60 protein-coding genes, 2 tRNA genes and 1 pseudogene (1 of these 63 running past the window's edge) are annotated in these 57,671 nt (G+C 40.1%); 33 read left to right on the plus strand and 30 right to left on the minus strand.

The genetic code is table 11. From position 1 onward, the window contains the following. Window positions 1–342: 342 nt before the first annotated feature. The 4 genes from purL to FTT94_RS08900 all read left to right on the plus strand — a co-directional run bounded on the left by purL (window position 343) and on the right by FTT94_RS08900 (window position 5,525). Window positions 343–4,179, plus strand: coding sequence for a phosphoribosylformylglycinamidine synthase (gene purL, locus FTT94_RS08890; RefSeq protein WP_180170627.1), 3,837 nt, complete (start codon window positions 343–345; stop codon window positions 4,177–4,179). A gap of 93 nt (window positions 4,180–4,272) precedes the next feature. Beyond that, complete coding sequence (locus tag FTT94_RS08895) at window positions 4,273–4,578, plus strand: hypothetical protein (protein WP_180170628.1); 306 nt, start codon at window positions 4,273–4,275, stop codon at window positions 4,576–4,578. A gap of 284 nt (window positions 4,579–4,862) precedes the next feature. Continuing rightward, a complete protein-coding gene (locus FTT94_RS16665; RefSeq protein ID WP_257230079.1) occupies window positions 4,863–4,991 on the plus strand; it encodes a KGW motif small protein in 129 nt (42 codons plus the stop codon). A gap of 78 nt (window positions 4,992–5,069) precedes the next feature. Then, complete coding sequence (locus tag FTT94_RS08900; protein ID WP_180023331.1) at window positions 5,070–5,525, plus strand: hypothetical protein; 456 nt, start codon at window positions 5,070–5,072, stop codon at window positions 5,523–5,525. A gap of 39 nt (window positions 5,526–5,564) precedes the next feature. Here FTT94_RS08900 and FTT94_RS08905 read toward each other — a convergent pair whose 3' ends face one another. Further along, window positions 5,565–7,307 carry an FAD-dependent monooxygenase gene (locus tag FTT94_RS08905; protein ID WP_180170629.1) on the minus strand — a complete coding sequence of 581 codons (1,743 nt, stop codon included), beginning with the start codon at window positions 7,305–7,307 and terminating at the stop codon, window positions 5,565–5,567. Window positions 7,308–7,462: 155 nt separating this feature from the next. Between FTT94_RS08905 and FTT94_RS08910 the strand changes: the two genes are divergently transcribed. Then, complete coding sequence (locus FTT94_RS08910) at window positions 7,463–8,344, plus strand: LysR family transcriptional regulator (protein ID WP_180089293.1); 882 nt, start codon at window positions 7,463–7,465, stop codon at window positions 8,342–8,344. A gap of 15 nt (window positions 8,345–8,359) precedes the next feature. Further along, window positions 8,360–8,677 carry an NGG1p interacting factor NIF3 gene (locus FTT94_RS08915; RefSeq protein ID WP_180170630.1) on the plus strand — a complete coding sequence of 106 codons (318 nt, stop codon included), beginning with the start codon at window positions 8,360–8,362 and terminating at the stop codon, window positions 8,675–8,677. Window positions 8,678–8,851: 174 nt separating this feature from the next. Here the strand turns inward: FTT94_RS08915 and FTT94_RS08920 are convergent, their stop codons facing one another. Both FTT94_RS08920 and FTT94_RS08925 read right to left on the minus strand, forming a co-directional pair. Next, window positions 8,852–9,625, minus strand: a complete 774-nt coding sequence (locus FTT94_RS08920; protein WP_180009959.1) for a nitroreductase family protein — start codon at window positions 9,623–9,625, stop codon at window positions 8,852–8,854. 95 nt (window positions 9,626–9,720) lie between these two features. After that, a complete protein-coding gene (locus FTT94_RS08925; protein WP_078192396.1) occupies window positions 9,721–10,521 on the minus strand; it encodes an enoyl-CoA hydratase-related protein in 801 nt (266 codons plus the stop codon). A gap of 106 nt (window positions 10,522–10,627) precedes the next feature. Between FTT94_RS08925 and FTT94_RS08930 the strand changes: the two genes are divergently transcribed. Beyond that, a complete protein-coding gene (locus FTT94_RS08930) occupies window positions 10,628–11,197 on the plus strand; it encodes a nicotinate-nicotinamide nucleotide adenylyltransferase (RefSeq protein ID WP_180170631.1) in 570 nt (189 codons plus the stop codon). 86 nt (window positions 11,198–11,283) lie between these two features. Further along, window positions 11,284–11,850 carry a YceI family protein gene (locus FTT94_RS08935; RefSeq protein ID WP_180107997.1) on the plus strand — a complete coding sequence of 189 codons (567 nt, stop codon included), beginning with the start codon at window positions 11,284–11,286 and terminating at the stop codon, window positions 11,848–11,850. Window positions 11,851–11,867: 17 nt separating this feature from the next. On the opposite strand, the gene FTT94_RS08940 is transcribed toward FTT94_RS08935, so the two are convergent. Beyond that, on the minus strand, window positions 11,868–12,755 hold the full coding sequence (locus FTT94_RS08940; RefSeq protein WP_180026887.1) for a LysR family transcriptional regulator ArgP: 888 nt from the start codon (window positions 12,753–12,755) through the stop codon (window positions 11,868–11,870). A 138-nt stretch (window positions 12,756–12,893) separates the two neighbouring features. On the opposite strand from FTT94_RS08940, the gene FTT94_RS08945 reads away from it, so the two are divergent. After that, a complete protein-coding gene (locus tag FTT94_RS08945) occupies window positions 12,894–13,493 on the plus strand; it encodes a LysE/ArgO family amino acid transporter (RefSeq protein WP_180170632.1) in 600 nt (199 codons plus the stop codon). 60 nt (window positions 13,494–13,553) lie between these two features. Here the strand turns inward: FTT94_RS08945 and FTT94_RS08950 are convergent, their stop codons facing one another. From FTT94_RS08950 to dapD, 5 genes are all read right to left on the minus strand, one after another. Further along, on the minus strand, window positions 13,554–14,012 hold the full coding sequence (locus FTT94_RS08950; protein ID WP_180003271.1) for a peroxiredoxin: 459 nt from the start codon (window positions 14,010–14,012) through the stop codon (window positions 13,554–13,556). 134 nt (window positions 14,013–14,146) lie between these two features. Beyond that, window positions 14,147–14,554 (minus strand): hypothetical protein, encoded by a 408-nt coding sequence (locus FTT94_RS08955; RefSeq protein ID WP_078192024.1) that lies wholly within the window; start codon window positions 14,552–14,554, stop codon window positions 14,147–14,149. Window positions 14,555–14,567: 13 nt separating this feature from the next. Further along, a complete protein-coding gene (gene queC / locus FTT94_RS08960; RefSeq protein ID WP_078190349.1) occupies window positions 14,568–15,239 on the minus strand; it encodes a 7-cyano-7-deazaguanine synthase QueC in 672 nt (223 codons plus the stop codon). 29 nt (window positions 15,240–15,268) lie between these two features. Beyond that, window positions 15,269–15,979, minus strand: a complete 711-nt coding sequence (gene queE, locus FTT94_RS08965) for a 7-carboxy-7-deazaguanine synthase QueE (RefSeq protein ID WP_180054956.1) — start codon at window positions 15,977–15,979, stop codon at window positions 15,269–15,271. A 113-nt stretch (window positions 15,980–16,092) separates the two neighbouring features. After that, complete coding sequence (gene dapD / locus FTT94_RS08970) at window positions 16,093–16,914, minus strand: 2,3,4,5-tetrahydropyridine-2,6-dicarboxylate N-succinyltransferase (RefSeq protein ID WP_078190347.1); 822 nt, start codon at window positions 16,912–16,914, stop codon at window positions 16,093–16,095. A gap of 374 nt (window positions 16,915–17,288) precedes the next feature. Between dapD and carO the strand changes: the two genes are divergently transcribed. Next, on the plus strand, window positions 17,289–17,993 hold the full coding sequence (gene carO, locus FTT94_RS08975) for an ornithine uptake porin CarO (RefSeq protein ID WP_180170633.1): 705 nt from the start codon (window positions 17,289–17,291) through the stop codon (window positions 17,991–17,993). 59 nt (window positions 17,994–18,052) lie between these two features. Here the strand turns inward: carO and FTT94_RS08980 are convergent, their stop codons facing one another. The 8 genes from FTT94_RS08980 to FTT94_RS09015 form a co-directional block, all read right to left on the minus strand. Further along, complete coding sequence (locus FTT94_RS08980; protein ID WP_257231357.1) at window positions 18,053–19,267, minus strand: OmpP1/FadL family transporter; 1,215 nt, start codon at window positions 19,265–19,267, stop codon at window positions 18,053–18,055. 153 nt (window positions 19,268–19,420) lie between these two features. Beyond that, window positions 19,421–20,344, minus strand: a complete 924-nt coding sequence (locus FTT94_RS08985; protein ID WP_180003268.1) for a CysB family HTH-type transcriptional regulator — start codon at window positions 20,342–20,344, stop codon at window positions 19,421–19,423. A 56-nt stretch (window positions 20,345–20,400) separates the two neighbouring features. Further along, window positions 20,401–21,462, minus strand: a complete 1,062-nt coding sequence (locus tag FTT94_RS08990) for a sulfate/molybdate ABC transporter ATP-binding protein (protein ID WP_078190344.1) — start codon at window positions 21,460–21,462, stop codon at window positions 20,401–20,403. A gap of 11 nt (window positions 21,463–21,473) precedes the next feature. Beyond that, window positions 21,474–22,361 carry a sulfate ABC transporter permease subunit CysW gene (cysW, locus tag FTT94_RS08995; RefSeq protein ID WP_078190343.1) on the minus strand — a complete coding sequence of 296 codons (888 nt, stop codon included), beginning with the start codon at window positions 22,359–22,361 and terminating at the stop codon, window positions 21,474–21,476. Further along, entirely contained in the window at window positions 22,358–23,191 is an 834-nt protein-coding gene (cysT, locus tag FTT94_RS09000) for a sulfate ABC transporter permease subunit CysT (protein ID WP_078190342.1), read from the minus strand. Before cysT ends, cysW begins: the two co-directional genes overlap by 4 nt. 85 nt (window positions 23,192–23,276) lie before the next feature. After that, window positions 23,277–23,882 carry an alpha/beta hydrolase gene (locus FTT94_RS09005; protein WP_180134983.1) on the minus strand — a complete coding sequence of 202 codons (606 nt, stop codon included), beginning with the start codon at window positions 23,880–23,882 and terminating at the stop codon, window positions 23,277–23,279. Between the two features lie 33 nt (window positions 23,883–23,915). Beyond that, window positions 23,916–24,929, minus strand: a complete 1,014-nt coding sequence (locus tag FTT94_RS09010; protein ID WP_180170634.1) for a sulfate ABC transporter substrate-binding protein — start codon at window positions 24,927–24,929, stop codon at window positions 23,916–23,918. Between the two features lie 176 nt (window positions 24,930–25,105). Beyond that, complete coding sequence (locus tag FTT94_RS09015; RefSeq protein ID WP_180170635.1) at window positions 25,106–26,113, minus strand: sulfate ABC transporter substrate-binding protein; 1,008 nt, start codon at window positions 26,111–26,113, stop codon at window positions 25,106–25,108. A gap of 161 nt (window positions 26,114–26,274) precedes the next feature. Between FTT94_RS09015 and pabC the strand changes: the two genes are divergently transcribed. From pabC to FTT94_RS09035, 4 genes are all read left to right on the plus strand, one after another. Then, entirely contained in the window at window positions 26,275–27,084 is an 810-nt protein-coding gene (pabC, locus tag FTT94_RS09020; protein ID WP_180170636.1) for an aminodeoxychorismate lyase, read from the plus strand. A 1-nt stretch (window position 27,085) separates the two neighbouring features. Further along, window positions 27,086–28,138, plus strand: a complete 1,053-nt coding sequence (mltG, locus tag FTT94_RS09025; protein WP_180170637.1) for an endolytic transglycosylase MltG — start codon at window positions 27,086–27,088, stop codon at window positions 28,136–28,138. 9 nt (window positions 28,139–28,147) lie between these two features. Further along, the gene (gene tmk, locus FTT94_RS09030) at window positions 28,148–28,753 is read left to right on the plus strand and encodes a dTMP kinase (RefSeq protein ID WP_180170638.1); all 606 of its coding nucleotides are present in this window, start codon (window positions 28,148–28,150) and stop codon (window positions 28,751–28,753) included. Between the two features lie 69 nt (window positions 28,754–28,822). Next, complete coding sequence (locus FTT94_RS09035; protein ID WP_180170639.1) at window positions 28,823–29,242, plus strand: PaaI family thioesterase; 420 nt, start codon at window positions 28,823–28,825, stop codon at window positions 29,240–29,242. A gap of 80 nt (window positions 29,243–29,322) precedes the next feature. Here FTT94_RS09035 and nadB read toward each other — a convergent pair whose 3' ends face one another. Continuing rightward, entirely contained in the window at window positions 29,323–30,969 is a 1,647-nt protein-coding gene (gene nadB, locus FTT94_RS09040) for an L-aspartate oxidase (RefSeq protein ID WP_180170640.1), read from the minus strand. 228 nt (window positions 30,970–31,197) lie between these two features. On the opposite strand from nadB, the gene FTT94_RS09045 reads away from it, so the two are divergent. The 12 genes from FTT94_RS09045 (at window position 31,198) to FTT94_RS09100 (ending at window position 41,418) form a co-directional block, all read left to right on the plus strand. After that, entirely contained in the window at window positions 31,198–32,580 is a 1,383-nt protein-coding gene (locus FTT94_RS09045) for a Do family serine endopeptidase (RefSeq protein ID WP_180170641.1), read from the plus strand. 119 nt (window positions 32,581–32,699) lie between these two features. After that, window positions 32,700–33,149 (plus strand): thioesterase family protein, encoded by a 450-nt coding sequence (locus tag FTT94_RS09050; protein WP_180170642.1) that lies wholly within the window; start codon window positions 32,700–32,702, stop codon window positions 33,147–33,149. Window positions 33,150–33,344: 195 nt separating this feature from the next. Further along, a complete protein-coding gene (gene lepA / locus FTT94_RS09055) occupies window positions 33,345–35,162 on the plus strand; it encodes a translation elongation factor 4 (protein WP_180170643.1) in 1,818 nt (605 codons plus the stop codon). 21 nt (window positions 35,163–35,183) lie between these two features. Beyond that, window positions 35,184–36,011 (plus strand): signal peptidase I, encoded by an 828-nt coding sequence (lepB, locus tag FTT94_RS09060; RefSeq protein WP_168378032.1) that lies wholly within the window; start codon window positions 35,184–35,186, stop codon window positions 36,009–36,011. Between the two features lie 20 nt (window positions 36,012–36,031). Then, on the plus strand, window positions 36,032–36,403 hold the full coding sequence (locus FTT94_RS09065) for a DUF4845 domain-containing protein (RefSeq protein WP_078192003.1): 372 nt from the start codon (window positions 36,032–36,034) through the stop codon (window positions 36,401–36,403). Then, window positions 36,375–37,073, plus strand: a complete 699-nt coding sequence (gene rnc / locus FTT94_RS09070) for a ribonuclease III (protein ID WP_111883979.1) — start codon at window positions 36,375–36,377, stop codon at window positions 37,071–37,073. Before FTT94_RS09065 ends, rnc begins: the two co-directional genes overlap by 29 nt. Continuing rightward, window positions 37,073–38,101 (plus strand): GTPase Era, encoded by a 1,029-nt coding sequence (gene era / locus FTT94_RS09075; protein WP_067765139.1) that lies wholly within the window; start codon window positions 37,073–37,075, stop codon window positions 38,099–38,101. The genes rnc and era overlap by 1 nt, the downstream gene beginning before the upstream one ends. A 31-nt stretch (window positions 38,102–38,132) precedes the next feature. Then, entirely contained in the window at window positions 38,133–38,327 is a 195-nt protein-coding gene (locus FTT94_RS09080; RefSeq protein ID WP_078192000.1) for an NF038104 family lipoprotein, read from the plus strand. A gap of 8 nt (window positions 38,328–38,335) precedes the next feature. Further along, complete coding sequence (recO, locus tag FTT94_RS09085; RefSeq protein ID WP_180170653.1) at window positions 38,336–39,052, plus strand: DNA repair protein RecO; 717 nt, start codon at window positions 38,336–38,338, stop codon at window positions 39,050–39,052. 9 nt (window positions 39,053–39,061) lie between these two features. Then, on the plus strand, window positions 39,062–39,787 hold the full coding sequence (gene pdxJ / locus FTT94_RS09090; RefSeq protein ID WP_111883982.1) for a pyridoxine 5'-phosphate synthase: 726 nt from the start codon (window positions 39,062–39,064) through the stop codon (window positions 39,785–39,787). 16 nt (window positions 39,788–39,803) lie between these two features. Next, window positions 39,804–40,457: a tRNA-(ms[2]io[6]A)-hydroxylase gene (locus FTT94_RS09095; RefSeq protein WP_180170644.1), complete on the plus strand. Its 654-nt coding sequence runs from the start codon at window positions 39,804–39,806 to the stop codon at window positions 40,455–40,457. Between the two features lie 136 nt (window positions 40,458–40,593). Beyond that, a complete protein-coding gene (locus FTT94_RS09100) occupies window positions 40,594–41,418 on the plus strand; it encodes a DUF4198 domain-containing protein (protein WP_180170645.1) in 825 nt (274 codons plus the stop codon). 45 nt (window positions 41,419–41,463) lie between these two features. On the opposite strand, the gene FTT94_RS09105 is transcribed toward FTT94_RS09100, so the two are convergent. Next, window positions 41,464–42,537, minus strand: a complete 1,074-nt coding sequence (locus tag FTT94_RS09105; protein ID WP_180009941.1) for a hypothetical protein — start codon at window positions 42,535–42,537, stop codon at window positions 41,464–41,466. 87 nt (window positions 42,538–42,624) lie between these two features. Next, window positions 42,625–42,700: transfer RNA gene (locus tag FTT94_RS09110), tRNA-Asn, on the minus strand. Between the two features lie 251 nt (window positions 42,701–42,951). Between FTT94_RS09110 and FTT94_RS09115 the strand changes: the two genes are divergently transcribed. Continuing rightward, window positions 42,952–43,410, plus strand: a complete 459-nt coding sequence (locus FTT94_RS09115; protein ID WP_180170646.1) for a hypothetical protein — start codon at window positions 42,952–42,954, stop codon at window positions 43,408–43,410. Window positions 43,411–43,460: 50 nt separating this feature from the next. Here FTT94_RS09115 and FTT94_RS09120 read toward each other — a convergent pair whose 3' ends face one another. Beyond that, window positions 43,461–43,898, minus strand: coding sequence for a PaaI family thioesterase (locus FTT94_RS09120; protein ID WP_180170654.1), 438 nt, complete (start codon window positions 43,896–43,898; stop codon window positions 43,461–43,463). Between the two features lie 91 nt (window positions 43,899–43,989). Between FTT94_RS09120 and FTT94_RS09125 the strand changes: the two genes are divergently transcribed. Then, complete coding sequence (locus FTT94_RS09125) at window positions 43,990–44,499, plus strand: MATE family efflux transporter (RefSeq protein ID WP_180040110.1); 510 nt, start codon at window positions 43,990–43,992, stop codon at window positions 44,497–44,499. Between the two features lie 48 nt (window positions 44,500–44,547). On the opposite strand, the gene FTT94_RS09130 is transcribed toward FTT94_RS09125, so the two are convergent. Continuing rightward, the gene (locus FTT94_RS09130) at window positions 44,548–45,774 is read right to left on the minus strand and encodes a pyridoxal phosphate-dependent aminotransferase (RefSeq protein ID WP_111883988.1); all 1,227 of its coding nucleotides are present in this window, start codon (window positions 45,772–45,774) and stop codon (window positions 44,548–44,550) included. Window positions 45,775–46,042: 268 nt separating this feature from the next. After that, window positions 46,043–46,870, minus strand: a complete 828-nt coding sequence (gene map / locus FTT94_RS09135; RefSeq protein ID WP_078191991.1) for a type I methionyl aminopeptidase — start codon at window positions 46,868–46,870, stop codon at window positions 46,043–46,045. Window positions 46,871–47,077: 207 nt separating this feature from the next. Between map and rpsB the strand changes: the two genes are divergently transcribed. The 3 genes from rpsB (at window position 47,078) to FTT94_RS09150 (ending at window position 49,525) form a co-directional block, all read left to right on the plus strand. Beyond that, on the plus strand, window positions 47,078–47,824 hold the full coding sequence (gene rpsB / locus FTT94_RS09140; protein ID WP_078190314.1) for a 30S ribosomal protein S2: 747 nt from the start codon (window positions 47,078–47,080) through the stop codon (window positions 47,822–47,824). A gap of 141 nt (window positions 47,825–47,965) precedes the next feature. Beyond that, entirely contained in the window at window positions 47,966–48,841 is an 876-nt protein-coding gene (tsf, locus tag FTT94_RS09145) for a translation elongation factor Ts (RefSeq protein ID WP_078190313.1), read from the plus strand. Window positions 48,842–49,015: 174 nt separating this feature from the next. Continuing rightward, window positions 49,016–49,525 (plus strand): DUF3465 domain-containing protein, encoded by a 510-nt coding sequence (locus FTT94_RS09150; RefSeq protein ID WP_180170647.1) that lies wholly within the window; start codon window positions 49,016–49,018, stop codon window positions 49,523–49,525. A gap of 253 nt (window positions 49,526–49,778) precedes the next feature. Here FTT94_RS09150 and FTT94_RS09155 read toward each other — a convergent pair whose 3' ends face one another. From FTT94_RS09155 to FTT94_RS09185, 7 genes are all read right to left on the minus strand, one after another. Next, window positions 49,779–50,234, minus strand: coding sequence for a DUF962 domain-containing protein (locus FTT94_RS09155; protein WP_180003230.1), 456 nt, complete (start codon window positions 50,232–50,234; stop codon window positions 49,779–49,781). Window positions 50,235–50,386: 152 nt separating this feature from the next. Then, window positions 50,387–51,001, minus strand: coding sequence for a septal ring lytic transglycosylase RlpA family protein (locus tag FTT94_RS09160; protein ID WP_078190310.1), 615 nt, complete (start codon window positions 50,999–51,001; stop codon window positions 50,387–50,389). 286 nt (window positions 51,002–51,287) lie between these two features. Then, a complete protein-coding gene (gene mltB, locus FTT94_RS09165) occupies window positions 51,288–52,289 on the minus strand; it encodes a lytic murein transglycosylase B (protein ID WP_078190309.1) in 1,002 nt (333 codons plus the stop codon). A 689-nt stretch (window positions 52,290–52,978) separates the two neighbouring features. Beyond that, window positions 52,979–53,629, minus strand: a complete 651-nt coding sequence (locus tag FTT94_RS09170; RefSeq protein ID WP_180170648.1) for a hypothetical protein — start codon at window positions 53,627–53,629, stop codon at window positions 52,979–52,981. Between the two features lie 17 nt (window positions 53,630–53,646). Beyond that, entirely contained in the window at window positions 53,647–54,465 is an 819-nt protein-coding gene (gene queF, locus FTT94_RS09175) for an NADPH-dependent 7-cyano-7-deazaguanine reductase QueF (RefSeq protein ID WP_180170649.1), read from the minus strand. Further along, the gene (locus tag FTT94_RS09180; RefSeq protein WP_078190306.1) at window positions 54,465–55,238 is read right to left on the minus strand and encodes an ABC transporter permease; all 774 of its coding nucleotides are present in this window, start codon (window positions 55,236–55,238) and stop codon (window positions 54,465–54,467) included. The genes queF and FTT94_RS09180 overlap by 1 nt, the downstream gene beginning before the upstream one ends. Next, a complete protein-coding gene (locus FTT94_RS09185) occupies window positions 55,235–56,170 on the minus strand; it encodes an ABC transporter ATP-binding protein (RefSeq protein ID WP_180170650.1) in 936 nt (311 codons plus the stop codon). Before FTT94_RS09185 ends, FTT94_RS09180 begins: the two co-directional genes overlap by 4 nt. A 188-nt stretch (window positions 56,171–56,358) precedes the next feature. Here FTT94_RS09185 and FTT94_RS09190 point away from each other — a divergent pair. After that, window positions 56,359–56,434: transfer RNA gene (locus FTT94_RS09190), tRNA-Arg, on the plus strand. A 162-nt stretch (window positions 56,435–56,596) separates the two neighbouring features. Next, window positions 56,597–57,671: pseudogene (locus tag FTT94_RS09195) on the plus strand (tyrosine-type recombinase/integrase); it runs 152 nt beyond the window's last position.

The raw sequence follows: 57,671 nt of genomic DNA on the forward strand, positions 1-57,671 counted from the left end.
AGCAAGTAACTTGGACCAGTGTTGATCATTTAGCATTGTTCGAGGCATAGCGAGTGTAAAATTGGGTTTGGCGATTTAATTTTACTATCTCGCTATTTTTTTAATCAACAAATGTCAACAGACCCTAATGTTTTTTACAATTTATTTTGTGCTAAGCTGCACTGCTGTATTCAATCTTTTTGACTGAAAATAAAAACAAAATTTAAAAAATCTTGTGCCATTCTCGAACAGAAAATGCTTTTCCCATCTAGCTGATTTCGCCAATACACAGTAGAATATGCGCTCTCTTCAAGTCACATTGCGGCTTGGTTCAAAAGACCAGCCCGTGGAGCCAAAATCAGCATGTTTATCGTGGCCGGTGCACCAGCACACTCTTCTTTTAAGAAAACGCAACTATTAACACGTCTATCTTCGATTAGTTCTGTTCAGGAAATTGAAAGCCAATTGGTCTATCTATTTGACCAAGCGCTAAGCGAACAGCAACAGCAATCTGCTTTACAGCTGCTTAATGATGGTCAATCTTTTGAATTGCGCCAGCCAGCAAGTGATGAAGTCCAAATATTAGTGACGCCACGCGTTGGGACAATCTCTCCGTGGTCGTCGAAGGCAACAGACATTTTCGCCAACTGTAATACACCGGTTCATCGCCTTGAACGCGGTGTTTTGTTTACTTTGAAGGGCGTAAATGCTGTTTCTGATGAAGTAAAACTAGCATTACATGACCGCATGACCGAAAGTGTTTTCAATCAAATTGAAGAAGCGACTGCGCTGTTCTCTGAAACTGAACCAAAGCCGTTAAATGCAATTGATATTTTAGGTCAAGGCAAAGATGCTTTAGTGAAAGCAAACTCTGAATTTGGTTTTGCACTATCTGACGAAGAAATTGATTATTTAGTTGCAGCGTTTAACAAGCTTGGCCGTAACCCGCATGACATCGAATTGATGATGTTTGCTCAAGCAAACTCTGAGCACTGCCGTCATAAAATCTTTGGTTCAGAATGGACAATTGATGGCGAAGTTCAGCCATTGTCATTGTTCCAAATGATTAAAAACACTTATAAAGAATCTCCAGATGACGTTTTGTCTGCATATAAAGACAACGCATCAGTGATCGTGGGCTTTGACACTCAACGTTTCTATCCGAAAAAAGACGAAGAAACAGGTCAGCACGTTTACAAATATAAGAGCCAAGCTGCTCACATCTTAATGAAGGTGGAAACGCATAACCATCCGACAGCAATTGCGCCATTTGCGGGTGCTGCGACAGGTTCAGGCGGTGAAATCCGTGATGAAGGCGCAACTGGCCGTGGCGGTAAGCCAAAAGCAGGTTTAACAGGTTTCACTGTTTCTAACTTGAACATTCCTGGCTTTGAACAGCCTTGGGAAGAAAACTACGGCAAGCCGTCTCGTATGGCATCTCCGCTTCAAATTATGATTGAAGGCCCATTGGGTGGCGCTGCGTTTAATAACGAATTCGGTCGTCCTGCTTTAAATGGTTACTTCCGTACGTTTGAACAAAATGTAAATGGCGACGTAAAAGGCTTCCATAAGCCAATTATGATTGCCGGCGGTTACGGTAACATCCGTCCTGACCATGTAGAAAAAGATGCAATCCAACCGGGCGATCTTTTAATCGTACTTGGCGGTCCTGCCATGCTGATCGGTCTAGGCGGCGGTGCTGCGTCTTCTGTAGACAGCGGTAAGTTAGGTGAAAACCTAGACTTCGCATCTGTACAGCGTGAAAACCCAGAAATGGAACGCCGTTGCCAAGAAGTGATTGATGCTTGCTGGCGCATGGAAGACCATAACCCAATCGTATCTGTACATGACGTGGGTGCGGGCGGTATCTCAAATGCAATGCCTGAACTTGTGAACGATCACGAGTTAGGTGCAATCCTTGATCTTCGTAAAATTCCATCACTGGAAAAAGGCATGTCTCCGATGGAGATTTGGTCGAACGAAGCACAAGAGCGTTATGTATTGGCAATTCGTCCAAGCTCTTTAGAATTGTTTGAATCACTGTGTGCACGTGAACGCTGCCCATTCGCCGTACTTGGTGAAGCAACTGAAGCACGTCAATTGACAGTAAACGATCCATTGTTTGAAAACAAAGCTGTGGATATGCCAATGCAAGTGATGCTTGGCGGTACACCACGCATGAGCCGTTCATACGAAACCATTGAACGTAAAGGCGATGACTTCACTGCTGAAACTGTCACAGATTTGAAAGATGCGATTTACCGCGTTCTTAAGAATCCAACTGTTGCATCTAAATCGTTCTTGATCACCATTGGTGACCGTTCGATTACAGGTATGGTTGCACGTGATCAGTTCGTCGGTAAGTGGCAAGTGCCTGTAGCGGATGCTGCAGTAACAACGACTAGCCTTGTTGGTTATACAGGTGAAGCGATGGCAATGGGTGAGCGTCCACCAGTTGCGTTGTTGAATCCTGCTGCTTCTGCACGTTTATCTGTAGCAGAATCAATTTCAAACATCATGTCTGCAAAAATCGACCAGATCAGCGACATTAAATTGTCTGCAAACTGGATGGCTGCTGCAGGTCAACAAGGTGAAGACCAAGCGCTATTCGAAGGTGTTAAAGCCATCGGTATGGAAATGTGTCCTGCACTAGGTATCGCAATTCCAGTAGGTAAAGACTCATTGTCTATGCGTACCACTTGGAATGACGAAGGCGAAGACAAATCTGTCACTTCACCAATGTCAGGCGTGATCACAGCATTTGCACCTGTGACGGATGTTCGCAAAACATTGACACCTGAACTTAAGAATATCGAGTCTGTACTGGTACGTATCGATCTTTCTAAAGGTCAATTCCGTCTTGGCGGTTCGATCCTTGCACAGGTTTACAAAGCAATTGGTTCTGTAACTCCTGATGTAGATAGTTTTGATGACTTCAAAGCATTCTTTGCATTGGTTCAAGACTGGAACAACCGTGGTCTAATCAAGGCTTACCATGACATCGGTGATGGCGGTCTGCTGGCAACTGTTGCAGAAATGATGTTTGCTTCACGTTTAGGTGTGGCGCTAGAAGAACAATCTGTTGAATCTCTATTTGCAGAAGAAATTGGTGCAGTGCTTCAAATCAGCAAAGCAGATTGGGCAGCACTTGAAGCTGAAGTTGCAGCGTCTAGCCTTAAAGATGCAATTGCGGTTGTAGGTACTGTAAATGATACAGATACTTTAACTGTAAATGGTTTGAGCTTAGACCGTGCTGAATTACAGCAAGCATGGACTGAAGTGTCTCATCAAATCCAACGTCTGCGTGACAACGTAGAAACTGCGGATCAAGAATATGCATTAATCGCGGACAAATCACATGCAGGTTTAATTGCAAAACCAACATTTGATTTGAACGAGCCAATCGAAGCACCGTACATCAATGAACGCCGTCCAAACATGGTGATTCTGCGTGAACAAGGTGTCAATGGTCATGTAGAAATGGCAGCTGCATTCGATAAAGTCGGCTTCAACACTGTAGACGTACACATGAGCGACTTGCTTGCTGGCCGTATCAGTCTTGATGACTTTGAAGGTTTAGTCGCGTGTGGCGGTTTCTCTTACGGTGACGTATTGGGCGCAGGCGGCGGTTGGGCTAAATCTGTATTGTTCAATCCTAAACTTCGTGACCAATTTGAGAAATTCTTCAACCGTGATGAAACTTTCTCTCTAGGTATTTGTAACGGCTGTCAAATGTTGTCTCAGCTTGCACCATTAATTCCGGGTGCAGACGCTTGGCCTCGTTTCCACCACAATACTTCAGAGATGTTTGAAGCACGTGCTGTAAACGTACGCGTTGAAAAATCAAATTCTGTATTGTTAGAAGGTATGGAAGGTTCGATTCTTCCTATCGCTGTAGCACATGGTGAAGGCCGTGTGGTTGCTAGCGCGGAAAACATTGCAGCACTCAATGCAGGCGATCAAGTGATCTTGCGTTATGTAGATAGTCAAGGCAACCCAACGCAGCATTACCCAATGAACCCGAATGGTTCGCCAGAAGCGATTTCAGGTGTAACGTCTAAAGACGGTCGTGCAACGATTATGATGCCGCACCCTGAACGTAACTTCCGTGCGATTCAGCATTCTTGGAAACCAGAAGATTGGGATCAAGACGGTGCTTGGTTACGTATGTTCCGTAATGCACGTAAATTTATTGGTTAATCTTAGATAGATGAATAATAGAAAAGAGCCGCCTTCGGGTGGCTTTTTTATGGCATTGAATAAAATTAAGCTGGTTTATTAAAGGAATTTGATATGGAAATAGAATCTTATGTAAATTTAAAAACTCATTCAAAAGATGCTCCTGTTTTAAGGTGTAGTTTGGAAGAAAATCTTTTAAGTTTTGATCTATTGTATGAGGTTGAAGCTTATGATGAGGTTCGGTTTATTGGATCTAGCATCCGTCAGTTAGCAATTTATGATCTTATTGATGAGATTGGTGATTTAGGCATTGAATGTAAAATAGAAATTTCACGATGTAATGATCCAAGTGTTAAAAACAAAGTGGTTTATTTCAAGCGCGGTATGAATGGCGAGATGAAAAAGATCACTACAGAATGAATCTTGAGTGCTTGAATTTACCAATTGATATAATAAATATTGTTAATATATGATTTTAAAACTATAATTTCATTCGAATTTTTAACCACCTGCGGGTGGTTTTTTGTTTGTTTTAAATTTTTATTTCTCCCACTGAACTTGGTTTAGATTTTGCTTTTATATTTGTGGAAACATGCTAGTGTGTATTTTATGCACAATAACTATGCAAGATTAAAGACAGCAAGATAAAAGAAAGATGGGTAACTAAACGAGTTCAGTATCAACACTCATGATGAGGTGATGACATGATTAAAACAGCGGAATATTCGGCAGTTGATAAGTCTGCGCTGCGTAGAAAGGGCTGGAAGCTTTTTGGTGCAGTCGTGTGTTTGCAGTTGGTATTTTTAGTTTTGGGTTATGTTTTACAGATGTAATATCTGAACAATTGAAACCGCCGTGAGGCGGTTTTTTATGTAAACTAATGCATAATTAAAAAACTGCAAAAATTAATAATGAGCTTTAAACAATTTGTATTATTAAAAGATATAAAAATATTTTTACTTTTAGGCTTTATGTTTCCGTCAACATTGTTAAGTGGGTGCTTTCCTATTTTAAAAACGAAGCATCCGAAAATTAATATAACTGTTATCAATGATCAAAATGAAAAGTTGGACGATGCAGAAGTATTTTTAAATCTTACAACATGGCAAGGCAAGTCTTTTACTGAATCTACATTAAAAAAAACACAGGACGGAATTGCTACATTTTCTGCAGAGAAAAGTTTGCAATTTATTCATATATTTCCAGCAAAATATAGTTGGTCGATTTGCGTTTATAAAAATGGATATAGTCAAAATAGTTTTGTGCCAAAAAGTTCAAATAATCGAACACAAAATTTAGTATTGTTGTTAGATAAAGCTGAAATAGGTGTAGAAAAAAAACAACATTGTTGGAAAGAAAAATCCTAAAATATTGAATTAATAAAACCACCCGAAGGTGGTTTTTGATTAAATAGCCAATTGGATCTGCTTTAACACCGCCTTCAACGTATTTTCAAAATCAAAAGCAGCATTGGTACTGTCTTGGTATCGCCAAGCCACATAACCATCTGGACGAACTAAGACAGCGCCTGATTCATGAATTTCAGATTTAGCATTCCACGTACCGTACACATCACGGTATTCACGGGAACCAATTTGAATCACATCTAAATAAGGTAGATTCAACGATTCAGCAGCAGATTTCCAACCTTTGCCTGAAAGACCTGTCAGTAGGGTGAAACGACCATGCCCTGTAATATCTAACATTGATTGCTTATCGCCTTTGGCATCAATTAACCAAGTATGCGGTACTTTAGCACCTGGACGTGTGGTCGCTTGTAAGTACAGTTGTTGATCTTTTTCAAATACTTCAGGTTCAGATTCAACCATCACTGCATTGGACGTATAACGCTGATTTAGCTCTACACCTTGGGCATTAAACTCAAAGTTTTTAATTTCTAAGGCTTGATATAGCTTTTGACGAATTTCTGCAGCTTGTTCATCTTCCGCAAAAATACGTTGCATCATTTGAGCTTGAGTTGTGATGCCTTGGTCAAAGCCAAATACCTCTTTGAGATGCTTATAGTCAAAGCGAGATTGATTGGCACGCGCCACGATTTGCTTGCCGACAGGCGCACGCTCAGTGGTATAAGATTCAAGTAGAGCAGGAGCAGCCCAACCTTTAATGGCATATGCCAATTTCCAACCGAGGTTAAAAGCATCTTGCATACAGGTATTTGAACCTAAGCCACTTGATGGTGGATGACGATGTACCGCATCACCGCCGCAGAATACACGACCTTTCGAGTATTCAGTTGCCCATGTTTGGTTCACATACCAATAAGACAGTTTTTGAATCTCGACATTTTCAACTTCAGCACCGACAAAGGCATTTAGACGCGCACGGACTTGCTCTTCGGTGACTTGTGGTTCACCTTTGGAAATATCAAAGCCCCAACCCATAATCCATTCATTCCACGGTGTAATGGCACGGAGTAAGCCCATGCCCAGATCACCAAAGCTGGCTTCAGGGTTAACAATCCATTGCAAAATAGCAGGGCGGTTTTTCACATATTGTGAAAGATCTGCTTTAAAGGTCACGTATACCGTACCTGCACGAGCCATGATCCCTTCGAGGGGTAAATCAAGCTCTTCAAGCACTTTAGAACGCGCACCATCCATACCGACCAAATATTTGGCACGTAAGCTGAATTCAGTATTTGTAATACGATTTAAAAAGGTTGCTGTTACACCATGCTCATCTTGCACATGGGACAAATATTCAGTATTAAAATTATAAATCGCACCACGCTCGGCTGCATTTTTTACCAACAAAGCTTCCATTTTCGGTTGAATAAGATCGACTAATGGACAGGGGCTACCTTTAATATAATCGCCATGACGTTCATCGCCCGTGCCCCAAGCACTCATACGGGCAATTTCTTCACCGACAAGACTTGTGGTAATGAGGCTTTCACCCATCTGCTCCCAAGGAGTTGCAATTTCTTTGACCTGTTCTTCGATACCTAAGTCACGCAACACTTCCATCGCACGTTGGTTGGTAATATGGGCACGCGGACTATTAGCTAACCAATTAAATTGGGTAAAAAGCTGAACCTGTATGCCGTAATTTGCCAAGGCCAAACCTAAAGTAGAACCTGCAGGCCCTGTGCCAATAATCAGAACATCGGTATCGAATTGCTGTGTCATAAAAACTCCATGTGTATGTGAAGCGAAAACTTGGAATAGTCCGCAGTCTAGGCAAATGATTTTCCGAGTAGAATGGATATTCATATAAACTATAGATCTATTGGTATTTTGACTGCATAACACGGGTGATGTAGTGAGTGTGTGGAGTGAAGCGAATGGAATTACGACATTTACGTTATTTTGTGACGGTGGCGAAAGAACAGAGTTTCACTAAGGCAGCGGAAAAACTATTTACAGCACAACCATCGCTCAGTCAGCAAATTAAAGACTTAGAGCAGGAAGTTGGGGTGCAATTATTTGAACGTTCTGCTCGCAAAGTCTTACTGACCGATGAAGGGCAGGCTTTTCTGAAATATGCAGAGCAAGCACTAGAAAATGCCAAACAAGCTGTAGCCGCAGCTCGCCACGTGGCGCAAGCCAAAAATAATCAAATACATATTGGCTTTTTAAATGTCGCAGAATTGAAAATTATGCCGAGTATTTTGGCGCAATTAAAACAGCATATTCCTGATTTGAAAATTCATTTACATAGCTTGACGTGTACAGAGCAAATTCAAAAACTAAAAAATACCGAACTGGATATTAGCTTTACTCGTTACCACTTAAGCCATGATGACTTTACCAATATTCAGGTTTTAAGTGAGCAAATTTATTTGGTTGGCGCAGCGCATCTGCATCCATCAGATCGCATCTTAAAACTTCAAGAGTTAAAAAATCACACCATTATTATGTGTGAACAAAATGCTTCTCCCGTGTTTTACGATACCTTAAATGCCTTGATTCCTTTTGATCAGCAGCAACATGATCATATGCTGTGGGTAACAAATGTCATGCAGCATTTAAATTTGATTAATATGGGCATGGGCCTGAGTTTTGTGCCCGAATATTTACTCAAATTTTTAAATGATTCGGTCAAAGTCATTCAAACAGATGTGGAATTACCGAAACTAGGTTTATATGCAACCTATCCGAATGCATCGAATAATGTTGCATTGAAAATGATTTACAGTGCTTTAAATAATGTAACTGCACAATAGCGTCTGGAATAACCAATGTTAAAACTGATTTATTATGTACCTGAGTCTCACCTAGAGTCGACTAAACTGGCTGTTTTTGAAGCTGGAGCAGGCGGTATAGGCAACTATGAACACTGCGCTTGGCAGGTGTTAGGTACAGGGCAATTTAAACCTGTAAAAGGCGCAAATCCTTTTATTGGTGAGTTGGATCAGCTGGAGTCTATCCCTGAATGGCGAGTGGAAACCATCGTGCTTGAAGAGAAGGCGAGTGAGGTCGCAAGGTCTTTAAAAGCAAGTCATCCTTATGAAGAGCCGGCATTTGAGTTTATTCAAATGGTGGATGTAAGTTTTTAATTCATAATGAAAGTTCCCTCTCCTTTTAAAGGAGAGGGTTAGGGAGAGGATTTATCAGATTATGCCCCTCATCCTCTTACGAAGAATGCTCCTCTTCCCGAAGGGAGACGGGACTTACCTAATATTTAAAGTTATGCAGTCAATTGCGGTTGTGACTATTCTTTTGAAAGCAAATTATATCTTCTGAATAAACAGCTCACGGTCAAAACGATACTGCGGGAAGAACACACCATCTTTAGCACGTTCACCTGCACCAATCACCATCACTGGGTATTGCTGAGCATTTAATCCTAAAATTTTCTTCACCAAAGGTTCATCAAAACCTTCCATCATACAACTGTCAAAACCATAGGCACGTAAAGCCAAAACTAAGTTTTCACAAGCCAATGCTGTGGTTTTGCTCGCCCAAAGTTTCGCATCTGCTTCATTAAACGCCGTCACAGGCAACTGTTTATCCAGTGTACGTGCAACTTTGAAAGCTACTTTTTTAAAGTTACCTAGTGCGTTGAAGTAACCAGTTTTATAGTTATAAGGAATGAACTTGTAATACTTCTGCACAGCTGCAGGTGCTTCAGGGAATGGAAATTCGGAAATATTACGTTTAGCCATTTCATCTACACGGTCGGTACGCGCGACACAGACAATCAATTCAGCAGCAGTTTTTGCCGCAAGTTGCCCTAAGCAAGCTTTCACCAATTGTTTTTTCTTTGCGGGATTCTGAACGACATAGAATGTCCAAGGCTGTAAATTCGATGAATTCGGTGCAAGCAAGGCGAGGTCTAAGCATTCATCTAAAACGTCGTTTGGAATGGCCTTGTCGGTAAACTTACGTACAGAACGACGGCTTTGTACAACTTTTTTAAAATTCTCGATATCGATGCCTTCAGGCGCAGGCTCGTAGTAGCGTTTCTTTTCAGGTTTAGTTTCAGTTTGTGATACTGCAGTCATGTGGAAACATCCAGTTTTTTAATTTAGAAAATAGATTGGGGCTGAGATGAAAAAAACCACCCAAATATGAGTGGTTTTTTAGTTCCATTAAAACATTAATTGAACTGAGAGAAGTCAGGTTTGCGTTTTTGCATAAAGGCTGCAACAGCTTCCATCATTTCTGGAGAGCCTACTCGATCCATGAAAATTTCAGCTTCATGGTCAATCCATGCCACGATTTCATCTACATTATGTTTCATTAATGCTTTTGATTGAACCAAAGATGCTAGTGGAAGTGCAGATAACTGTGCTGCTTTTTTCGCAGCTGTCGCATAAGCATCTTCTTCAATGCTATTGACCAAATTTGCTGAAAGCGCTGTCGCACTATCAAACTTCTGAGCAGTTAACAGTAATTCCGCCGCTTTATGGTAGCCGGCTTGTTGAACCAATAGCTTGCTCGATGCACCTTCAGGCGATAGACCAAGGCTCACAAACGGAATTTGGAATAGGGCAGTATTGTCGCTGTAGACTAGATCGCAATGAAGCAGAATCGTAACACCAATCCCAATGGCAACACCACGAACCGCAGCAATCAGCGGCTTAGAAAATTGAGCAGCAGATTTTAACAAAATAAAAGGTGCGCCTTCTGAAGCTGGAGCTTGTCCTTTTTGAGCAGCAGATTTCATAAAATCTTGCATGTCATTGCCCGCACTGAAGTCTGCATCTTGACCACGGAGTACTACTACACGCACTGAAGTATCTTGATCAGCTTCATCTAATGCTTTTGCAATCCACAGATATAATTCTGTATACAGCGCGTTCTTCGCCTGAGGTCGGTTAATGGCTAAGGTCAGTACGCCATTGTCCAAATTCGCATTCAAATGTTCATGGGGTTGTTGAATACAGCTCAGTGTCATCGTACTATCCTTGCGTAAAAGTTTCGTTTTGATTTTATGCTCGACATTATGTCGCATATTTCAGCCTGTGGCACAACTGCTCAGTTCATAAAAAGTTTGATTTGATATGAAATATACATTTGATTATTTGGTTTTCATTGGGCGTTTTCAGCCGTTCCATTTAGCGCATTTGCAAACCATTAAAATTGCCTTACAACAAAGTCAATATGTGCTTTTAGCACTGGGTTCGGCGCAAAATGAACGTAATATCAAAAATCCATTTTTGGCTGTAGAACGTGAGCAGATGATCCTGTCGAATTTTTCAGAGCAAGATCAGAAGCGAATCAAGTTTGTGCATGTGATAGATGTATATAACGATGAAAAATGGCAAAAGTTAGTCAAATCTTTGGTGAATGATGTAATTGAAACGAATGCAAAAGTCGGTTTGATCGGGCATTTTAAAGATGATTCTTCTTATTATTTAAAATTCTTCCCCGAGTGGAAAATGGTTGAGCTGGATAGTCTAGAAGGGGCGATTTCTGCGACACCAGTACGTGAAGCGTATTTTCGTGGTGAAATTGAAAGAGATGCCTTTCCTCAAGGTACCGTCGATTTTTTGCAAAAATTTCAACAGACAAACATTTATAAACAACTTCAACACAAATTTATGACTCAGGATAAAACAAATCTGCTATAAAAAAACGCTAAAGTTCTAGCACCACAATGGAGTAAAAAAATAAACATTGTAGTGCTTTTAGGCTGTGTTTTATTCAGGAGAAAAACATGAGTTTGCGTCAGGGAACGTTTGCAAAATATATGGGAGCCTTCGCTTTATGTTGCGTATTTCCCCTACATGCTGCTGAATGGACGCTAACGCCTAATAGTCAGGTCACTTTTGGTATTAAATCTGTGGGGCTGTCGATTGTTGAAGGGCGCTTTAATAAGGTTCAGTCGAACCTTAAGTTTGATCCTGAAATTCCACATAAAGGTTCAGCTCATTTGGTGTTAGATGTAGATAGCATCAGTTTTAGTAACCCAAGCTTAAAGGGATTAATCTTGGGAAGTGAATATTTTGATGCCGCTGAATTTAAGCAAGTGAAGTTTGTCAGTAAACAAATCGAACCCGTGGCTTATGCGAAATATATGATTCGAGGGGATCTGACCATTCGTGGTATCACTAAACCTGTGATCTTCGATACTACACTTACCCCAAGTCCGCAAAATCCAAAAGTGTTGGATGTTCAATCTTTAGCAACCATTAAGCGTAGTGATTTTGGTATGCGTAAAGCACTCGGTGGAGTTGGTGAGCAAGTACTGATTCAGCTCAAAGGCCAATGGCGGCTTGAATAACCGCAGTCTTACAGGGTTTAACACATATGATCTTTGGCATGTTGCAGCACAACAGCAGTCAATTTTTGTAATTGAACAGATTGTTGGTTCCAGTGATGCCAATACAAGGCTAAATCAATACTGAGTTCTGTTGAAAGCTCTATCAATTTTCCCTCTGCCAATAAGTCTTTGCTTTGATAGTCGGGTAACCATCCATAGCCCAAGCCCATCGTAATGGCATCAAAAAATGCCGTTGAAGAGGGAATGAAATGATGTGGATATTGTGAAGGATTGAGTCCGAAATTTTTCTGAATCGATTGCGTATGTAGGTCATCTTTCTCATTAAAAATCAGTGCAGGCGCAGCCCTTAACGCATTTCGCGTCACGCCTTGACCGAACCATCTTTGTATAAAATCAGGGGTTGCTACAAAGCGATAATGCATTTCACCCAGATATTCTGCGACGCAGCCTTTCATGGCTTCTGATTCTGTTGTGACACAGGCATTGACCAGTCCTGCTTCTAATAAATGATGTGTTTGTGACTGATCATCGACCTGAAAATGAATCACGATTTTTTCTTCAATTAAGAGATCTTTGAGTAGCGGAAGCAGCCATGTCGCAAGTGAGTCAGCATTGGTTGCAATATTGACTTGATAGAAAGCATTCGCCGTTTGTCCTGTTAGATTTTGCAGAAAATTATGTTCTAGTAATTTGCTGTGTTGTAAATAATGCAATAAAGATTGGCCTGCGAGTGTTGGGCGGCAGGGCCGTTCACGCACAATGAGCACATGACCTAATTTCTTTTCTAAGGTTTGTAGCCTGAGCGTGACCGCAGATGCCGTAATATTTAAACGCAGTGCCGCTTGTTCAAAGCTTCCTGTTTCTGCAACCGCAAGAAATGCTTCACTATGTTTGCTTTGTAACATGAGTCACCTACGAGTATTAGAAATTACATAAACTAAGAAAAACTTAGTTATATTGATATTTATTTATAAATACTTATTTTTAGCAATAAGCTTAGATAATAGCAAGATTCATTTAAAGCTTTGAAAGTGTAGTTAAAAATGTTGCACAGTTATATGCAAGGGCTCGCAATTGGATTTAGCCTAATTATCGCGATTGGTGCGCAAAATGCGTTTATTCTCAAGCAGGGGTTAAAAAAGCAGTATGTCTTTTGGCTCTGTGCTATTTGCGCTGCTTCTGATTCGATACTCATCTTACTAGGTGTGCTCGGATTCTCTCAATTGGTTGAAAGTCATCCTGAAATTGTGAGTGGAGCGAAATATTTAGGCGCAATGTTTTTAGCAGTTTATGGAGCACAACATTTTCTGCAAGCCTTTAAAACTTCGAGCAGTTTAGCGCCCAGTGAGAAGAATGAAACCAAATTATTGAAACTGGTACTGATCTGCTTGGCTTTAACGTGGTTGAATCCACATGTGTATCTCGATACGGTTGTGCTGATTGGATCTATTTCCACGAAGTTTGACTCGACCGCAGTCTATTTTGCGACTGGGGCAATCACAGCCTCATGGGTATTTTTCTTTGTCCTCGGATTTGGTGCGCGCTATTTATTACCGCTCTTCCAAAGTGCAAAGGCATGGAAAGTTTTAGATTTTATTATTGGCGTTGTGATGTGGGGAATTGCAGCCTCATTATTGCTCTAGTTAGAAGCTTCTTATTAAGTTTGAGCCCATTCCTAAAGGAGCAGGCTCAAATCATTACTTTTATGCTGCTTGTAATGCTTTTAAATCTTCTAAGACTTGTTCTGCATGGCCTGCAGCTTTGACTTTACGATATTCTTTTACCAGCTTTCCATGATGGAAAATAAAGGTTGAGCGTTCGATGCCCATAACCTTTTTGCCATACATATTTTTTTCTTTAATCACATCGAAATGCTGACATAGCACTTCTTCTTTATCACTGATTAAATCAATGCTTAGATTTTGCTTTTCAGTGAAGTTTTGATGGGCTTTAACCGAGTCGCGAGAAATGCCGTAGATTGGTGTATTAAGCGCATCAAACTGATCTTTTAAGCATGAAAACCCAATGGCTTGCGTCGTACATCCTGGTGTTGAATCTTTAGGGTAGAAGTAGATGATCAGCCAGTCATTGTTTAGTTCTGCAAGGTTGACTTCACCTGAGGTGGTTGGGAAGGTTTGATTTGGTAAGCTAATTTCAGTCATGAAGATTTCCTTTTTCATGTCTTATCCCTAAATGGGCTTAAACAAAGTATGTGAAATATGACCATCATACAGAATTTACTTTGAACTTAAAGCAATAAAAAAGCCTGCATTTGCAGGCTTTTTTAAGACGAAAATTATTTTTTCGCTTGAGCAGATTTCATTGCTTCTTCAGTTAAATTTTTTAATTTACCTGTTAACTGAGGACCGAAACATGCTTGAAGGTCTTTATTTTGTTTTTGAACAAAAGCGAGTGTTGCAGGGCTTTTCTTCTGGTTGATTGTGCTTTGGATTTCCCATTTTTGAGCATTGGTTAAACGACCATCTGCTTCAACAGCACAAGTACAGTATTTGCTAACTTCAGCGGCGGTTAGTTTTTTACCTTTGCCAGTTTCTTCTTTACAAACATTAATTAACGAAGATTTTACGTTAGTGCTCTTATATGCTTGTTGAAGCTTGTCGTTGTCAGCGTGTGCAACTGAAGCAAACAATGCAGCTGCAGAGAAAGCAGCAGAAAGAATAATGTTTGATTTTAAATTTTTCATAAACCCTACCTTGTTATTTCGGTATGTAACGTGTCGGATCTTCAACACCTGCGTCAACGAAACCTTGTTTACGAAGACGGCAGCTATCGCATTTACCGCAAGCACGACCTTGGTCATCTGCTTGATAGCAAGACACCGTTTGACTGTAGTCTACGCCATGTTCTATACCTAAGCGAATGATATTTGCTTTGGATAAATGTAACAGAGGTGTTTCAAATTTAAGTGGTTTTCCTTCAACGCCAACCTTTGTTGCAAGGCGAGCCATGTTGGCAAAGGCTTCGATAAACTCTGGACGGCAGTCTGGATAGCCTGAGTAATCAACTGCATTAATACCAATGACAATCGCTTCTGCACCAAAAACTTCCGCCGCAGCTAAAGCATAGGACAAGAAAATCGTGTTACGCGCTGGTACATAAGTTACAGGAATACCGGCTTGTTCATGATCAGGAACTTCAATGCTATGGTCCGTTAACGCAGAGCCACCTAAGTTACCTAAATCGATATTAATGACACGATGTTCTACACCAGCCTGCTTGGTTAACTCACGAGCAGCATCCAGTTCTGTCGTAGAACGTTGACCATACATAAAACTTAAGGCGATACATTCATAACGTGCTTGAGCCCAAGCTAAACAAGTGGTTGAGTCTAAGCCGCCAGACAATAAAACTATGGCACGAGGGCGCATATGCATTACTCCAAATAATTCTTTAAAACTTAACGACCAGTTTCATCGTTCCAAAGCAATTTATGTAATTGCAATTGGAAGCGAACAGGGAGATGGTCTTCTAAAATCCACTGTGCTAAATCACGTGCAAGCTGAGGTAAACGAACAGCGCCTTTTTCAACGGCAAAGGCCGGAGAGAACCAAATGGTGTTGACTTTTTCGTTTAGCTTATAGCGCTCAACTTGCTGTTTTGACCATTCATAGTCTTCACGATGACAAATCACAAATTTGATTTGATCATGTGGCGTTAAATGGTCGAAGTTGCTAAGCAAGTTTCGTGCAACTTCACCCGATGTTGGGGTTTTTAAATCCATAACTTTTGAAACACGTGGGTCAACTTTAGACACATCTAAAGCACCACTGGTTTCTAAAGAGACTTCGCAGCCTAAATCGGCCAGACGAGTCATGAGGGGAAGGGCGTTCGGTTGAGCAAGTGGCTCACCACCCGTCACGCAAATATAAGGGGTTTTAAAATCTAAAGTGGTTTGAATAATTTCTTCTAATGATTGGCGTTCACCGCCTTCAAACGAATAGGTTGTATCACAATAAGTGCAACGTAAGGGACAGCCCGTCAAGCGGATAAAGACCGTAGGCAAACCTGCGGTATTGGCTTCACCTTGCAATGAATAAAAAATCTCCGTAATACGTAAACCCGCAGACGGATCAGAAACAGGAATAGCGGAAGATCGAAGGGTACTCATAACAAAATTAACCAGATATAAAAAAACAAAAAATCTCTACGATCATTGCTAACCGTAGAGACGAGGAGCGATAGAAGCTCCACGGAACACGAATGCTCCGCTGAAATAAAGACTTAGTCTTCGCGTAATAATTCGTTCAAGCTTGTTTTCGCACGAGTTTTCGCGTCAACTTTTTTCACGATTACAGCAGCATATAGGCTGTATTTACCGCATTTAGAAGGCAGGCTGCCAGAAACCACAACAGAGCCAGCAGGAACACGACCGTAATGGATTTCGCCAGTTTCACGGTCATAAATCTTAGTCGATTGACCAATAAATACGCCCATTGAAATCACAGAACCTTCTTCTACGATCACACCTTCAACGATCTCAGAACGCGCGCCAATAAAGCAATTGTCTTCAATGATTGTTGGGTTCGCTTGAAGTGGTTCAAGAACACCACCAATACCAACACCACCAGACAAATGTACGTTTTTACCAATTTGTGCACATGAACCAACGGTTGCCCATGTATCAACCATTGTACCTTCGTCAACATATGCACCAATATTGACATATGAAGGCATCAATACAACATTTTTTGCTTGGAAAGAACCTTTACGTGCTACAGCAGGTGGTACTACACGTACACCAGCAGCTTTAAATTGTTCTTCAGTCCAGTCAGAGAACTTAGTATCTACTTTGTCATAGAAGCGTAAGTCACAAGCTTCCATTGGTTTGTTGTCGTTCAATTTGAATGAAAGCAAAACGGCTTTTTTCACCCATTGATGAACAATCCATTCACCATCAATTTTTTCAGCAACACGTAATGTACCGTTATCTAGGCCAGCGATCACTTCTTCTACTGCTGCACGTACTTCAGCAGGACAGTCAGCTGCAGTGAAATTAGCACGGTCTTCAAATGCTTGTTCAATGATTGTTGAAAGCTGAGACATGTTCTTCCATCCAGAAAAAAATTTTCCAAGATTTTACACTATATCGAGTTAAAAATAGATGGTAAATCGGTCTAGGATCGGAATTAATTATTAAGCAAGCACTAAAACCAAGAAATTAAGAGTGATGAATTTAGCACTTTCATAAGGTTTGTATAAAAAATACGCAAAATATACAGAATTGTTCCTTAACATCATTATTATATTTAAAAAAATGAAACAAAAACTCTTTATTAATCAATATTAAAATCTAAATGTATCAAAAGTTAACAAAAAATCAGTAAATTTGCATAAATGTTGAGCTGTGTTTCCTTTTAACATGTGCCATATAAGAAGTCTGTAAAATCTGAATAATAGTTTATTTTGAGGAGAAACACATGAAATCATTACGTTTATTAACAGTAGCTGCTCTACTTACTGCTGCAGGTACTGCAATGGCAGATACCTCTGTAGTTCATGATGGCTATGCATTTGATCAAAACCAACTTATCCCAACTGGCGCTCGTCTAGAAGTGGGTACGACTGGTTATGGTGGTGCGTTACTTTGGACTGCGAACCCATACGTTGGCCTTGCATTAGGTTATAACGGTGGTGATATTTCATGGTCTGATGACTTATCTGTCGATGGCGTAAAATACGACATGGATATGGATAACAAAGTTGGTTACTTAAATGCAGAAGTTCGTCCTTGGGGTGCAAGTGCTAATCCATGGGCTCAAGGTCTTTATGTTGCTGCGGGTGTAGGTTATATCGACACTGAATATACGTTAGATAAGCGTCGTAAAGGTGATACACCAATTAAAATTGATGGTAAAGAAACTTCTTTCGAACGCCTAAACGGTAAAGTGTCTTATGATAATGATATCGCTCCATACCTAGGTTTAGGTTTTGCGCCAAAATTGAATAAAAACTGGGGCGTATTCGGTGAAGTAGGTGCTTATTACACTGGTAATCCATCGGCTAAATTGACAGGTGTAGGTGATGACCCTGCAATTCTTGCTGACCATGAACGTAACGTTGAGCAAGATGACAAATACGAATGGCTTCCAGTAGGTAAAGTAGGTGTGAGCTACCATTGGTAAGTTATTACTGAAATAAAAAAAACGAGCTTCGGCTCGTTTTTTTTGTTTTTAGAATGCGTTTAAAATCTGTGACCAAATTTCAGTCCATAGATCATGGCATCATTGTCTGAGACACTTGCAAGACCTGAAATATGAGATTTTTCAGTATTCGATGGTTTTGAGAGTTTCATATAATACAGGCCAGTCGCTAGAAAATTGTTCGGGTTAAATTTATACATCATACCTAAACCTAAACCTCGATAGCCATCACTTGGGTTTAAGGTAGACGCTGAATTTCCTGTCCCGTTATCCCAAATAAATTCTGCAGCGGCCAGCCAACTTGGATTCAATTGATGTGCAATACCCAATTTACCTGACCATTGATCTTTTTGATATTCCACCAATTGGATATCAGCTAAATCACGGTATTGTGGATCGAGTGCTGCGTATTGAAGGACGGCATTAAGCTGTGGTGGTTGAATACTAAAATCTTCCCAATTGATCCAACGAACTGTGCCATATACAACATTGTGTGGGCTAATGGCTGTTTGAAATTCAAAATTGACGCTTTGTGGCGTTTGAATGGAGGTATGGGTGTCTGGTACTAATTGAAAAGGACCATTTGAATATAAAGTTGATTCAGAGGTCTTATTTTCATGTTTGATTTTTGAACGATAGGTTAGGCTAGTTTTAATAGCATATTCAGGGATTTGATAACTGAATCCGAGCAGCCAACCAAGCGCTTCATCTTGTTTAAAATCGGCATGGTAGCCATTGAGAGCAGCATATTGTTGCCCAGAAATTTTTAAATCACCCTTAAATGTTTGTAGGCTTAAACCGCTATAAATATTCCAATTATTATTGGGTTGATAGCCTACCAGTCCAGTTAGGTGATGCGTTCTAAAGTTAATATCGGCGCTTTCAATATCGATATTTGAGCCATCGGGTAAGCGAGGACTATATTGATAACTGATATCAGTATGAAAAGGTTGCTCATAAATTACTCCCGCAGAAATATTTTCATGTGGTTGAATTTTAAGTGCAAATTTCCCAGAAAATTGTTGATGGGCGAGATTCCCTGTAGAAAAATCAGTGATGCCCAATTCACTAATTAAGCCTTGATTCTGAACTTTGCCGTCAACTTGAGCATCGACATAAGCGAAACTGGCTTCAGTATAATTTCCGGGTTCAAGAAAGGCCGAGATCGATTGATCTGAGTTTTCTATTCCTGCTGCATACATGATCTGTATGGGGCAGACGATACCGACTGCCACTGCGACGAATTGATTTTTCATAAATATGGGTCGGAAGTAATAAGGTTTTAATTTTTATTGTGTTGGATGTATTTTAATCAAAATTAAAAATAAAGCCAAGAAAACTTAGATAAAATATGTGTTTACCAAAAAAAGAGGACAGTAGGTGTCCTCTTTAATTCGTCAATTGGCCTATCATTCTTCTGGGTAAGCGACTTTTTTCAACGCTTTGATGTCAGCATCTGGTGAACATAAAGAAATAAACTCATAGCCATAACCGCGTAGTAAATGTCCTTTGCGAACAGCAATCCAAGTGGTATTAACACCAAAAATATCGGTAGGAATTTGTTTTAAACGGTAGTCACGTTCTGGGTCGTATGCTACATCGTTGACAATACCAACCCCCATATTCAGTTCAACATAGGTTTTAATAACGTCTGCATCAAGTGCGGACATCACGATATCTACATTAAAGCCTGAATCTTCAAAAGCTTTATCAATTTTAGAACGACCCGTAAAACCACCGTGGTAAGTAATAATTGGATAGTTCGACAAATCTTCAATGGTGATATTTGATTTTTGGGTGAGTGGGTGCTCTTGTGGTGTGATGATACTGTGTTGCCAGTTATAGTAAGGCACACTTGCAAGGTTATCTTCGGTGGTTAATGATTCGGTTGCGATCCCAATATCCGCTTCACCTTGAAGGAGCATTTCTGTAATTTCAACAGGGCTTGCTTGTTGCAAAATTAGATGAACTTTTGGAAATTCTTTTTTAAATTGGTTCACAATCGGCGGCAAGACATAACGCGCTTGCGTATGTGTGGTCGCAATAGTCAATGTCCCTTCATCCACTTTGTTAAAGTCATCTGCTAGACGTTTAATATTGTCTGCATCCACGAGCATGCGTTCAACGATTCCCAATAAAGACTGGCCTGGTTCGGTTAAACCGAGTAGACGTTTACCTTTACGAATAAATAGCTGTACACCAAGTTCATCTTCTAGATCTTTGATGTGTTTACTCACGCCAGACTGCGAGGTGTAAAGTGCAGCAGACGCTTCTGTTAAATTAAAATTCTGACGTACGGTTTCTCGAATAATTCTTAATTGTTGGAAATTCATAATTTTATTTTACCTTAAAAGCAAGTGGGGCTTGTGACGGCCCCAACTTTTTTGTTTTATGCAACTTGGTTTTCAAATAAATGCAAGTTTGTTGCACTTAACCATACCGTTTGATTTGGGCGGAATTGATGCGCTTTCGCTTCATCTGCCGTTAATGAAATTTCAATAAGATTGCCTTGACGGTCATGCAGTTCAGCAATGACTTTACCTGCAATCCAAAGCTCACGTACAAAAGTCGCTTGGATGGCATTTTCTTGCGGCTGTGCATGAATACGCAGTTCATCCGGACGAGCGAAGGCAATGACATTTCCTTGCGGCGCATTGGCGTTTTGTGGCAACAAAATTCGGTCTTCACCAATTTGAATGAGGCCATTGCTATTTTGACCTTCAAAACGGTTGGCTTGACCTAAAAAGTCAAATACAAACGGTGTTGCAGGTTTTTCATAAACTTCACGTGGCGAGCCAATCTGTTCTACGTTGCCTTTGTTCATCACAATGATTTGATCGGCCACTTCAAGTGCTTCTTCTTGGTCATGGGTCACGAAAATAGAGGTGATGTGGAGTTCGTCATGCAAGGTACGTAACCAGCGGCGTAATTCTTTACGAACTTTGGCATCCAATGCACCAAAAGGTTCATCCAGTAATAACACACGCGGCTCAACCGCTAAAGCACGTGCTAAGGCAATACGTTGGCGTTGACCACCTGAAAGTTGTGCAGGGTAACGGTCAGCCAAGAAACCAAGTTGAACAAGATCAAGTAAACGAGTAACCCGTTTTTTGATTTCAGCTTCAGATGGGCGTGTTGCACGTGGGCGTACGCGTAAACCAAAAGCAATATTGTCAAATACGGTCATGTGGCGGAACAGTGCATAATGCTGGAATACAAAACCAACTTCACGTTCACGGACATGAACTTTAGTGGCATCTTCACCTTCTAAAATCACTTGACCGCCATCGGCAGATTCAAGACCGGCAATGATACGCAATAGGGTAGTTTTACCACAGCCTGATGGGCCAAGCAGCGCAACGAGCTGGCCATCAGGAAAATCTAAAGAGATATTTTTAAGTGCATGGAATGCACCAAAGTGTTTTTCAATATTTTTTACTTGAATACTCATGAGGTCATTCCTTAAGAAACTTGTGAATCTTCTTTACGCTTGTCTTGTCGTTCCTGACGTAGTTCAACCCATGTTTTTAAAATCAGGGTCACAATCGCCAAGAGCGCTAATAGTGAAGACACAGCAAAAGCAGCACTAAAGGTATATTCGTTATAAAGGATTTCTACGTGTAGCGGTAAGGTGTTGGTTTCGCCGCGAATGTGACCTGAAACCACAGAAACAGCACCAAACTCACCCATTGCACGTGCATTACATAGAATCACGCCGTAGATTAAGCCCCATTTGATATTTGGAAGTGTCACTTTCCAGAAGGTCTGCCAACCTGAAGCACCCAATACGATAGCTGCTTCTTCTTCCTCAGTCCCTTGAGCTTCCATTAATGGAATCAACTCACGTGCCACAAAAGGAACGGTAATAAACACAGTGGCAAGGACAATGGCTGGAACGGCATATAAAATTTTGATGTCGTTATCCATCAGCCAGCCGCCTAACCAACCTTGAGTACCAAAAATCAATACCAACATTAAGCCTGCAATGACTGGAGAGACTGAAAATGGCATATCAATAATCGTGGTTAAAATAGATTTACCACGGAAATTAAACTTGGCAACACACCATGCCGCTGCTACACCAAAGACCACGTTTAACGGTACGGCAATCACAGCTGTCAGTAGCGTAAGTTTTACTGCTGATAATGTATCTGGATGTACCAGTGCTTGGAAGTAAACGCCAACACCTTGTTTAAAGGCTTCAACGAAAACCAAAACTAATGGCAGAATCAGGCAGCTTAAGAAGAAAATTAAAGCAATGATGATCAGGGTATAACGAACCCATGTTGGTTCACGCGTAGCATCACGCGACTGTAATTTTTCCGCAAGCGCATTACTATTCGTATTCATCGTGCAGTTCTCCCTGTACGGCGACTTGCCCATGCTTGAACCAAGTTAATTAAGAATAAAATAGCAAAAGAAATCACCAGCATCACAACTGCAATCGTGGTCGCGCCTGCATAATCATATTCCTCAAGACGAGAGATAATCATCAATGGCGCAATTTCAGTTTTGAAGGGTTGGTTACCTGCGATAAAAATCACCGAACCATATTCACCCACACCGCGTGCAAAGGCCAAAGCAAAACCTGTTAACAGCGCAGGAAATAGAATAGGTAAGATCACTTTGGTCACGATCTGAAAGCGATTTGCACCCAGTGCAGAAGCAGCTTCTTCAAGTTCAGTTTCTAGGTCGCTCAGTACAGGCTGTACAGTACGAACCACAAAAGGAATACCAATAAAGATGAGGGCCAAGGTAATACCGATCGGGGTATATGCGACTTTAATGCCAATGGGTTCAAGGTACTGACCGATCCAACCAGTAGGTGCATATAACGAAGTTAATGCAATACCAGCAACGGCAGTTGGCAATGCAAAAGGTAAATCAACCAATGCATCGACAATACGTTTACCAGGGAAGGTATAACGAACTAAACACCATGCTAAAAGCAAACCAAAAACCACATTGACTAACGCAGCAATAATGGCGGCACTAAAACTCAGTTGTAACGATTTTAAAATACGTTCTGAGCTTAAAATTTCCCATAGTCCGTCCCAACCGATACCTAAAGATTTAATAAATACGGCCGAAAGGGGAATGAGCACAATTAAGGATAAATACGCTAGGGTAAAGCCTAGAGAAAGACCAAATCCTGGCAGCACTCGGGATCGCTGCGACATGATGACTCCTCAAAATGAGAAAAGCTGACTTAAAAGGTCAGCAAAATTGAATAAATGATTTTGCGACAAGCTTAATGCTCAGTACTTAAAAAGCAAATTGAAATAAATACTTGTTTTCATCAGTAAAGTTGATATGTTTCATGTGGTTTTCTGAAATTAAGTAATTGAAAATTTCAGGAAACGGTCCAAAACCTGATGCAACATTAATGTGTCCTACAGCGCCCATATTCACAGGGTAGAGCTTCCAAGCACCTGCAAGTTGTTTTGCATCTTCAAAGCCAAGCCAAGGATCATTTTCACTAATCAACATCGTTGTCGGCACACGAATAGTTAGCTGATGAAAAAATGCTTTGTAATCCGTTGTACTGTCGCGTGCAAAGCCGTTTTCACCAAAGCGTGCTGGATTGGCTGGTGCGACCAAAACTAAATTTTTGATTTTTTTATTGAGTTCTGGATGCAATGCCAATGCTGCCACCGTGGTTAAACAACCAAAGCTATGCGCCACAATTTGAATTTCACCCTGTAAAGGTCGTACGGTTTGAACGAATTGTTTAATCCAGTCCTTGAGTACAGGATGATTCCAATCTTTTTGCTGAACACGAGAGCTAGACATGAGCTGACGTTGTAACCAAGATTGCCAATGTGCGTGTTCACTACCGCCTACACCCGGGACAATTACTGTATGTGTCATGTCAAGTTCTCCTGATTCAGTCAATGACTGGTCTTATTTTCCGTTGTTGGCTTTAACGATTTGGTCAAACACGCCGCCATTTTCAAAGTGTGCTTTTTGGACTTTATCCCAACCACCAAATTCTTTATTAATGGTCACGAGTTTAAGTGGCTTAAAGACTGACGCGTATTGTGCAAGCGTTGTAGCGTTGCGTGGACGGTAAAAATTCTGAGCTGCGATTTGCTGACCACGTGGTGAATAAAGGAAGTTTAAATAACCTTTGGCTAAATAAAGATTGCCTTTTTTCTCCGCATTTTTTTCAAGAACAGCAACAGGTGGCTCAGCTAAAATTGAAAGTGAAGGGGTCACAATTTCAAACTTACCCGGTTGTTCACGAATCGCTAAATGTGCTTCATTTTCCCAAGCTAGTAATACATCACCAATACCACGTTCAGCAAAGGTCGTAGTCGAACCACGTGCGCCTGAATCGAGTACTTTGGTGTTTTTATAAATCTTACGGACGAATTCTTGAGCCGTTGTATCATTACCACCCGCTTGATGTTTTGCCCAAGCCCACGCAGCTAAATAGTTCCAACGTGCACCGCCTGAAGTTTTCGGGTTTGGGGTAATAATACCTACGCCTGGTTTAACCAGATCGCCCCAATCTTTAATCGCTTTAGGGTTGCCTTTACGGACTAAGAACACAATGGTTGAGGTATATGGCGTTGAGTTTTGTGGAAGTTTCTTTTGCCAATCTGCAGGTAAAAGTTTGGCTTTTTCTGCAATCACATCAATATCTGCTGCGAGAGCTAAAGTCACCACATCGGCATCTAAACCATCAATGACGGCACGTGCTTGTTTACCTGAACCACCGTGAGATTGTTTAAAATTAATTTTTTGACCTGTACGGCTTTCCCAATATTTACTGAAGTCTTTATTCACACTTTCATAGAGTTCACGCGTTGGGTCGTAAGATACGTTTAAAAAGTCTTTTGCAGCTGCACCAAAAGAAATCGTCGAGATGACGGCAGCAAGAACACCCAATTTTAATTTTGCGGAAATACTCATGTGAACCTCAATAATTTTTACTTTGTCTGTAACATGGGTGAAGAATAGCGCCAATCTTTATGCATAAAAAATAATTAAAAACGAATTTTATATGAATAAAAAAGATAACAAGTGTGTCTACGAAAAAAAAGCATCGACCTTATGCGAAAGGAAGATGCTTTTCTGTATTTAAAGCATTATTTGGAATTATTGGTCTTCACGATTTGATCAAAGACGCCACCATTTTCAAAATGTTTTTTCTGTACTTTGCTCCAACCACCAAACTCTTTATCAATAGTCACTAATTTTAAAGGTTTAAAAACATTTTTATATTTTGCCAGTACCGCAGCATTACGTGGGCGATAATAGTTCTGTGCTGCAATGGTTTGACCTGCAGGTGAGTACAGATAATTTAAATATGCTTTGGCTAAATTTTCATTGCCATCCTTCTTGGCATTTTTTTCTACAATCGCAACAGGTGGCTCGGCCAAGATAGAAAGTGAAGGGGTCACAATCTCAAACTTACCCGGCTGTTCACGAACTGCCAGATGTGCTTCATTTTCCCAAGCCAATAACACGTCACCAATACCACGTTCAGCGAATGTAGTTGTTGCACCACGAGCACCTGAGTCGAGGACTTTGGTTTGCTTATAGATTTGGCGGACAAATTCTTGGGCTTTTGCATCATTACCACCTACTTGGTGTTTGGCCCAAGCCCACGCAGCTAAATAGTTCCAACGCGCACCACCGGATGTTTTTGGGTTCGGGGTAATAATGTCGACACCCGGTTTAATTAAATCGCCCCAGTCCTTAATGCCTTTCGGGTTACCTTTATGCACTAGGAACACAATGGTCGATGTATAGGGCGTTGAGTTTTGCGGAAATTTCTTTTGCCAGTCTTTTGCAACTAAACCACGTGCAGCAATTTCATCAATATCTGCAGCCAAGGCCAAAGTGACGACATCGGCATCTAGACCATCAATAACAGCACGAGCCTGTTTGCCTGAGCCACCATGAGATTGTTTAAAGTTAATGTCTTGGCCTGTGGTTTTTTTCCAGTAAACGCTAAAGTCTTTATTGAAGTTGTCATACAATTCACGGGTTGGATCATATGACACATTTAAGAAATCTTTGGCAGATGCACTGAATGCTGTGGCAGAAATGAATGCAGCCAAAACCCCAAGTTTTAATTTCGATAGATTCATGTTGTCCTCAATTTTTATACATGTTTTGTTGGATGAGGCAAGAATATCTGTAGTTTTTATGCAGAAAAAATAATTAAAAAAGAATTTAATATGAACAAAAAAGAAATATATGCTGAACGATTATTTTTTAAAATAAAGTGATGTAATTGGGATGACGATGTATGCAGTGTTTTAAAAATGCGCAGCAAATAGAACAAGTTGATTTACTTGATCGAGCCTTTCACTATGGCGATGGCTGTTTTAGCACGGCACGTATTCGCCAAGGACAAATAGAACTTTTAGCTTTGCATATTGCACGATTAAAACTGAGTAATGAGCGATTAAAGCTAAATGCAGATTTAAGCCTCATTGAAGACACTCTAAAATTGTTACGTAAACAAGATGTCGTCAATGGCACTTTGAAAATCGTGTTGAGTCGTGGTATCGGTCAGCGTGGCTATAGTTTACCTGAGCATCCAGCAGATGTTTGGGTGTTTTATTACCCCAAAGCTGTTGCAGATTTTGAGTACGAAACTGTCGAAAGTGGTGTATTACATCAAGCTATTGGGTTAACCATGCCAAGTTTGGTGGGCTTAAAGTCCTTAAATCGATTAGAACAAGTCATGCTCAAAGCAGAGTTGGATCAAACCCCATGGGGCGAAGCTTTGGTGACGGATGTGCAAGGTACAGTTGTCGAAGGTGTGAGCAGTAATTGTTTTATTCGTACAAATGAAGGATGGATTACGCCCGAACTTCGTTATAATGGCGTGCATGGTGTCATGCGTGCAGAAATTTTAAAACGGATGCAGCAGCATCAGATTCCATGTAATCAACGTCACGTCAATATGGATGAAATTACGCATTTTCAGAGTGTTTTTTTCTGCAATGCTTTAAGTCCCATGAAAATTGCATCAACTCTGAATGGAGTTGAGTTAGATGTTCAAGCTTGTATTGAACTTTTCCGAACACTTCAATTAAGTCAGATTCGTTAATATGTCCACCGCGTCTAAAAAAACAAATAAGAAAAAATCTGCCAAAGCAGGTTTTCCATTTAAAGCATGTTTGGTTGTGCTACTTGGTATCGTTGTACTTGTGGCGATTTTACTGTGGTCGAGTTTATTTAAAGCCTATCCTGTGGAAGGCAAAAAGCAAATGTTGGCGATTGGTGCAGGGGATACCTATTCAGGTTTTATTGACCGACTTTCCAAAGAGAAACAAGTTCATTTTCCTATTATTTTAAAGTTGTACCAAAAGTTCATGATTAATGACACCTTAAAAGCAGGTGTGTATGAAATTCATGAAGGTATGAGTGTACGAGAAGTTATGGAGTTGATTTCTAACTCTGAAAATGCGCAAATGAATCGAATTTTAGTGATCGAAGGGACGACATTTAAGCAACTGATAGATGCTTTAAAAAATGACCCTTTGGTGACGCATGACATCAGTCATTTACCGTATGCACAAATCTTAAAAGAGCTTGGCATTCCGTATTCACATCCTGAAGGATTATTTGCACCGAATACGTATTTCTTTGCAAAAGGCGAGTCTGATCGAAAAATTTTGAAGGATTTGTATAACCGACAAATTAAAGCCTTAGATCAGGCTTGGACTAATCGAGCTCAAAATTTACCGTACAAAGATAAATATGAAGCCTTAATTATGGCGTCGATTATTGAAAAAGAAACCAGTATTGATAGTGAGCTTGAACAAGTGTCTGGTGTATTTGTGCGTCGTTTACAACAAGGCATGCGTTTACAAACGGACCCTACGGTTATTTATGGCATGGGCGATAAATACCAAGGTAATATCACTCGCCAAGATCTACGTACACCTACAGCGTATAATACGTATACGATCAACGGCTTACCGCCTACACCGATTGCTTTGCCGAGTCAAAAAGCAATTGAAGCCGCGATGCATCCTGATTCATCTAACAATATATATTTTGTTGCAACAGGAAATGGCGGCCATAAATTTAGCAGTAATTTGCAAGACCATAACCGCGCGGTACAAGAATATTTATCTGTAATTCGTGCGAAAAACTAAGGAGTGAGCATGTTTATTAGCTTTGAAGGCACGGAAGGTGTGGGTAAAACTACACTCATTCGTAAATTACATGATCATTTCCAAAATTTGGGTAAAAATGTCGTACTTACACGTGAGCCGGGTGGTACACCTATGGCTGAACAAATTCGTGCATTACTTTTGGCCGTCAATCATGATGAAGCAATGAGTGATGATACAGAGTTGTTACTTATGTATGCTGCACGCGCACAGCATTTGGCGCGCGTGATTTTACCTGCATTGGCAGAAGGTAAAATCGTTTTATGTGATCGTTTTGCCGATTCGAGTTTTGCTTATCAATGTGCAGGACGTGGTTTAGATCGTGACAAGCTCAATGTCTTAAATGCAAGTTTTGTTGCGCGTATACCTGATATTACTTTTTGGCTTGATGCACCGATTGAAACAGGAATGTTAAGAGCAAGAGAGCGTGGTGCTTTGGATCGATTTGAGCAAGAGAAAGCAACGTTCTTTGAGAAAGTGCGTTCCGGTTTTGCTGAAATCCATGAAAATGAGCCTGCACGCATGAAGCGCCTCGATGCGACACAAACACCTGAACAGGTTTTTCAACAGGCATTATTGCATTTGCAACAGATCTAAAATGCCATAGTAATCTTTAGGTATTTGATTTAAAAATCATTCATAGCATAAGTTATGGATGATTTTTTTATGCCGCATCGAAAGCAGGCGATTATTGATTTTTTACAATGTGAATTTGCCCCAAGTTTAAAAAATTGCACGATTAAAAAAGTTGGACAGCAAACGGCGACCTTAATTTGGCATGTCACAGAACAAGATCTAAGACCGGGCAATACGATTTCTGGCCCAACCATGATGACTTTGGCTGACTTTGCGCTATATGTGGCTATATTGGGGGAGATCGGGATTGTAGGACTGGCGGTCACGACCAATATGAATATTAATTTTTTAAGAAAACCCGAAGCCAATCAAGATTTAATAGGCGAGTGTCGATTGCTGAAAGTGGGCAAAAGTATAATTTATGGTGAGGTGTTGGTGTATTCAGCAGGTGTGGATGAGCCTGTTGCACATATAACAGGGAGTTATTCTATTCCACCAAAACGAATATAAAGGCTCAATTGCATTTGCTGATTCAAATAAAAAGCCGAATTTATATTCGGCTTTTTATGGTTTTTAGACATTTTAGATGTTTAAGAAACCAGTTCTGTATTCACCAATGGACATTCCACTTGGAAATTGGGTGGAGTTAGGACTGTTTTTCGTAATTCTGCTGCTTGTTCAGGATAGTCCAAAGTGAAATGCAGTCCACGTGATTCTTTACGTTCCATTGCACAGCGTACAATCATTTCTGAAACCAACACTAAGTTACGTAATTCAATCAGATTTTTACTGACTTGGTAGTCTTGGTAATACTCGGTAATTTCACGATTGAGCATTTCAATACGATGGAGCGCACGTTGAAGCCGCTTGGTTGTTCTGACAATACCCACGTAGTTCCACATGGTTTGGCGAAGTTCATCCCAATTTTGCAAAATCACCACGTCTTCATCAGGGTTGGTCACTTGCGAGTCATCCCATTCTGGGACATGAGGCGCCTGATAGGTTCCCTGATACTGTGCTGTGATATGTGCTGATGCACTCATACCATAGACGAAACATTCAAGTAAGGAGTTACTTGCCATACGGTTTGCACCGTGTAGGCCGGTATAGGAAGTTTCTCCAATGGCATATAGGCCTGGAATATCGGTCTGACTGTTTTCATCAACCACAACGCCACCACAGGTGTAGTGTGCTGCAGGAACCACCGGAATCATTTCTTTGGTGATATCAATGCCGAGTTCCATTAAGCGTGCATACAATGTTGGAAAATGTTCTTTGACAAATTCTGCAGGTTTATGGGTAATATCAAGCCAAACATGACGGATTCCCAGACGTTTGATTTCATAATCAATAGCGCGCGCTACGATATCGCGTGGTGCTAATTCTGCACGTTCATCAAAGCGCAGCATAAAGCGTTCACCATCAGGGAGGCGCAAATAGGCACCTTCGCCACGCATCGCCTCGGTAATTAAGAAAGAGCGAGCTTGAGGATGATATAAACAGGTCGGATGGAATTGGTTAAACTCCATATTGGCAACACGGCAGCCTGCACGATACGCCATGGCAATACCGTCACCCGTCGCAATGTCGGGATTCGATGTATATAAATAAGCTTTCATGGCACCGCCACAGGCAAGGGCAGTAAATGGTGCTAAAAAGGTATATACTTTTTCGGTTTTTTCATCTAAAGCATACAGACCGAGAGCACGGTTTTCAGTTTCAGGATTTAATTTTTGTGCGGTGATTAAATCGATTGCAATAAAATTTTCAAAAATATGAATATTGGCTTTTTCTTGCGCACGTTCAACCAATGTTGTGGAAATAGCACGACCTGTGGCATCTGCTGCATGGATAATCCGCCGTTGAGAGTGACCACCTTCACGTGTCAGATGTAACTGTTCTTGGTCGTCTAAAGTAAATTGCACACCCTGATTCAGTAGAAAATCGACAGAAGATTTACCACCTTCAACGGTTTGTTTTACCGCCGCCATTTCACATAAATGCGCACCGGCAATCATGGTGTCATCAATATGTTGTTCAATAGAATCTGTTTTATCGAGGACGGCAGCAACACCACCTTGGGCATAATATGTGCTGGCATCCGTCAGCGTCGATTTAGCTAAAACAGCAATATTAAAATGATCTGGTAGCGATAGGGCTAAACTTAGGCCTGCACCGCCACTTCCCACAATAATTACATCAAATTGATGTATCGTGTTTAAATTAGACATGTCCATCAGCTAATTTTAAAAATGTCCAATCATCACAACTGTTTTTGCCTAAAAACGCAATGACTATAAATTAACTAAATAATGAAAAATATTCATAGATCTGTAATATTTAAGGAATGTTTAAGATTGTTTATCATAAATAATCATCAAACATTTTATTACGAAGCTTAGACTTGCATTGTGATAAAAACTAACGTATTTCAAATGATAAGCACAATTGAGTGAATGCTAACAATGAATAAATCGTATTTACAAAAGGGACTCTATGCAGCTGTGTTTACGGTTGCTAGCGTGCAGACTCAGGCAGCGGGTCCTGTTGATTTTTCCAATTTGGTTGAACAAGTCAGCCCAGCTGTCGTAAGCGTGAATGTGGTTAAAAAGCTTAGTCAAGAAGAGCTTTTGCAGCAACAAGTCCCAGAAATATTACGACGCTTTTTCGGTAATCAGGTGGTTATTCCGCAGCAAAAAATGCCGCAAGAAAAGACCGGTTATGGAAGCGCATTCTTTATTAGTAAAGATGGTTATCTATTAACCAATCACCATGTGGTAGAAGATGCCTCGAAAGTCACCATCGTACTGAATGACCGCCGTGAAATTGATGCCACAGTTGTGGGTAGTGATGAGCGGACTGACGTGGCTTTGTTAAAGGTCAAAGGTTCAAATTTTCCTGAGCTACGCACAGGCAATGTTGACCGTTTACGTGTAGGTGAGCCAGTGTTGGCCATTGGTTCACCATTTGGCTTTGACTATTCAGCTTCGGCAGGAATCGTTAGTGCTAAAATGCGTAATATGATGGGAGAAACCTCGGTTCCATTCATTCAAACCGACGTGGCATTGAATCCAGGTAATTCTGGTGGTCCATTATTTAATCAGTCTGGTGAGGTGGTCGGGGTAAATTCTCGTATCTTTAGTGGTACAGGCGGTTATATGGGGTTATCGTTCTCGATTCCTATTGATGTGGCGATGGATGTTGCAGACCAATTAAAGAAAAACGGCAAGGTGACACGTGCTTACTTAGGCGTTATGCTGCAAGATATCGATCGGAATCTTGCTGAATCCTATAACCTTTCAAAACCTGAGGGCTCATTGATTACTCAAGTTGCACCGAATTCACCCGCAGCAAAGGCTGGCTTTAAAGCGGGTGATGTCATTTTGAAATTTAATGGTACACCGATTTCACGTACTGGCGAACTACTGAATTATCTCAATCGTACAGGTCCTAATCAAAGTATTCAGCTTGAAGTATTACGTGATGATAAACGCCAAAATATTTCAGCAACTTTAATCACTGCACCAGATGATACGCCTGCAAAAGCTGAAACGACCCCTGTAAAAAAAGGCCCAGTGATTGGGGTGTCAATTCGCAACCTAAACGCAGATGAATTAAAACAACTGAGTCTAAAAGGCGGTGTTTTAATTCAGGATGTACGTGCAGGTGGTATTGCATCACAAGCGCGAATTCAGCCGGGGGATGTTGTGACCCAAGTTAATAATAAAGCCGTAAATAATGCTGAAGATTTTGTGAAAGTTATTTCAGAGTTGAAAAATGGCAGCATTGCACGTGTTTCTTTGATTCGTCAGGGGCAAAGTGCGATTGTAGGCATGCGTATTCAATAAGAGTTGCTGAATGAAAACCACTCCAAGTGAGTGGTTTTTTTAACTTTAGTGTTTTTGCAATTTACCCTTAGATAAAAATGAGTAGACTGTAGAGCATAGTTTAAAATTTGCAGGATGCTATGAGCGATATCTTTGATTTAAAAATTACAGTTCAAGCTGAACATATCGACACATTAAATCATGTAAATAACGTGGTGTACGTCAGTTGGATGCAAGATGTCGCGACAGCACATATTGAAGCCTTAGGTCTAGGCTTAAAAGAATATCTAGAATTGAAGCATGCCATGGTTGCTGTAGAGCATCATGTTCAATATCGCAAAGCAGCAGTCGAAGGTGAGGAGATTATTCTACGAACTTGGTTAAATGATATCAATGCGTTGTATTCATTTCGTCAGTATGTATTTTATCGCCCTAAAGACAAAGCGATATTATTTACAGGCAATACGCAGTGGGCATGCATTGAAATTGCCACAGGTCGTCCAAAACGCATGTCGCCAACCTTTACCCAAGCGTATCAACCTATTGCGGATAGCCTAAATCCGCTGGATTTTAGTGCTTATGATCTTTGAGTTTGATTTTATCGCAAAATTTCAAACCAAGACCAGCCAAGTTCTCCATGTGGGATGAATGACTTGCATAAAAGCAATGCATTATTTTCGATACTTTGAAAAATCCATCTGCTATAATCCTCGGCAATTTCTATTCGGCTTTTGCTATGCATAAAGAATTGCATGTATAGCGCTTTTATTTTTCCAAGGTAGCCCATGGCGCAAGCTAAAAAATCTGTTGATATAAAAAACATTCGTAACTTCTCGATCATTGCGCATATCGACCATGGTAAGTCGACCCTTGCCGACCGATTTATTCAAACTTGTGGTGGTTTGCAAGATCGTGAAATGCAGGCGCAGGTTCTAGATTCTATGGAATTGGAACGTGAGCGTGGTATTACGATTAAAGCTGCGTCAGTGACTTTGTATTACACCCATCCTAATGGTGAAGAATACCAACTCAACTTCATTGACACACCGGGGCACGTTGACTTTTCTTATGAAGTTTCACGTTCATTGGCTGCGTGTGAAGGTGCACTATTGGTTGTCGATGCTGCACAAGGGGTAGAAGCACAATCTGTAGCGAACTGCTATACCGCAATTGAACAAGGTCTAGAAGTCCTACCTGTTTTAAATAAAATTGATTTGCCGCAAGCAGAGCCAGAGCGTGTTATTCAAGAAATTGAAGACATTATTGGTATCGAAGCGACTGAAGCACCTACATGTTCAGCGAAAACGGGTCTAGGCATTGAAGGGGTGCTTGAAACACTGGTAAATGTTATTCCTGCACCCGAAGGCGATCGTAATGCACCATTACAAGCCTTAATTGTTGACTCTTGGTTCGACAACTATTTGGGCGTGGTTTCTTTAGTTCGTATTAAAGAAGGTCGTGTGCGTAAAGGCGATAAAATGTTGATGAAATCAACAGGTCAAACGCACATCATTACTTCAGTAGGTATTTTTAATCCGAAACACACAGAAACTGACATGCTCGAAGCAGGTGAAGTTGGTTTCGTGATCGCGGGTATTAAAGATATTTTTGGTGCTCCAGTTGGTGATACGATTACCTTGGCAACTACACCAGAAGTTGAAAGCTTACCGGGTTTCAAAAAAGTGAAACCACAGGTCTATGCAGGTTTATTCCCAATCGATTCAAGTGAATTTGAACCGTTCCGTGAGGCGCTGCACAAACTGCAAATTAATGACTCAGCGTTGTTCTTTGAACCTGAAAGTTCAGATGCACTTGGTTTTGGCTTCCGTTGTGGCTTCTTGGGTATGCTGCACATGGAAATTGTACAAGAACGTTTAGAACGTGAGTATGATCTGGACCTGATTTCTTCAGCACCAACCGTAATTTATGAAGCGGTGATGAAAAATGGTCAAACTATTTACATCGATAGTCCTTCTAAAATGCCGGATGGTTCAACAGTTGAAGATTTACGTGAGCCAATTGCTGAATGTCATATCTTGGTACCGCAAGAGTACTTGGGTAATGTGATGACGTTATGTGTTGAACGTCGTGGCGTTCAAAAAAATATGAAGTTTATGGCGAACCAAGTAGCGATCACGTTTGAAATCCCAATGGCTGAAGTAGTGATGGATTTCTTTGATAAATTGAAATCATGTTCACGCGGTTTTGCATCGTTAGACTATAACTTTGTGCGTTTTGAGAGTTCATCTTTAGTTAAGGTTGATGTGCTAATTAATGGTGAGAAGGTTGACGCCTTGGCCATGATTTGTCACCGCCAAGATGCTCGTCATCGTGGTATTGCTCTAGTTGAAAAAATGAAAGATTTGATTCCACGTCAAATGTTTGATGTGGCTATTCAAGCAGCAATTGGTGCGCAAATCATTGCACGTTCAACTGTAAAAGCGATGCGTAAAAACGTATTGGCAAAATGTTATGGTGGTGACGTGTCACGTAAGAAGAAACTTCTTGCGAAACAAAAAGAAGGTAAGAAACGTATGAAACAAGTGGGCAGCGTCGAAATCCCACAAGAAGCGTTCCTTGCTGTATTGAAAGTAGAAAGATAATAAATAGAGGTTTATGAGCTCATGGATTTTGACTTTAATTTGATCCTTGTTCCTGCCACAGTCATTTTTTTCTTAATTTGGCTGTTGGATAAGTTTGTCTGGAAGCAACGGCAGACCAAAGGTAAAGGGAATGAAAATGTCGTTATCGCATGGGCTTATGATTTCTGGCCGATTCTAGCGATAGTTTTGGTGATGCGTTCATTCTTATATGAGCCATTTAATATTCCATCTGACTCTATGGTTCCAACCTTAGAAACAGGTGATTTTATTGTGGTGAATAAATATCAGTATGGCGTACGATTACCTATTATTAATAAAAAAATTATTGATGTTGGTGAACCTGAGCGTGGTGATGTCATTGTATTCCGTTATCCACCACAACCAACCATCAGCTATATTAAACGAGTGGTCGGTTTACCAGGGGATCATATTATTTACGATCATGGTCAACTGAGTGTAAATGGTCAGAAAGTGGCAAAAGTTCCAGTTGAATTTAGCCGTGAAAAAGATCAACTCGACACACCTACATCGATTTATCATAAAGAAACCATGGGTAAGCATACGTTTACCATGCGTGAGCTTGAAGGTGTCAATGTTGCGCGCCAAGCACCATTTATCAACTATGTTGAAAATGGTAAATATTCAACAGAAAATGGTTTATATTGGGAAGTTAAGGTTCCTGAAGGTCACTATTTCGCGATGGGGGATAATCGCGATCAAAGTGCGGACAGTCGTTTTTGGGGCTTTGTGCCCGAAGAAAACCTCACTGGACGTGCTTTTTACAAGTGGATGCATAAGGAACCTGGTTTAAAACTGCCTTCATTTAGTCGTAATGGCAGTATTGATTAGTCTTACATCAGGAAAATAAAATGAGACATCAACGGGGAACGTCTTATATCGCAATTTTAATTGCTGTGATTGGTTTTGCTTTTTTAGCTAAAGCTTTAATTGCGGTTTGGGGACCGTATGTTGACGATCGTCTAGTCAACAATGAAATTGAAGAATTGATGAAGAGCAGTCCTAAAAATATTGCTCCGAGTAAGTTTGAGTCACAAATGTCACAGCGTTTAGATATGAACGGTGTACGTGATTTAAATTTTAAAGATATTGCTCAAGTCACTAATGTAGATGGTCTACAAGTGAAAACAGATTATGAAATAAGAAAACCTTTCTTATTGAATATTGATATTGTGTTGAAGTTCGAGAAAAGTTTTGATCAAAGCTCAGTCCAAGCTAAATGAAGCTCGTTTAGCAAGTCGTATCGGTTATCAGTTTAAACAACCTGAATTGTTACAACTGGCCTTGACCCACCGATCGGTGAGCCATAAATACAATTATGAACGCCTAGAATATCTGGGCGATTCATTGTTGGGTATGATAATTGCCAATTATCTGTACCATGCCTACCCGCATGAAAATGAAGGGCGTCTAACGCGTATGCGTGCGACACTGGTTCGTCAGGAAGCGCTAGGAAAAATCGCCAATGACTTAAAACTCAGTCAAGAATTAATCTTGAGTACAGGTGAGTTGAAATCTGGCGGTCATCATCGTGAGTCTATACTTGCGGATACCGTTGAATCGATCATTGGTGCAATCTATGTCGATTGTCAGGATTTAAAAATTCTGGAACCGATTGTTCTTAAATGGTATGTGCCATATTTAGATCATATTGAACCAACTGATCAACTGAAAGACCCTAAATCACGTTTACAAGAGTATTTACAAGCACGTAAAAAACCTCTCCCGGTTTACGAGGTTGTAGATATTCAGGGTGATGCTCCAAACCAACATTTTAAAGTTGAATGTACGGTAGAAGGGCTACCTGTTAAATACGGTGAAGGTTCAAGCCGTCGCTTTGCTGAACAGGCAGTAGCGGCAGAAATCTTAGAAATTTTGGAGAAAAAGTCTTAATGACTACTCATTCCGATCACGTAGATGCTGATCACGAGTCGCAAGGCGACAGTAACGATTTAATTAGTCAGTTTTTTAGTGCACAAGGTACTGAAATTCCTGCCGATTTTAAAAGTGGTTTTGTGGCGATTGTCGGTCGTCCAAACGTGGGTAAATCAACGTTAATGAACCATATTTTGGGTCAAAAACTTTCAATTACATCTCGTAAGCCACAAACGACGCGTCATAAAATTGTGGGTATTGACTCACGCGAAAAGTCTCAGGCAGTATTCGTGGATACGCCCGGGATGCACAAAAAAGAAGTTCGTGCCATCAATAAAATGATGAACCGTGCGGCGCATTCTGCACTTCGTGATGTGAACTTGGTTTTGTTTGTGATTGATGCAGACAAATGGACACAGAATGATGATTTAGTGTTAGAAAAGCTAAAAAATGCCGATATGCCGGTTATTCTTGTGATCAATAAAATTGATACGCTAGAAAACAAAAACCATGCATTACCCTTGATACAAGAGCGTGCAAAATTGATGAATTTTGCAGAAATTGTTCCTGTATCAGCGTTACGCGGTGCAAATTTGGATCATTTGCGCAGTACGATTGAGAAATATTTACCATTCCAACCACCACTGTATTCACTTGAGCAATTGACTGATCGTTCAGAGCGTTTCCTTGCTTCTGAAATTATCCGTGAAAAAATCATGCGTCAATTGGGGGAAGAGCTTCCTTATGATCTAACCGTTCAAATTGAGTCGTTTAAAACAGAAGAAGCAACAGTTAATCCAAAAACTGGTCGTCCTAAAGCGGCGTGTACCTATATTGATGCGACGATTTTTGTCGATCGCTCTGGCCAAAAAGCCATTGTTATTGGTGAGAAGGGTGCCAAACTGAAGAAAATCGGTATGGATGCACGTGTGGATATGGAAAAAATGTTCGAGCAAAAAATCATGCTGACACTTTGGGTGAAAGTCAAAGGCGGTTGGTCTGATGATGAGCGTGCATTGAAAAGCTTAGGTTATAGCGATATCTAATCGTTAAATAACAAACTTTGAGGGAAGAGTAATGATGAAAGTATTGGCCGTAGTTGCATGTGTTTTGTTTCTACAAGGGTGTATTCATAAAATCGTTACTGTTCCTGTCAAAGTGGCTTATAAAACCACAAAAGGCGTGGTTAAAGGTACTGCTGCAGTTGTGGGTGCAGTCATTCCAGATGGGGATGAAGATGAAGACGACAAGAAAAAGAAAGACAAGGATTAATATTTCAAATCATGCGTAATGAGATACTGCATGGTTATTTAATTCACCATCGTAAATATCGTGAAAAAAGTCATATTGTGCACTTGTTTACTCAGGAGCATGGTCGAATTGATGGTATTCTCAGGCAAACGCCACCTCCCCAGTATCAACCAATTTGCTTGCAAGCATCCGGCAAGTCTGAGCTTAAAAATTTCAGTAAACTTGAAATTGTGAATCAACCCATTTTCTTTTTTGGGGATGCTTTTTTTTCAGGTTTTTATTTAAATGAAGTTTTATTGAGGTTATGTCCTTTAGAGGTCGAGATGCCAGAGACATTTGCTCAATATGCGCATACCTTAGAACAACTCCAATGCATGTCTGCGCAGGACAATCCTGATCTTTTTTTGCGACAAATCCTTAGACAGTTTGAGCATGAGTTGCTTGAAGAATTGGGTTATGCGCTAGATTATTCAACTGATGCAAATCAACAGCAAATTCAGCTTCATGAAAATTATCAATTTCATTTAAATGAAGGTTTTCAACCTGTCATTAAAGCCTCACGCGCAACATTGTCAGGTCAACATATTTTAAGTATGTGTGATTATGAAAAAGGTGGGGAATTTAATTCTGAACAGTTACAATTACTGTCTAAGTTGTACCGACAAATGATTACTTCCTTGCTTGGCGATCGTCCATTAAAAAGTCGTCAATTGTGGATACAGAATTCTCAAACTCAACGTCATTAGGAAAGAATTATGGCAGCTTTGCTTGGTGTAAATATTGACCATGTGGCAACACTACGAAATGCACGTGGGACAACTTATCCAGATCCTGTGAATGCCGCAATCATTTGTGAGCAAGCGGGGGCGGAAGGGATTACGCTGCATTTACGTGAAGATCGTCGCCATATTAAAGATGATGATGTACGTCGAATGCGTTCTGTATTAAAAACCCATATGAACCTTGAAATGGCAGTGACCAATGAAATGGTTGAATTTGCCAAAGAGATTCAGCCGCATCATGTATGCTTTGTTCCTGAAAAGCGTGAAGAAGTCACGACTGAAGGTGGTCTAGATGTGGTTGGGCATTTTGAAGATGTAAAAAACGCGACTCAAGCACTCGCGGCGATTGGTTGCGAAGTTTCATTATTTATTGATGCTGACTTTGCTCAAATTGATGCAGCGATTGCCTGTGGTGCGCCTACGATTGAGTTGCATACAGGTGCATATGCAGATGCTGAAACACCTGAAGCGCAGAAAGCAGAGCTGGAACGTATTATTCGAGGTGCTGAATATGCGGCATCTAAAGGATTGATTGTGAATGCTGGTCATGGCTTAAATATTGACAATGTCACTCCGATTGCGCGCATTGCTCAAATTCATGAACTAAATATTGGTCACTCGATTATTGCTGATGCTGTATTTATTGGATTGGCACAGTCTGTAAAACAAATGAAAGCTGCGATTAAATCTGCACGTTAATTTTTAAGTAAAGTATATGTCAAATATTGATTATGATGCCCTAATGAAGCCAGTCATTGGCTTCTTGGGGTGTGAAACACCAAAAGCATGGCTAGATGAAGCTTTAAATAATTTGGATATCCTGATGCAGGATCATGCCAATTGTGAAAAGAAAGCAGCAAGTACAGCAATGAATTTGATGTTTCGTTATAGTTTTTTCTCGGATTTACAAATCAAACTGGCACAGCTAGTACGTGAAGAAATGCTGCACTATGAGCAAGTGCTGGAACTGATGGCAAAACGTGGTCAGGAATGGACTGCAATCAGTGCTGGTCGGTATGCAGGTGGTCTACGTAAAGAAGTGCGGACTTACGAGCCAGAAGCGTTAATTGATATCTTGGTGATTGGCGCATTTGTTGAAGCACGGTCATGTGAGCGTTTCTATGCGCTTGCACCACATGTGGATGAAGAGTTGGGGCGTTACTACCGCTATTTGCTAAAGTCTGAATCACGCCATTATGAGGACTATTTAGCATTGGCCACGGATGTGGCGATGACCAATAAGCTAAAGAACCCGAAAGAAGATATTCAGATGCGTATTGAGCATATTCGTGAAGTTGAAAAAAATCTGATTAGCAGCCCAGATGATTTATTCCGCTTTCATAGTGGTGTGCCAGTCAAAGCAGCTTGATAAAATAATCCTCCAAAATGGGGGATTTTTTATGCACTTAAAATAAACGATAATAAGAATTATTTACAATTGTCTTGGGTGAATCTAAAATGAAACGATCTCTATGAATCAAACAATTTAAGCTCACTTATTCAATATGAAATTACAATTCACTTTACTCTGTATCGCTTTGTGTGCGGTTGGTCAGGCTGAAGCGCATTATCCTTATGTTGCACCTCTAAACTATCAAACATTTAATAATCATAGTGCCATTCTTTCTGGTTTTTATGACAATCCGTTTGTTTCTGAAATAGCCATTAAAAATTTTAATTTCCATGTACATACACCGTCTGGTGAAAAGCTGCATTTAACGGAAACTGATTGGGCAAAAACGCAAACAGTCAGCAGCTATAGTTTAGAAAATAAGCAAGATGGCACGTATCGTATTCGTGGTGAAAAGCAGGGAAGTACAGCGCGTTTTGCTTATGATCAAAAGCAGTGGAAAGCGTTAATCAATGGTGTGCGTGATCCTCAAAAAACTGCGAATGCAAATGTCATTTATACAGCCGAGTTGACTAAAAAGTCGCAAATCAAAAGTATTCAAACGCAGGAAATCATTGAAACTTTTGTATCACGTCGTGTAACGTCTACACAAGTGGTGAATCATTTACATGATGGTTTTGATGTGCAATTTAAAACCCATCCAAATGCTATAAAGCATAATGAGCCTGTGCAACTGAAAGTGCTAGATCAGAAAAAAGCGGTTGCGGGTTTACAGGTTGAAATTTTGCAGCAAACCACGGATTACAGCCGTGAAGGAAAAGTTTATAAAACGCTTAAAACTGATCAAGATGGAAATTTGAATTTTAACCTATCAGATCGTGGTCAGTATTTGCTGAAAATGGATTATCAACAGCCTTTTGAAATGAAGGAACACGCATTAAAACGATATAAATATACTTTGAGTTTTAATGTGATTTAAAGAGAAAAAGCTCTGCGATTTGCGGAGCTTTTTTATGAAAATGATTTAGCTATCTTTAGGTTCAAGATAAAACATCGATAAACCTATCAATAAAATTAAACTGGTTTGAGTGAAAAAGTGTTTATTAAAACCACCATAATATTGCTGCGAATAGCCTGCAATCAGTAAACAACCCGTTAAATAAAGCAATCGATAATATCGGCTCTCAAAACAATAACAGACACTTGCAAAACATAAAATCAGGCAGCCAATCACCATATAATGGATATCCCAAATGATGGTGTTGATTGCAAATAAAAGTGCTGAAAGTGCGCCGATAGATAAATTACGCAGGCTTTCAAACCCTTGAAAAATGTGCATCAAAGCTAATATGAAGAATGGCAATAGAGCAAGTGCATATTTTATTCTTATACTGTTTTGCGTCATGAGCATAAAATTTTGCTGTTTCTCAACAATGGGGCTAGTACTGATGCTTAGCCTAAGCCATTGCAGGGTTAAGTGTTCAGGGATGTTGGCTTTAACTAAAAATTTGAGAGTGGCTTGTGGTGGAATAATATAATTTTCTTGGAATTCATGGCCATAAAACATCCATGACTTATTGGTCTCTAGTGTGTGATATTGCGTATTTTTTTGAGTTGAGATGTTAAAAAGTTGTCCAGTTGCATTTAACCCAGCTTTCATACATGGTGTTTCTTTCTCGTGAACAATACATAACGGCAGTACCGAAATTTCAAGATCTTTTCGAGTTTGTTGCTGACCTGCAAAATCGATATGAACATATAACTGATCAGATTGGTTTTGCAGCGTAATCGGTGTGCTTGACCAATATAGTCCTTCTGTCATCTCGTTCAATACAGATTCAGATATTTCGGGAATAGTATTGTGATTTTGAAACTGCTGAGGTGGAATCAACCATTGTAGCTTGCTGTCAAGAAGGGTGTTCGATTCACTATTATATAAATTGGGTGGTGTTTTGAAATGTTGCTCAATTTCACTTTCGGGTGTGCAGCTCACCAAATAAATTGCAAATGGGCTGATAAAAATTAAAAGAAAAATGAATGCAGTGAGATAGTGTTTTAAGGCAGTTTTATTTGATTCAGCATCAACTTGAATGAACATTTTTTTATTTTAATGACAATGACTTATAGATTATATGTAAATCATAGGCATTAAAAAAGCCCATTTAAATAAATGGGCTTTAGAATTTGGCTCTCCAACCTGGGCTCGAACCAGGGACCTGCGGATTAACAGTCCGTCGCTCTACCGACTGAGCTATTGGAGAATCTGAATGCGATTATAAGCAGATTTTGAAGAGGGTCAAGCTAAAAATACCAATATGAGGAGAAATGCGTGATAGATGTTTTTTATTTGAACAAAAAGAAGGGTTTTTTAGAAAAAATGAATCTTAGGCTTGCAAAGAAAAAATTCAATTGATAGTCTGAATGCAACAACAGAGCGTTTAAACATATGTTTAAACAGTGTGGATTTAAACCCAACTTGCCAGCACTAAAATGGCTAAACAGGAGAAAGCGAATGAATACGCTGACTATTTCTCAGATTTTTTCAAACTTTTCTTTTTATCAAGAAAACTATCTTTCCATTATCAGTAACCAAGAGCAATATCAAACACCTGTCGAAGGGGCGTACGTTGACGTTTGGCCTTTGGGTCAACGTGACTTAGCATTGGGTGATTTATTACAACTGTGGTTTAGTGAAAAATGGTTGATCAACGCGCCATGTCATTTACGTTTTGAACATCAAGATGATGGTCGTCGTGTGCCTTTGCAACGCAAGCAAGATTTGTATTTATACCAATTGGCAGGTAATGCGTTATCAGGCTCAAATCGTTCTAAAGTATGGTCTATTTCAGAACAACGCGAACGTCGTGTTGAGTTAGATAGTGCTTTAAAATATTATTGCTTTCAAAAGGGCAGTAATCGCATTGATCTAAGTGAAGGCCAATTAATTCGTGCCTTACATTCAGCAATTTAAGTTTGAATCATCATCTGCTCGCATTGAATTGCGAGCAGAAAAATAAAATATTAAGGACGTATAATCATGCAGGTTGCAGTTGCATGTGCATAAAGTTTGCCATTGTCATCAATAATTTTCCCTTCAGAAATCCCTAAATTTTTACTGATATTAATGACTTTTCCTATAGCCGTAAGTTCAACATTCTTTGGGATCGGACGACACATTTTAATATTTAAGTCGATGGTGCCATAACCTACACCTGCCTCTAATAACGTGTGAATGGCGCAACCTGTCACCGAGTCGAGTACAGTAGCAGCAAAGCCACCATGCACGCCGCCTAGCGGATTTAAGTGTCGTGCATCTGCTTTAGCCTTAAAGCTAATACTGCCCTCAGATACTTCATAAGGCTGCATAGGAATAGTTTCGCTAATACTTGCTGGTGGAATTTTTCCTGCACACATGGCTTGTAAAAGTTGCAGTCCAATCATTTCTTTTGGGTTCATTATTGTGGCCTATTTTACGAGTTCTAAAATGGAATCTAAACTTAACATAGCTAATTGTTGAAAATATTGTCAAGTTGATTCTTTGCCGCTTTCATTGAGTAATCTTGCATTTAGTATTTTGTTATCGACTAAAATCGGAGAGGGGCGTGTTCAGGAGGCGTGGCATTTAACCGGTATAGCGATGAAGGTGGCATTCGTGGTCGCCTTATCCGCCTCAATCGTTGTGGCAGTATTTCATCCTTATATGTTGCCCTTGTTCAGTAATGACAAAGATGTACTCAACGTGGTTTTCGCATTGGTGTTTTTATTGTGTTGGATGCATATCTTTGATGCGATGTTAGTAGTTTCGGTCAATATGTTGAGGTGTTGGAAAGTTATTGTATTTCCGATGCTGGTTTATAGCGGCATGATTTTGATTTTCGGACTTGGCGGCGGCTGGTATTTGGCATTCCATCCAGTGACATGGTTGGGGCGTACGTACGATGCATTCAATATTCAAGGTTTTTGGATCATGCTGTGTGTTGCTTATACGCTGGCAGCAGTTATTTGCTTTATCTGCCTTAAATGGAAACATAGCAAATATTTTAAAATGGCTCAGATATAAAAAACCCGCGAATATCGCGGGTTTTTTTGATTTGATCTTTAGATCAAATTATTTTTCAGCAGCAATTGAAGCAATCGCAGCATCTACGCCTTCGATTGAATCAGCAGCTTTCTTAATACGTGCAAGCGCATCTACAAGTACTTCGTCTGCAGTTGCATAAGAAATACGCATGTAGCCACCAAGACCGAACGCATCGCCAGGAACTACTGCAACACCAGTTTCTTCCAACAACCATGCAGAAAATTCTGTGCAAGATTTTAAACCTTTGGCACGAATTAAAGGACGGATGTTTGCGTATGCATAGAATGCACCGTCAGCAGGAAGGCAAGTAATACCGTTGATGTCGTTCAAGCCTTTCACAACTAGGTCGTGACGGCGTTTGAATGCTTCAATCATTGGCTCAAGAACGTCTTGAGGGCCATTCAATGCAGCTTCAGCAGCAACTTGTGAAATAGAAGTTGGGTTTGAAGTTGATTGAGATTGGATTTTTTTCATCGCACCGATCAGTTTAGCAGGGCCCGCTGCGTAGCCAATACGCCAGCCAGTCATTGCATAAGCTTTAGATACACCGTTAAGAACGATTACACGGTCGTAAAGGTCTGGTGCAACTGTTGCGATGTTGTAGAATTCGTCGTCCCAACGGATTGGTTCGTACATATCATCAGAAGCAACTAAAACTTCTGGGTATTTACGTAGTACGTCAGCTAAAGCAAGCAATTCTTCTTTAGTGTAGATCATACCTGTTGGGTTAGAAGGGCTGTTTAGAACCACTAAACGAGTTTTGTCAGTGATTGCAGCTTCTAATTGAGCAGGCGTAATTTTGAAACGTTGGTCTTCACCACATTTCACGATTACAGGAGTACCTTCAGCAATGATCACCATGTCTGGGTAGCTTACCCAGTAAGGAGCAGGGATAATTACTTCGTCACCTTTGTTTAACAAAGCAAGTGCCAAGTTAAAGAAAGATTGTTTACCACCACAAGAAACCAAGATTTGGTTTGCAGCGTAATCAAGGTTATTGTCACGTTTTAATTTAGCAATAATTGCTTTTTTAAGACCTGGAGTACCGTCAACAGCTGTATATTTAGTGAAGCCATTGTTGATAGCAGCAATTGCAGCATCTTTGATGTGTTGTGGGGTATCGAAATCCGGTTCACCTGCGCCTAAACCAATTACGTTTTTACCAGCAGCTTTCAATTCAGCAGCTTTGTTAGTAACAGCAAGTGTAGGGGACGGTTTGATGCTATTTACACGATCAGACAGACGTACGTCCACGGCAGTATTCCTTCTTATAGGGATTAAAAAATAAAAAGCACACTATCTTAGCTTAAATGCACAGTAATGGGGAGTGGCAAAATCAACAATGTGCAAAAAAGTGTGATATTCCATCCTAACCCTATAATTGAGAAAATTTACATTGAGTTACTTAAATTTTTAATCAAATTTTATGGAAAAATCTTAAAGTCACGGATAAAAAAAGGCATAAAAAAGGCCACAATATGTGTGACCTTTTTAATTAAATTTTATACTTCAAATAATTTGCTTATTGAACAAAACGCGATAAATCTTCTTCAGGGCGAGCAGTTAGCACTTCTACACCATTTTTTGTTACAAGTAGCGTGTGTTCGTACTGTGCAGACAAGCTATGATCTTTAGTCACGACAGTCCATTTATCGCCAAGAAGTTTGGTTTTCCAGTCGCCACCATTCACCATTGGTTCAATCGTGAATGTCATGCCTTCTTCTAAGATCATGCCTGTATTTGGTTGACCATAGTGTAAAACTTGTGGTTCGTCATGGAAAACGGTACCAATACCATGACCACAATATTCACGTACAACACCAAAACGTTCTGATTCAACATATTGTTGAATAGCATGGCCGATATCACCCATGGTTGCGCCTGGTTTTACCACCGCCATACCACGGTACATGGCTTCTTGGGCAACTTTGCATAAACGGTTCGCTAAAATAGATGTTTCACCACCCACGATATACATCATGTTGGTATCACCATGGTAACCATCTTTGATCACAGTGACATCGATGTTTAAGATGTCACCTTTTTTTAACTTTTTGCTTTCAGATGGAATACCGTGACACACAACATGGTTCACTGAAGTACAGATCACGTGCTGGAACGCTGGACGACCCGGCGCAGCTCCATAACCTAAACAAGCAGGAATAGCTTCTTGTTTGTTGACAATATAGTCATGACAAATCGTATCAAGTTCTAGGGTAGTCACACCTGGAACAATATGCGGTTTGATCATATCCAAAACTTCTGCCGCCAGTCGACCCGCGACGCGCATTTTTTCAATTTCGTCAGGCGTTTTAATTAATCGACGTGGAGCTTCGTAAGTACTGTTCATGATCTCTAAAAACTTTTGGAAATTTGTATGTGACTATGGTATAAATAGCCGCCCATTTTATCAAATGCTTTTTCGTGAATATCTTTCACGAGCTTTGTGCGATGGGGCAATAAAATCCGCACATATATCGACACATTTCTCTGGGTGCCTTTTTAGGTGGAGAATGCGGGTATATGGAGGCCTAACCCAAACTTTAAGGTAAAGAAAATGGCAGATTACAACGTAAGCATGCGCGACCTTCTTCAAGCAGGCGCACACTTCGGTCACCAAACACGTTTTTGGAATCCAAAAATGCGCGAATACATCTTCGGCGCGCGCAACAAAATTCACATCATCAACCTTGAGCACACTGTTCCTGCGTTAAATGATGCTTTGAACTTTGCTAACAACTTGGCTAGCAAAAAGAACAAAGTTTTGTTCGTTGGTACAAAACGTGCAGCTTCTGCAATCATCCGTGAACAAGCTCAACGTGCAGGTCAACCATATGTTGATCACCGCTGGTTGGGTGGTATGTTGACTAACTGGAAAACTCTTCGCCAGTCAATCAACCGTCTAAAAGACCTTCAAACTCAATCTACTGACGGTACTTTCGCTAAACTTACTAAACGTGAAGCTTTAGAACGTACTCGTGAGATGGAAAAACTTGAACGCGCTCTTGGCGGCGTTAAAAACATGGGTGGTTTACCTGACGCATTATTCGTAATCGATGTTGATCACGAAGCAATTGCAATTAAAGAAGCTAAAAACCTTGGTATTCCTGTTATCGGTATTGTTGATACAAACTCTAACCCAGACAACGTAGACTACGTTATCCCTGGTAACGACGATGCGATCCGTGCAGTTACTCTTTACGCTTCTGCTATGGCTGATGCGATTCTTGCTGGTAAAGAATATGCTCAATCACAAGCAAATGCACAAGCTAAAGGCGAAGAAGCTCCTGCTTCTGAGGCTTAATGCGTTTGACGTAAGCTTGTCATTTTTGCGACACGTGATGGTGGCAAAGTAAGCGTCATGTATGCAGACGGCCCAAGAGACAGCTCTGGGCCGTTTCTGTTCTAAAAAGAATTCATTTTCTACCGTATTTAGGAGATTAACATGACTGCAGTTACAGCAAGCATGGTTAAAGAATTGCGCGATCGTACTGGTCTTGCAATGATGGAATGTAAAAAAGCATTAACAGAAGCGGGCGGTGACATCGAATTAGCGATCGACAACCTTCGTAAATCTGGTCAAGCTAAAGCTGCTAAAAAAGCGGGTAACATTGCTGCTGACGGCGCGATCACTATCGCTCAAGAAGGCAACAAAGCAATCCTTGTAGAAGTTAACTGTCAAACTGACTTCGTTGCTAAAGACGAAAACTTTGCTGGTTTCTCTGCTAAAGTTGCTGCTGCTGCGCTTGCTGCTGGTGTAACTGACGTTGCTCAAATTGCTGAATTGAAACTTGAAGATGGTGCTACTGTAGAAGAAGCTCGTATCGCGCTTGTTCAAAAAATCGGTGAAAACATCCAAGTGCGTCGTGCTCAAATCGTTGAAGGCGACAACCTTGCAGTTTACAAACACGGTTTAAAAATCGGTGTTGTAGTTGCATACGCTGGTGATGCTGAAACTGGTAAAGGTTTGGCTATGCACATCGCTGCATTCAACCCAGTTGCTGTAAACGAAGCTGGCGTTTCTGCTGAACTTATCGCTAAAGAAAAAGAAATTGCTGAAGCGAAAGCAATTGAATCTGGTAAACCAGCAAACATCGTTGAAAAAATGGTAACTGGTTCAGTTCAGAAATACTTGAACGAAGTTGTTCTTGAGAACCAAATGTACGTTATCGACAACGATAAGAAAGTTGCAGAAGTTCTTAAAGCAACTGGTACTACTGTTGCTAACTTCGTACGTTTCGAAGTTGGTGAAGGTATTGAGAAAAAAGCTGAACTTTCTTTCGCTGAAGAAGTTGCTGCTGCTCAAGCTGCTGCAAAATAATCTCTGATTATTTGTAGAAAAAAGCCCTCGTTTTAGAGGGCTTTTTTTATGGCTGTAGCTTTACTGATTTCAAAGCTATTTAAACTTTATATTGTGTACATTGTTGTTCACAAATTCTATTTTTATCCATATTAATGACTATAATGAGTTGAAAATTTAGATTTAAACTATCTTATGGCAAACAAAACAAATTTAACCATCGGCGGAATTATTGTTGCGCTTACAGCCGCTTATTTCGGAATCGATTTACAACAACAAAAATCTGCACCAGTTCAGACGACAGCGGAACAAAACGCACAGCCAAAAATAGAATCAGTACAACCTGTAGATGCTCAACAAAAAGGGCAGAGTGCTGAAGATGTTATTGCGCATGCATTTAAAAGTAAACTCAGTAATGTTCAGGTTGAAGGTGCAGGTCAAGTGAAAGCGGTACTACGAGATGATAATGAAGGTAGTCGCCATCAAAAGTTCATTTTGACCTTAAATAATGGTCAAACGCTTTTGGTCGCGCATAATATCGATCTTGCTCCACGAATTGACGACTTGCAAAAAGGCGATACAGTTCAATTTTACGGTGAATACGAATATTCAGATAAGGGAGGTGTGATGCACTGGACACATCACGATCCGAATGGACGTCATCAGGATGGTTGGTTAAAGCATCAAGGTAAAACCTATCAATAAAAATCACGTAGTCATTTTTAACTTTAGTCATTTAAATGATCATGATTCAGATTAAGCTATCAACATAAAATTGGATTAACCATATTGAGTAAAAGCCAGTGTTTAAACACTGGCTTTTTGGATGTATAAATAGAAAAAATGATTGGAAATACCAGAGATAAATACACCTATAAACAATAGGGTTTTAAGCATCGAATATGAAGAAAACCGATGTGGAAGAAGTGAAAAAGAGATCTATGAAATTAATCATGCTTTAAATGCTCTTTATTTGCGATTTATGGCGTGCTTTCCAATTACCAAGTACTTTGCCTGCAAATGTATCTAAACACCAAATAGGGCCAATGAGGAGGAATTGGAGATCTTTGAAAAAAGAGGGCTTTTTACCTTCAATTTTATGGCCATAAAATTGACCAATCCATGCGAATACAAAGAGCGTGATATAAAAGCCATATCCAACTGGTAACACCCAAATTAGCCATGCCATGATTAATGTTAACGCGGCCATTGCAACAGCAAGCACAATGTCTAAACGTGCGTAAAAGATAAATGCTAAGGCAAGTAAGACAGCAGTAAGTAGCGCGCTAAAATGTGCCAATATGCCAACGATTGAAAAATAAATCGTGGGTACGCAAATCCAGTGAATAATTTTATTGGTTTTATTTTGATGGCTTTCGCTGTATTCATCAAACCATTCGTTGATTGTTTTCATGATAGTCCTTAATCATGGGGAAGGACTCCAATATAAACAAGAATGGGGGAAGGGTCAAAATTAGGCTTACTGAAGATTAGAAAGGCTAAGAGGCTACAAATAAAAAACCACGCTAGGCGTGGTCTGTTAAATGCAGTCACTTCATTGGAGAATTAAGAATTTGGACCGTCTACGCGTTCAATGCTCACGTTTGCAGTACCCGCACTGGTAATACCCAATTGCTTAGCAGCGCCATAAGATAAATCGAGAACACGGTTACCATGGAATGGACCACGGTCATTTACTTTGACCACGACGCTTTTACCATTATTGCGATTCGTAACACGAATAAAGCAATTAAGTGGCAGGCTACGATGTGCTGCTGTAAGTGCGTTCATGTCAAACGTTTCACCGCTTGCTGTTTTACGACCGTGGAATTGACGACCGTACCAAGAAGCAGTACCAGTTTGAGTGAACTTACGAACAGTATTCGAAGCGACAGTGTTTAACTTTTCAATCACTGAAGGCTCATCTTCAGGGATTTCGATTTTAGCAGCGATTGTTTGACGACGAATTTTATCGCCAGAACGCTCAGTGATTGAAAGACTACTTAAATTCGTAAAGTTTGAATTGAAGCTTTGAGCTTCTTTATTCAATACACGAGCTGCAAGACGAGAGTTGTCATTATCATGATTGAATGATGATGACTGAACCATCTCAGCTTGTGACTGACTTAGCGCAACTGCCGTGGCAACCGCTAAGGCATATTTAATAATTGATGACTGCATTGTTTATCTCCCAATGGCATATTTACTGGTTCAACTAAGTCGCTGATATCCATGTAAACACGTCTGATATTTCACTTTTGCAACTACATTTAACGAGATGGATAATATTCATGCCATCGATAGGCTGTCTAGTGTTTAATTAAAATACTTTGAAAATGTCTAAAAAATTAACAATAGTTGGTTAAAAAATAATCAATAATGTAACAAGGTGTTTAAAATGCCGAATAAATACTCATTTTAATGAAAATATTTGTTGACTTTTTTGCTCTATATTAAAAAACCAGTCTTATCGACTGGTAACTTCAGTGCCTAAAAGCCATAGCGCAGTCGCATACATACGGCTTTTGTTATAGGTTGTAATGACCTGAAAATTTGGATAAGTGATGTAATAAATTGGTCCATAACTATCTTGCAATTGGATGACATTGACCAAATCGAGATCATCGATTTTTACCAATGGATTCATAGGGGTTACACCTTGAGCCTTGAGTACACCATAGGGTGTTGGCTGGTTTAAATCCTTTGCAATAATAGCATCTGGGTTGTTTCCACTATAGCGAGCAGCAAAAGCAATCGGTTGATTACGCTGCCAACCATAATTTGCTAGATAATTTGCAATTGAACCAATGGCATCGACAGCCGAATTACGCAGGTCAACATGACCATTGCCATCGTAGTCCACACCAAATTTTGGAATGTTACTTGGCATAAATTGAGGATAACCCACAGCACCAGCATATGAACCGACGACAGAGTTGGTTGGAACACCATCTTTATATGACCAAGCAATCAGTGCAGCAAGTTCATCTTGGAAATATTGCGCACGGCGTTCATAGCCAAAACCAAGGGTCGCCAAAGCATCACGGGTGATAAAATTACCTTTATTGCTGCCGTAGCCTGTTTCAACACCCAAAATGCCTAAAATCACGGATTGAGGCACACCAAATTGTTGTTCTGCACGATTTAAAGTGTCGGCATACTGATTTTTGAAGCGAACACCGCGTTGAATTGTACTTTCAGCTAAAAAGTTGGTTTTGTATTGGTACCAAGGCTTTGATTCGCCAGGTCTATTCATAATGCTAATAATGTTAGGTAGGTTTTTACTACCTTGCATTGCCCAATCAATTTGATTTTCACTCAGACCATAGGTTTGCATTGCATTTTGTTTAAAGCTTGCATATGCCGGATGAGATTGGAAGTCGTTAGCCTGACAAAAACTGGTCAGTGAAAGTGAACCGGCCATAATGGCAATATGTGATAGTTTTTTATAAAAATTTCGATTTAGCATAAATAAAAAATTTCCAGTTGCTTTAGCGATGAGTATGAACAAAATTTCAAGGGGCAAAGATCCTGAAAATTGTGATGACCTTCTGGTTTCATAGCTCATTAAAGGTAAAGGTTACCAATAGCAACTAAGATACCACTGACAGTGCATGCTTTCACAAATAGATATACAAAAAAAGACAAAGCAAAGGGTTTTTTCGCAGTTAATATATTGAAAAGTGACATATTCATTTACATAACTTGCAAATATTCACAAATCATTTGAAATAAAGATGACTCTAAAACTCATGCGTCATAAAAACGCAGAACGAATAACTTTTATTGTGTTGCGAAATACTGTTTAGAAGTTACAAATTTTGCAAAGTAAAATCCAAAAACGAAGGGGCAGGGTTATAAAAGTACAGGTCTAAAAACATCCATATGCATGTGATGGCGTATTCACCTCATGGGTGTTTTCGCTAATTCTTCAAAGCTGTTGAAAACGTCGCTATATATAGTAGAAATATAGACTGAATGATAAAAAAGAAAGAGATGGAATATTAAAATGGATGCATTGAAATTTAAGCCAAAATGACGGCAAGCATCTTGTGTTTGCATGACTATATATAGTCATTGTATCGGGATTCGATTTTATACGTTTAGCCATAAAACAAACCTAGCCGAAGCTAGGTTTGTTTTGACGAGTAGCGCGATTTATTTGTTAAACATCGCATCATGTGCTTCTGCAAGGGCACCTAGCTCTTCTTTGGTCAGATTTGGGAAAATCTTATCAATCGCGATATGAATAGCTTTAATCACGGCAGAAGAACCGATATCCGCTGCTTTATGCTTAATCATGCCTAAATCGAGTGTTTTATTAAAGTCATTCATAAAATGACGTACTGCAGCTTCAGCAAACTGTTTATACAGCTCACCAAAAGCAGCTTTATTGACATCTACACCCGATTTAATTTCGGCATAACTATTTTTAAGGTTAGTGACCAGTCCTGCATCTAAGCTCAGACCTACACGATGAGCACCGACTGTGTCCTGAAATAAACTTCGTTCTGAAAATTCAATGGATTGTTTCACCACATCATTCGGAGATTTACCCAGTAGCTGCTTTAACAATACAGCGACTGTTGATTTGACATAGCCAGCCAGTTTTTCAGCTGTGTCGCGCTTGTCGCTTGCAGGAAACAGATGAACAGGAGCTAATATAGTTGCACCAATGATTTCTTCATTAATCAGCAAAGCTGTTTTATCACGTAAAGGATAAAGGGGTTCACTCGAATTTTTTTTCGCGTGACCAGTTTGGATACTGCTTAGAAGTTCCTCAGAAGGAATAAAACCAAAAAATGGCATCACTAACCTCAATTTTTTTATTGTCGCGCCAATCGAATGGGGCGAGGCATCCATGTTAAATCCGATACACGACAAGGGTTGATATCCAATCCACCACGGCGTGTATAGGCAGCATATACCATCAGCTGACTTGGTTTTAAATGTTGCCAAATATCGGCAAACATTTGCTCCACACATTGTTCGTGGAAACCATTATGCTGACGGTAAGAAATAATATAAGCCAGAATACTACGATAACAAGGCTTAGTACCTTTATACCGTATAAATACCGTTCCCCAATCAGGTTGACCCGTGACTGGACAGTTACTTCTTAATAAATGTGAATAAAGTTGAATTTCAACTTCTTCTTGCGCTGCAGCTTCATCTAAAGAGAGTAACGCTGCATTTGGATGATTTTCTAACTGGGTGGGTTCTAAGTCATCAATACAGATGCCTTGCGGTTTTGAAATTTCAACTTCATCAACATGAAATAGATCAATAGTCACAGCGGCATTGGCTGCAGCAGATAAGTCTTTTTCAACGGTTGCTTTAAACGCTGCCTGAGAATCAAATTTGGTAAAGTTCATACTATTAAAGTAGAGCTTTAAAGATTTCGATTCGATGAGGTTGTCTGAACTTGCAGGCAAAGTTAAACGGCCAATAGCGACTTGAGGCACACCAGAAGCATTTAACCAAGAAATTTCAAAAACATGCCACCAGTCTGTACCTTGGCGGATGCCTTCCACATGGGCATATTGTTCACGTGCAGTGGCACGTGCAATCGGAAACAGAATATCAGGTTGATATTCTGTTGGGTAATTGGTGTCTTTGCCTAAAAGGGATTGTTCTACACTCATTATTCACGCATTCCTGAACCACGAGAAAGTAAATGATACGCCACGCCATAAAGTACAACGCAACATGCAGTAATTACTGTCAGTGAAATGCCGACATTCACATCGCTATGACCTAAAATACCGTAGCGGAATGCATTGACCATATACACGACAGGGTTGATTAAAGAGAGATTTTGCCAAAAAGGACTCAGTGATGAGATGGCATAGAAAACACCGCCTAAATAAGTCAGCGGAGTCAGGACGAAAGTCGGGATAATCGAAATGTCGTCAAAAGATTTTGCATAAACAGCATTAATAAATCCGCCAAGAGAAAACAGTAGCGAAGTAATGAGAACTGTATATATAGTTACGAAGATATTGGTCAGGTGTAATTCAGTAAAAAATAGGCTCATAGCAGTGACAATAAAGCCCACTAAAACACCACGGCATACACCACCGATCACATAACCCCAAAGTACCATGTGTAACGGCACCGGACTCATGATTAATTCTTCGATGCTTTTTTGAAATTTTGCACTAAAGAAACTTGATGACACATTGGCATAGCTGTTGGTGATGACCGCCATCATAATTAAGCCAGGAACGATAAACTGCATGTAGCTAAAACCGCCCATTTGCCCAATGCGTGAACCGACTAAATTACCGAAAATCACAAAGTACAAACTCATGGTGATCGCCGGTGGAAGAAGGGTTTGCGGCCAAATACGCATGAAACGGCGAATTTCTTTATACACTAAGGTATAGAGGGCAATACACAGTTGGTTAAAATTCATTGTGTTGCACCTTCAAGATTTTTTTCGACCATACGGACAAACAGTTCTTCTAGTCGGTTAGATTTATTACGCATACTACGAACCTGAATACCTTGAGATTCCATGAGTTGGAATAGATCATTTAAGGTATGGGCTTTATCCATAGTGACTTCTAAGGTGACAGGATCTACTAAGTTGAAACGGACACCAATAATTTCTATATGGATCGGTTCAATGGGTTCGGCTAGATCGAAAATAAATGTTTCTTCATTCAACTGACTGAGGAAACCTTTCATGCTGGTGTCTTCTTTAATCACACCACGATCAATAATTGCGATTCGACGGCACAACATTTCAGCTTCTTCTAAATAGTGTGTCGTTAAAATAATAGACGTACCTTTTTCGTTCATTTCTGTGAGGAAATCCCACATCGAACGGCGTAGTTCAATATCAACACCAGCAGTCGGCTCATCTAAAATCAGCAGTTTAGGTTCATGCATCATGGCACGAGCGATCATTAAACGGCGTTTCATACCGCCCGATAACATACGTGCTTGGGTACTGCGTTTTTCCCAAAGGCCAAGTTTTTCTAAATATTCCTCGGCACGTTTTTCTGCAATTTTTTTGGAAATACCGTAATAACCAGCTTGAGTCACTAAAATATCAAATGTTTTTTCAAATTGACCAAAGTTAAATTCTTGAGGGACAACGCCCAAACACTGCTTTGCATGCGAGGGATGGGTATCTAAATTATGGCCAAAGATTTCAACAGAACCTGAAGTTTTACGGGTAAGTGAACTGATAATACTAATCGTGGTAGATTTTCCTGCACCATTGGGACCTAAAAGTGCATAAAATTCACCTTCGGGTACTGTTAAATCAATACCTTTAAGCGCCTGAAACCCATTTTTATAGGTTTTTGACAGCTGCTTTAACGTTAGTGCATCAGTCATAAATAATTCACTCTATAAATAGTGTGAGTATTGTGCGATATCGGGGCAAATAAACCAAGTAAATCGTATGGAATACTGCATTTTAAAAATAGAACGTTGTATAAAGCTTAAGCAGAAAAATACCTAACATCTATATAGTTGCTTTACCTTACAGTTTTTTTTGTTATGATGTGCGCAATCCAAAATAAGCGCTCATAGCTCAACTGGATAGAGTACAGGTCTCCGAAGCCTGTGGCGTGGGTTCGAGTCCCGCTGAGCGCACCATTTCCTTGTTTGATCATATCCGAATTAATCCTAATATTATTAAAAATTAATAACTTATATCTACTTATTGTCCGATAATGTCCGAGGGCGTTTTAGGATACCGTAATCTTTTACGGTATTTTTTACGGTACATTCCATTTCTGACAAAAATATACCGTAAAAATGCCTAAATTAGTTATCAGTCTGACTGACTCAAAAATTAAGTCTGCAATATCAATGCAAAAGAAATCATTTGAAAAGAATATTAAGCTTTCAGATGGTGGTGGCCTTTATTTATTGTTAGATAGAAAAGGTGGGGCATATTGGCGTTTTGATTATATTCGCCCAATCTCTAAGAAAAGAGCCACTATAGCTATCGGTATTTATCCAAGTTGTACATTGGCCAGAGCTCGTGCAAAACGAAGTGAGTTTAGAGAACTGCTTGCGCAGAATATTGACCCAGCAATTCAAAAGCAAGATAAATAGTCCCAATGTCGAAATAATAGTTTTAGATCAGTAGCAGATGAATACCGTAAGACTGAAGAGCTGGAATCAAGTACACAACGTCGGAATCAGTTTATCTGGGATAAGCTTTATGTTGCTATTGGTGAGTTCCCCATTGATTCGATAACAGCCACTCAAATTTTGGAAGTATGCCGTCTTTATGAAAGACAAGGTAAGACTGACTCAGCAAAGCGAATGAGAAGTAAAGCATCTCAGGTGTTTCGGTATGCGATTGCTTTGGGTTTATGTCAATTTAATGTTGCTGACCAAATTAGCGGTATTTTGAAGGTGGGTAAAGCTAAGCATCGAGCGGCTATTACTGATGAGCAAAAGCTAGGACAACTATTAAAGAATATTAATACACATGCAGGTCGTGGGGATATTGCTATTGATTATGCAGTCAAAATCTTACCCCATGTATTTGTGCGTCCTGGAGAATTACGTGCAGCAAAATGGGCAGATATCGATTTTAAAAATAGAACATGGAGTTATACACCGCCTAAGACCAAAAATCAGACAGCCCTACAACATATTGTTCCTTTGTCTGATCAAGTCTTGAAGCTGTTCCAAGAATTGTATTGCATTACTGGATATACCGAATATTGTTTTGTGTCTATGCGAGATAAAACGAAAACCATCAGTGAATCAACTATTAATAAACGATTGAAACAATATGGTTTTGAAAATGGTGAGACAACAGGGCATGGCTTTAGAGCTACGGCAAGAACTTTATTAGATGAAGTTCTAAAATTTC

The sequence above is a fragment of the Acinetobacter sp. YH12027 genome (genome assembly GCF_013420085.1).
Taxonomy (GTDB): Bacteria; Pseudomonadota; Gammaproteobacteria; order Pseudomonadales; family Moraxellaceae; genus Acinetobacter; species Acinetobacter amyesii.

Bases quoted from the DNA above. Each gene is read 5' to 3' on its own strand.
- purL (WP_180170627.1), top strand. From the start codon at position 343: ATGTTTATCGTGGCCGGTGCACCAGCACACTCTTCTTTTAAGAAAACG.
- FTT94_RS08895 (WP_180170628.1), top strand. From the start codon at position 4,273: ATGGAAATAGAATCTTATGTAAATTTAAAAACTCATTCAAAAGATGCT.
- FTT94_RS16665 (WP_257230079.1), top strand. From the start codon at position 4,863: ATGATTAAAACAGCGGAATATTCGGCAGTTGATAAGTCTGCGCTGCGT.
- FTT94_RS08900 (WP_180023331.1), top strand. From the start codon at position 5,070: ATGAGCTTTAAACAATTTGTATTATTAAAAGATATAAAAATATTTTTA.
- FTT94_RS08905 (WP_180170629.1), bottom strand. From the start codon at position 7,307: ATGACACAGCAATTCGATACCGATGTTCTGATTATTGGCACAGGGCCT.
- FTT94_RS08910 (WP_180089293.1), top strand. From the start codon at position 7,463: ATGGAATTACGACATTTACGTTATTTTGTGACGGTGGCGAAAGAACAG.
- FTT94_RS08915 (WP_180170630.1), top strand. From the start codon at position 8,360: ATGTTAAAACTGATTTATTATGTACCTGAGTCTCACCTAGAGTCGACT.
- FTT94_RS08920 (WP_180009959.1), bottom strand. From the start codon at position 9,625: ATGACTGCAGTATCACAAACTGAAACTAAACCTGAAAAGAAACGCTAC.
- FTT94_RS08925 (WP_078192396.1), bottom strand. From the start codon at position 10,521: ATGACACTGAGCTGTATTCAACAACCCCATGAACATTTGAATGCGAAT.
- FTT94_RS08930 (WP_180170631.1), top strand. From the start codon at position 10,628: ATGAAATATACATTTGATTATTTGGTTTTCATTGGGCGTTTTCAGCCG.
- FTT94_RS08935 (WP_180107997.1), top strand. From the start codon at position 11,284: ATGAGTTTGCGTCAGGGAACGTTTGCAAAATATATGGGAGCCTTCGCT.
- FTT94_RS08940 (WP_180026887.1), bottom strand. From the start codon at position 12,755: ATGTTACAAAGCAAACATAGTGAAGCATTTCTTGCGGTTGCAGAAACA.
- FTT94_RS08945 (WP_180170632.1), top strand. From the start codon at position 12,894: ATGTTGCACAGTTATATGCAAGGGCTCGCAATTGGATTTAGCCTAATT.
- FTT94_RS08950 (WP_180003271.1), bottom strand. From the start codon at position 14,012: ATGACTGAAATTAGCTTACCAAATCAAACCTTCCCAACCACCTCAGGT.
- FTT94_RS08955 (WP_078192024.1), bottom strand. From the start codon at position 14,554: ATGAAAAATTTAAAATCAAACATTATTCTTTCTGCTGCTTTCTCTGCA.
- queC (WP_078190349.1), bottom strand. From the start codon at position 15,239: ATGCGCCCTCGTGCCATAGTTTTATTGTCTGGCGGCTTAGACTCAACC.
- queE (WP_180054956.1), bottom strand. From the start codon at position 15,979: ATGAGTACCCTTCGATCTTCCGCTATTCCTGTTTCTGATCCGTCTGCG.
- dapD (WP_078190347.1), bottom strand. From the start codon at position 16,914: ATGTCTCAGCTTTCAACAATCATTGAACAAGCATTTGAAGACCGTGCT.
- carO (WP_180170633.1), top strand. From the start codon at position 17,289: ATGAAATCATTACGTTTATTAACAGTAGCTGCTCTACTTACTGCTGCA.
- FTT94_RS08980 (WP_257231357.1), bottom strand. From the start codon at position 19,267: ATGAAAAATCAATTCGTCGCAGTGGCAGTCGGTATCGTCTGCCCCATA.
- FTT94_RS08985 (WP_180003268.1), bottom strand. From the start codon at position 20,344: ATGAATTTCCAACAATTAAGAATTATTCGAGAAACCGTACGTCAGAAT.
- FTT94_RS08990 (WP_078190344.1), bottom strand. From the start codon at position 21,462: ATGAGTATTCAAGTAAAAAATATTGAAAAACACTTTGGTGCATTCCAT.
- cysW (WP_078190343.1), bottom strand. From the start codon at position 22,361: ATGAATACGAATAGTAATGCGCTTGCGGAAAAATTACAGTCGCGTGAT.
- cysT (WP_078190342.1), bottom strand. From the start codon at position 23,191: ATGTCGCAGCGATCCCGAGTGCTGCCAGGATTTGGTCTTTCTCTAGGC.
- FTT94_RS09005 (WP_180134983.1), bottom strand. From the start codon at position 23,882: ATGACACATACAGTAATTGTCCCGGGTGTAGGCGGTAGTGAACACGCA.
- FTT94_RS09010 (WP_180170634.1), bottom strand. From the start codon at position 24,929: ATGAGTATTTCCGCAAAATTAAAATTGGGTGTTCTTGCTGCCGTCATC.
- FTT94_RS09015 (WP_180170635.1), bottom strand. From the start codon at position 26,113: ATGAATCTATCGAAATTAAAACTTGGGGTTTTGGCTGCATTCATTTCT.
- pabC (WP_180170636.1), top strand. From the start codon at position 26,275: ATGCAGTGTTTTAAAAATGCGCAGCAAATAGAACAAGTTGATTTACTT.
- mltG (WP_180170637.1), top strand. From the start codon at position 27,086: ATGTCCACCGCGTCTAAAAAAACAAATAAGAAAAAATCTGCCAAAGCA.
- tmk (WP_180170638.1), top strand. From the start codon at position 28,148: ATGTTTATTAGCTTTGAAGGCACGGAAGGTGTGGGTAAAACTACACTC.
- FTT94_RS09035 (WP_180170639.1), top strand. From the start codon at position 28,823: ATGCCGCATCGAAAGCAGGCGATTATTGATTTTTTACAATGTGAATTT.
- nadB (WP_180170640.1), bottom strand. From the start codon at position 30,969: ATGGACATGTCTAATTTAAACACGATACATCAATTTGATGTAATTATT.
- FTT94_RS09045 (WP_180170641.1), top strand. From the start codon at position 31,198: ATGAATAAATCGTATTTACAAAAGGGACTCTATGCAGCTGTGTTTACG.
- FTT94_RS09050 (WP_180170642.1), top strand. From the start codon at position 32,700: ATGAGCGATATCTTTGATTTAAAAATTACAGTTCAAGCTGAACATATC.
- lepA (WP_180170643.1), top strand. From the start codon at position 33,345: ATGGCGCAAGCTAAAAAATCTGTTGATATAAAAAACATTCGTAACTTC.
- lepB (WP_168378032.1), top strand. From the start codon at position 35,184: ATGGATTTTGACTTTAATTTGATCCTTGTTCCTGCCACAGTCATTTTT.
- FTT94_RS09065 (WP_078192003.1), top strand. From the start codon at position 36,032: ATGAGACATCAACGGGGAACGTCTTATATCGCAATTTTAATTGCTGTG.
- era (WP_067765139.1), top strand. From the start codon at position 37,073: ATGACTACTCATTCCGATCACGTAGATGCTGATCACGAGTCGCAAGGC.
- FTT94_RS09080 (WP_078192000.1), top strand. From the start codon at position 38,133: ATGATGAAAGTATTGGCCGTAGTTGCATGTGTTTTGTTTCTACAAGGG.
- pdxJ (WP_111883982.1), top strand. From the start codon at position 39,062: ATGGCAGCTTTGCTTGGTGTAAATATTGACCATGTGGCAACACTACGA.
- FTT94_RS09095 (WP_180170644.1), top strand. From the start codon at position 39,804: ATGTCAAATATTGATTATGATGCCCTAATGAAGCCAGTCATTGGCTTC.
- FTT94_RS09100 (WP_180170645.1), top strand. From the start codon at position 40,594: ATGAAATTACAATTCACTTTACTCTGTATCGCTTTGTGTGCGGTTGGT.
- FTT94_RS09105 (WP_180009941.1), bottom strand. From the start codon at position 42,537: ATGTTCATTCAAGTTGATGCTGAATCAAATAAAACTGCCTTAAAACAC.
- FTT94_RS09115 (WP_180170646.1), top strand. From the start codon at position 42,952: ATGAATACGCTGACTATTTCTCAGATTTTTTCAAACTTTTCTTTTTAT.
- map (WP_078191991.1), bottom strand. From the start codon at position 46,870: ATGAACAGTACTTACGAAGCTCCACGTCGATTAATTAAAACGCCTGAC.
- rpsB (WP_078190314.1), top strand. From the start codon at position 47,078: ATGGCAGATTACAACGTAAGCATGCGCGACCTTCTTCAAGCAGGCGCA.
- tsf (WP_078190313.1), top strand. From the start codon at position 47,966: ATGACTGCAGTTACAGCAAGCATGGTTAAAGAATTGCGCGATCGTACT.
- FTT94_RS09150 (WP_180170647.1), top strand. From the start codon at position 49,016: ATGGCAAACAAAACAAATTTAACCATCGGCGGAATTATTGTTGCGCTT.
- FTT94_RS09155 (WP_180003230.1), bottom strand. From the start codon at position 50,234: ATGAAAACAATCAACGAATGGTTTGATGAATACAGCGAAAGCCATCAA.
- FTT94_RS09160 (WP_078190310.1), bottom strand. From the start codon at position 51,001: ATGCAGTCATCAATTATTAAATATGCCTTAGCGGTTGCCACGGCAGTT.
- mltB (WP_078190309.1), bottom strand. From the start codon at position 52,289: ATGCTAAATCGAAATTTTTATAAAAAACTATCACATATTGCCATTATG.
- FTT94_RS09170 (WP_180170648.1), bottom strand. From the start codon at position 53,629: ATGCCATTTTTTGGTTTTATTCCTTCTGAGGAACTTCTAAGCAGTATC.
- queF (WP_180170649.1), bottom strand. From the start codon at position 54,465: ATGAGTGTAGAACAATCCCTTTTAGGCAAAGACACCAATTACCCAACA.
- FTT94_RS09180 (WP_078190306.1), bottom strand. From the start codon at position 55,238: ATGAATTTTAACCAACTGTGTATTGCCCTCTATACCTTAGTGTATAAA.
- FTT94_RS09185 (WP_180170650.1), bottom strand. From the start codon at position 56,170: ATGACTGATGCACTAACGTTAAAGCAGCTGTCAAAAACCTATAAAAAT.